Source organism: Micromonospora okii (assembly GCF_020884795.1).
Classification (GTDB): Bacteria; Actinomycetota; Actinomycetes; order Mycobacteriales; family Micromonosporaceae; genus Micromonospora; species Micromonospora okii.
In genome coordinates this window covers 57672-112923 of record NZ_BBZF01000012.1, presented here as the reverse complement: position 1 = coordinate 112923, position 55252 = coordinate 57672, and the positions used below count along the sequence as shown (strand labels likewise).

At 74.5% G+C, this 55252-nt stretch carries 55 protein-coding genes (2 of these 55 only partly in view); 19 read left to right on the top strand and 36 right to left on the bottom strand.

Annotated features, from left to right (window positions below; all coding sequences use genetic code 11):
• A protein-coding gene (locus tag LPU43_RS00575; protein WP_229397741.1) for a class I SAM-dependent methyltransferase crosses the window boundary here: on the bottom strand, positions 1 to 605 show its 5' portion. Its footprint begins 256 nt before the window's first position; only the first 605 of its 861 coding nucleotides appear in the window; its start codon is at positions 603 to 605; its stop codon lies off the left edge, out of view.
• 179 nt (positions 606 to 784) lie between these two features.
• Between LPU43_RS00575 and LPU43_RS00570 the strand changes: the two genes are divergently transcribed.
• The 3 genes from LPU43_RS00570 (at position 785) to LPU43_RS00560 (ending at position 4010) form a co-directional block, all read left to right on the top strand.
• Complete coding sequence (locus tag LPU43_RS00570) at positions 785 to 2284, top strand: FAD-binding oxidoreductase (RefSeq protein WP_229397739.1); 1500 nt, start codon at positions 785 to 787, stop codon at positions 2282 to 2284.
• Positions 2285 to 2307: 23 nt separating this feature from the next.
• On the top strand, positions 2308 to 3393 hold the full coding sequence (locus tag LPU43_RS00565; protein WP_229397737.1) for a serine hydrolase domain-containing protein: 1086 nt from the start codon (positions 2308 to 2310) through the stop codon (positions 3391 to 3393).
• A 116-nt stretch (positions 3394 to 3509) separates the two neighbouring features.
• Positions 3510 to 4010: an Ohr family peroxiredoxin gene (locus LPU43_RS00560; protein ID WP_306416103.1), complete on the top strand. Its 501-nt coding sequence runs from the start codon at positions 3510 to 3512 to the stop codon at positions 4008 to 4010.
• Positions 4011 to 4022: 12 nt separating this feature from the next.
• Here the strand turns inward: LPU43_RS00560 and LPU43_RS00555 are convergent, their stop codons facing one another.
• Positions 4023 to 4856, bottom strand: a complete 834-nt coding sequence (locus tag LPU43_RS00555; RefSeq protein WP_229397735.1) for a TetR/AcrR family transcriptional regulator — start codon at positions 4854 to 4856, stop codon at positions 4023 to 4025.
• An 82-nt stretch (positions 4857 to 4938) separates the two neighbouring features.
• A complete protein-coding gene (locus LPU43_RS00550; protein WP_229397733.1) occupies positions 4939 to 5775 on the bottom strand; it encodes an NAD(P)H-binding protein in 837 nt (278 codons plus the stop codon).
• Positions 5776 to 5909: 134 nt separating this feature from the next.
• Between LPU43_RS00550 and LPU43_RS00545 the strand changes: the two genes are divergently transcribed.
• The 4 genes from LPU43_RS00545 to LPU43_RS00530 all read left to right on the top strand — a co-directional run bounded on the left by LPU43_RS00545 (position 5910) and on the right by LPU43_RS00530 (position 9178).
• Positions 5910 to 6365, top strand: coding sequence for an ester cyclase (locus tag LPU43_RS00545; protein WP_229397731.1), 456 nt, complete (start codon positions 5910 to 5912; stop codon positions 6363 to 6365).
• Between the two features lie 2 nt (positions 6366 to 6367).
• The gene (locus tag LPU43_RS00540; protein ID WP_229397729.1) at positions 6368 to 7411 is read left to right on the top strand and encodes a zinc-binding dehydrogenase; all 1044 of its coding nucleotides are present in this window, start codon (positions 6368 to 6370) and stop codon (positions 7409 to 7411) included.
• A 107-nt stretch (positions 7412 to 7518) separates the two neighbouring features.
• Positions 7519 to 8502, top strand: a complete 984-nt coding sequence (locus LPU43_RS00535) for a Gfo/Idh/MocA family protein (protein ID WP_229397728.1) — start codon at positions 7519 to 7521, stop codon at positions 8500 to 8502.
• Positions 8503 to 8659: 157 nt separating this feature from the next.
• Positions 8660 to 9178: a DUF5956 family protein gene (locus tag LPU43_RS00530; protein ID WP_229397726.1), complete on the top strand. Its 519-nt coding sequence runs from the start codon at positions 8660 to 8662 to the stop codon at positions 9176 to 9178.
• A gap of 35 nt (positions 9179 to 9213) precedes the next feature.
• On the opposite strand, the gene LPU43_RS00525 is transcribed toward LPU43_RS00530, so the two are convergent.
• Positions 9214 to 9441 (bottom strand): GntR family transcriptional regulator, encoded by a 228-nt coding sequence (locus LPU43_RS00525; protein ID WP_229397723.1) that lies wholly within the window; start codon positions 9439 to 9441, stop codon positions 9214 to 9216.
• Between the two features lie 205 nt (positions 9442 to 9646).
• Here LPU43_RS00525 and LPU43_RS00520 point away from each other — a divergent pair, with 205 nt between their 5' ends.
• Genes LPU43_RS00520 through LPU43_RS00510 form a run of 3 tightly spaced genes read left to right on the top strand, consistent with a single transcriptional unit; the run spans position 9647 to position 11751 of the window.
• Positions 9647 to 10078: a DivIVA domain-containing protein gene (locus LPU43_RS00520; RefSeq protein WP_229397721.1), complete on the top strand. Its 432-nt coding sequence runs from the start codon at positions 9647 to 9649 to the stop codon at positions 10076 to 10078.
• On the top strand, positions 10071 to 10559 hold the full coding sequence (locus LPU43_RS00515; RefSeq protein WP_229397719.1) for a hypothetical protein: 489 nt from the start codon (positions 10071 to 10073) through the stop codon (positions 10557 to 10559). Before LPU43_RS00520 ends, LPU43_RS00515 begins: the two co-directional genes overlap by 8 nt.
• Positions 10546 to 11751, top strand: a complete 1206-nt coding sequence (locus LPU43_RS00510) for a helix-turn-helix domain-containing protein (RefSeq protein ID WP_229397717.1) — start codon at positions 10546 to 10548, stop codon at positions 11749 to 11751. Before LPU43_RS00515 ends, LPU43_RS00510 begins: the two co-directional genes overlap by 14 nt.
• 293 nt (positions 11752 to 12044) lie before the next feature.
• On the opposite strand, the gene LPU43_RS00505 is transcribed toward LPU43_RS00510, so the two are convergent.
• The 8 genes from LPU43_RS00505 to LPU43_RS00470 all read right to left on the bottom strand — a co-directional run bounded on the left by LPU43_RS00505 (position 12045) and on the right by LPU43_RS00470 (position 22699).
• Positions 12045 to 12479, bottom strand: a complete 435-nt coding sequence (locus LPU43_RS00505; protein ID WP_229397715.1) for a VOC family protein — start codon at positions 12477 to 12479, stop codon at positions 12045 to 12047.
• A gap of 46 nt (positions 12480 to 12525) precedes the next feature.
• Positions 12526 to 13827, bottom strand: a complete 1302-nt coding sequence (locus LPU43_RS00500) for an SWIM zinc finger family protein (RefSeq protein ID WP_229397713.1) — start codon at positions 13825 to 13827, stop codon at positions 12526 to 12528.
• A gap of 11 nt (positions 13828 to 13838) precedes the next feature.
• Positions 13839 to 16628 carry an SCO1167/SCO6262 family helicase gene (locus LPU43_RS00495; RefSeq protein WP_229397711.1) on the bottom strand — a complete coding sequence of 930 codons (2790 nt, stop codon included), beginning with the start codon at positions 16626 to 16628 and terminating at the stop codon, positions 13839 to 13841.
• A gap of 167 nt (positions 16629 to 16795) precedes the next feature.
• Positions 16796 to 17830, bottom strand: a complete 1035-nt coding sequence (locus LPU43_RS00490; protein WP_229397709.1) for an alpha-ketoacid dehydrogenase subunit beta — start codon at positions 17828 to 17830, stop codon at positions 16796 to 16798.
• A gap of 19 nt (positions 17831 to 17849) precedes the next feature.
• On the bottom strand, positions 17850 to 18875 hold the full coding sequence (locus LPU43_RS00485) for a thiamine pyrophosphate-dependent dehydrogenase E1 component subunit alpha (RefSeq protein WP_229397707.1): 1026 nt from the start codon (positions 18873 to 18875) through the stop codon (positions 17850 to 17852).
• Positions 18872 to 20368 carry an NDP-hexose 2,3-dehydratase family protein gene (locus tag LPU43_RS00480; RefSeq protein WP_229397705.1) on the bottom strand — a complete coding sequence of 499 codons (1497 nt, stop codon included), beginning with the start codon at positions 20366 to 20368 and terminating at the stop codon, positions 18872 to 18874. The genes LPU43_RS00485 and LPU43_RS00480 overlap by 4 nt, the downstream gene beginning before the upstream one ends.
• Positions 20368 to 21666 carry an activator-dependent family glycosyltransferase gene (locus tag LPU43_RS00475; RefSeq protein ID WP_229397703.1) on the bottom strand — a complete coding sequence of 433 codons (1299 nt, stop codon included), beginning with the start codon at positions 21664 to 21666 and terminating at the stop codon, positions 20368 to 20370. The genes LPU43_RS00480 and LPU43_RS00475 overlap by 1 nt, the downstream gene beginning before the upstream one ends.
• A 22-nt stretch (positions 21667 to 21688) precedes the next feature.
• Positions 21689 to 22699, bottom strand: a complete 1011-nt coding sequence (locus LPU43_RS00470) for a cytochrome P450 (RefSeq protein WP_229397701.1) — start codon at positions 22697 to 22699, stop codon at positions 21689 to 21691.
• A gap of 220 nt (positions 22700 to 22919) precedes the next feature.
• Between LPU43_RS00470 and LPU43_RS00465 the strand changes: the two genes are divergently transcribed.
• Positions 22920 to 23504, top strand: a complete 585-nt coding sequence (locus LPU43_RS00465; protein WP_229397699.1) for a dTDP-4-dehydrorhamnose 3,5-epimerase family protein — start codon at positions 22920 to 22922, stop codon at positions 23502 to 23504.
• 91 nt (positions 23505 to 23595) lie between these two features.
• On the opposite strand, the gene LPU43_RS00460 is transcribed toward LPU43_RS00465, so the two are convergent.
• On the bottom strand, positions 23596 to 24048 hold the full coding sequence (locus LPU43_RS00460) for a nuclear transport factor 2 family protein (protein ID WP_229397696.1): 453 nt from the start codon (positions 24046 to 24048) through the stop codon (positions 23596 to 23598).
• Between the two features lie 225 nt (positions 24049 to 24273).
• On the opposite strand from LPU43_RS00460, the gene LPU43_RS00455 reads away from it, so the two are divergent.
• Positions 24274 to 25239 (top strand): DMT family transporter, encoded by a 966-nt coding sequence (locus tag LPU43_RS00455; protein ID WP_229397694.1) that lies wholly within the window; start codon positions 24274 to 24276, stop codon positions 25237 to 25239.
• A gap of 40 nt (positions 25240 to 25279) precedes the next feature.
• On the top strand, positions 25280 to 26755 hold the full coding sequence (locus tag LPU43_RS00450) for an MFS transporter (RefSeq protein ID WP_229397692.1): 1476 nt from the start codon (positions 25280 to 25282) through the stop codon (positions 26753 to 26755).
• Between the two features lie 750 nt (positions 26756 to 27505).
• On the opposite strand, the gene LPU43_RS00445 is transcribed toward LPU43_RS00450, so the two are convergent.
• The 11 genes from LPU43_RS00445 to LPU43_RS00395 form a co-directional block, all read right to left on the bottom strand.
• Positions 27506 to 28597, bottom strand: a complete 1092-nt coding sequence (locus LPU43_RS00445) for an alpha/beta hydrolase (protein WP_229397690.1) — start codon at positions 28595 to 28597, stop codon at positions 27506 to 27508.
• A gap of 136 nt (positions 28598 to 28733) precedes the next feature.
• Positions 28734 to 29567, bottom strand: coding sequence for an ABC transporter permease (locus tag LPU43_RS00440; RefSeq protein WP_229397688.1), 834 nt, complete (start codon positions 29565 to 29567; stop codon positions 28734 to 28736).
• Positions 29564 to 30640, bottom strand: coding sequence for an ATP-binding cassette domain-containing protein (locus tag LPU43_RS00435; protein WP_229397686.1), 1077 nt, complete (start codon positions 30638 to 30640; stop codon positions 29564 to 29566). The genes LPU43_RS00440 and LPU43_RS00435 overlap by 4 nt, the downstream gene beginning before the upstream one ends.
• Positions 30641 to 30842: 202 nt before the next feature.
• Positions 30843 to 31631, bottom strand: coding sequence for a TetR/AcrR family transcriptional regulator (locus LPU43_RS00430; protein ID WP_229397684.1), 789 nt, complete (start codon positions 31629 to 31631; stop codon positions 30843 to 30845).
• Between the two features lie 76 nt (positions 31632 to 31707).
• Entirely contained in the window at positions 31708 to 32604 is an 897-nt protein-coding gene (locus tag LPU43_RS00425) for an NmrA/HSCARG family protein (RefSeq protein WP_229397682.1), read from the bottom strand.
• A 26-nt stretch (positions 32605 to 32630) separates the two neighbouring features.
• Complete coding sequence (locus LPU43_RS00420; RefSeq protein WP_229397680.1) at positions 32631 to 33473, bottom strand: SDR family oxidoreductase; 843 nt, start codon at positions 33471 to 33473, stop codon at positions 32631 to 32633.
• Positions 33474 to 33568: 95 nt separating this feature from the next.
• Positions 33569 to 34003, bottom strand: a complete 435-nt coding sequence (locus LPU43_RS00415) for an ester cyclase (protein ID WP_229397678.1) — start codon at positions 34001 to 34003, stop codon at positions 33569 to 33571.
• A gap of 55 nt (positions 34004 to 34058) precedes the next feature.
• The gene (locus LPU43_RS00410) at positions 34059 to 34316 is read right to left on the bottom strand and encodes an acyl carrier protein (protein WP_229397676.1); all 258 of its coding nucleotides are present in this window, start codon (positions 34314 to 34316) and stop codon (positions 34059 to 34061) included.
• Between the two features lie 28 nt (positions 34317 to 34344).
• Complete coding sequence (locus LPU43_RS00405; protein ID WP_229397674.1) at positions 34345 to 35553, bottom strand: ketosynthase chain-length factor; 1209 nt, start codon at positions 35551 to 35553, stop codon at positions 34345 to 34347.
• Complete coding sequence (locus tag LPU43_RS00400; RefSeq protein ID WP_229397672.1) at positions 35550 to 36818, bottom strand: beta-ketoacyl-[acyl-carrier-protein] synthase family protein; 1269 nt, start codon at positions 36816 to 36818, stop codon at positions 35550 to 35552. The genes LPU43_RS00405 and LPU43_RS00400 overlap by 4 nt, the downstream gene beginning before the upstream one ends.
• Positions 36815 to 37189 (bottom strand): antibiotic biosynthesis monooxygenase family protein, encoded by a 375-nt coding sequence (locus LPU43_RS00395; protein WP_229397670.1) that lies wholly within the window; start codon positions 37187 to 37189, stop codon positions 36815 to 36817. Before LPU43_RS00395 ends, LPU43_RS00400 begins: the two co-directional genes overlap by 4 nt.
• 193 nt (positions 37190 to 37382) lie before the next feature.
• Between LPU43_RS00395 and fabG the strand changes: the two genes are divergently transcribed.
• Complete coding sequence (fabG, locus tag LPU43_RS00390; RefSeq protein ID WP_229397668.1) at positions 37383 to 38168, top strand: 3-oxoacyl-ACP reductase FabG; 786 nt, start codon at positions 37383 to 37385, stop codon at positions 38166 to 38168.
• 37 nt (positions 38169 to 38205) lie between these two features.
• On the top strand, positions 38206 to 39165 hold the full coding sequence (locus LPU43_RS00385) for an aromatase/cyclase (RefSeq protein ID WP_229397666.1): 960 nt from the start codon (positions 38206 to 38208) through the stop codon (positions 39163 to 39165).
• 96 nt (positions 39166 to 39261) lie between these two features.
• Here LPU43_RS00385 and LPU43_RS00380 read toward each other — a convergent pair whose 3' ends face one another.
• Both LPU43_RS00380 and rfbB read right to left on the bottom strand, forming a co-directional pair.
• Entirely contained in the window at positions 39262 to 40041 is a 780-nt protein-coding gene (locus tag LPU43_RS00380) for an SDR family NAD(P)-dependent oxidoreductase (protein WP_229397663.1), read from the bottom strand.
• Positions 40042 to 40088: 47 nt separating this feature from the next.
• Positions 40089 to 41078 (bottom strand): dTDP-glucose 4,6-dehydratase, encoded by a 990-nt coding sequence (gene rfbB, locus LPU43_RS00375; protein WP_255684266.1) that lies wholly within the window; start codon positions 41076 to 41078, stop codon positions 40089 to 40091.
• 229 nt (positions 41079 to 41307) lie between these two features.
• On the opposite strand from rfbB, the gene rfbA reads away from it, so the two are divergent.
• Complete coding sequence (gene rfbA / locus LPU43_RS00370; protein ID WP_229398570.1) at positions 41308 to 42186, top strand: glucose-1-phosphate thymidylyltransferase RfbA; 879 nt, start codon at positions 41308 to 41310, stop codon at positions 42184 to 42186.
• Between the two features lie 1124 nt (positions 42187 to 43310).
• On the top strand, positions 43311 to 44195 hold the full coding sequence (locus LPU43_RS00365; protein WP_229397659.1) for an AfsR/SARP family transcriptional regulator: 885 nt from the start codon (positions 43311 to 43313) through the stop codon (positions 44193 to 44195).
• 50 nt (positions 44196 to 44245) lie between these two features.
• Here the strand turns inward: LPU43_RS00365 and LPU43_RS00360 are convergent, their stop codons facing one another.
• The 10 genes from LPU43_RS00360 to LPU43_RS00315 form a co-directional block, all read right to left on the bottom strand.
• Complete coding sequence (locus LPU43_RS00360; RefSeq protein WP_229397657.1) at positions 44246 to 44944, bottom strand: beta/alpha barrel domain-containing protein; 699 nt, start codon at positions 44942 to 44944, stop codon at positions 44246 to 44248.
• Between the two features lie 64 nt (positions 44945 to 45008).
• The gene (locus LPU43_RS00355; protein ID WP_229397655.1) at positions 45009 to 45704 is read right to left on the bottom strand and encodes a phosphoribosylanthranilate isomerase; all 696 of its coding nucleotides are present in this window, start codon (positions 45702 to 45704) and stop codon (positions 45009 to 45011) included.
• Positions 45705 to 45707: 3 nt separating this feature from the next.
• The gene (locus LPU43_RS00350) at positions 45708 to 46847 is read right to left on the bottom strand and encodes an acyl-CoA dehydrogenase family protein (protein ID WP_229397652.1); all 1140 of its coding nucleotides are present in this window, start codon (positions 46845 to 46847) and stop codon (positions 45708 to 45710) included.
• A gap of 24 nt (positions 46848 to 46871) precedes the next feature.
• Complete coding sequence (locus tag LPU43_RS00345) at positions 46872 to 47246, bottom strand: ectoine synthase (RefSeq protein ID WP_229397650.1); 375 nt, start codon at positions 47244 to 47246, stop codon at positions 46872 to 46874.
• Positions 47243 to 48064: a tryptophan synthase subunit alpha gene (trpA, locus tag LPU43_RS00340; protein ID WP_229397648.1), complete on the bottom strand. Its 822-nt coding sequence runs from the start codon at positions 48062 to 48064 to the stop codon at positions 47243 to 47245. Before trpA ends, LPU43_RS00345 begins: the two co-directional genes overlap by 4 nt.
• Positions 48057 to 49091 (bottom strand): hypothetical protein, encoded by a 1035-nt coding sequence (locus LPU43_RS00335; protein ID WP_229397646.1) that lies wholly within the window; start codon positions 49089 to 49091, stop codon positions 48057 to 48059. Before LPU43_RS00335 ends, trpA begins: the two co-directional genes overlap by 8 nt.
• 2 nt (positions 49092 to 49093) lie before the next feature.
• A complete protein-coding gene (locus LPU43_RS00330) occupies positions 49094 to 49357 on the bottom strand; it encodes a phosphopantetheine-binding protein (RefSeq protein ID WP_229397644.1) in 264 nt (87 codons plus the stop codon).
• A 1-nt stretch (position 49358) separates the two neighbouring features.
• Positions 49359 to 50921, bottom strand: a complete 1563-nt coding sequence (locus LPU43_RS00325) for an AMP-binding protein (protein WP_229397642.1) — start codon at positions 50919 to 50921, stop codon at positions 49359 to 49361.
• Positions 50918 to 51724: a cyclase family protein gene (locus LPU43_RS00320; protein WP_229397639.1), complete on the bottom strand. Its 807-nt coding sequence runs from the start codon at positions 51722 to 51724 to the stop codon at positions 50918 to 50920. Before LPU43_RS00320 ends, LPU43_RS00325 begins: the two co-directional genes overlap by 4 nt.
• Positions 51725 to 52285: 561 nt before the next feature.
• Positions 52286 to 53635 (bottom strand): COG1470 family protein, encoded by a 1350-nt coding sequence (locus LPU43_RS00315; protein ID WP_229397637.1) that lies wholly within the window; start codon positions 53633 to 53635, stop codon positions 52286 to 52288.
• A 159-nt stretch (positions 53636 to 53794) separates the two neighbouring features.
• On the opposite strand from LPU43_RS00315, the gene LPU43_RS00310 reads away from it, so the two are divergent.
• Positions 53795 to 54418, top strand: coding sequence for a helix-turn-helix transcriptional regulator (locus LPU43_RS00310; protein WP_229397635.1), 624 nt, complete (start codon positions 53795 to 53797; stop codon positions 54416 to 54418).
• A 114-nt stretch (positions 54419 to 54532) separates the two neighbouring features.
• Positions 54533 to 55252, top strand: the 5' end (the start) of a protein-coding gene (locus tag LPU43_RS28625) for an LpqB family beta-propeller domain-containing protein (protein ID WP_305073000.1). The gene runs 3033 nt beyond the window's last position; only the first 720 of its 3753 coding nucleotides appear in the window; the start codon lies at positions 54533 to 54535; its stop codon lies off the right edge, out of view.

Genomic DNA, 55252 nt, shown 5'->3' with positions numbered 1-55252 from the left:
CGGACCAGGTCCGCCGGGTCGGCGAGCCAACTGTTGAACCGGCGGGTCAGCTCCTCCGGCTGCCACTGCGGCGGCAGGTTGCGCAGCAGCTCCCGGGGGATCAGCTCGGTGAAGACCGGCGGCAGGAAGGGGAAGGTGTCCGGGGTGAAGACCGGGCTGGTGAAGCCGAGCCGGCCGCCGTCGGCGAGCAGCTTCGCGTACCGGGCCAGGGCGGCGGGGGCGTCGGGGAAGAAGATCACGCTGTAGCTGCCGGTCACCACGTCGAACGAGCGCTCCGGCAGCTCCGGGTACTCGCCGTCCATGGCCCGCGTCTCGACGTTGGCGAGCCCCTGGCGGCGGGCCTGCTCGCGGGCCTCGGTGACCATCGCCTCGGCGATGTCGATGCCCAGCACCCGGCCGGTCGCGCCCACCCGCTCGGCGGCGGGGAAGATGCACGCGCCCCGGCCGCAACCGACGTCGAGGACCCGCTCGCCGGGCCGCGGGGCGACCCGCTCGACCAGCCGGCGGCCCATCGGGGTGAAGAACTCGACACCCATCCGGTCGTACGAGGCGGCGGCGCTGTTGAACGCCTGCGTCACGGCCGTCTTGTAGGTCGTGGTGTCCACGGCAGCTCCCGGGTCGTGGGGAAGGCGGCTCTCGCCTGCTTTGGACCGACCGTGCACGTCGGCGGTGGAGCCGCGTTGGAGGACCGCCGGAAGGCCCCGCCTCCAGCGCAGCTCGGCGGGCCCTCGAGGCGGGCTGCCCAGGATGGAACCCGCTGATGGCGGAGAGAGAAGGGTGCAGCATGTCGGAACCGACGCGCATCGCGACCGGCGACCCGCGCTACGAGGACTTCGTGGTCCGCGGCGACAACGCCCGCTTCGCCCCCCGGCCGGACGCGTTCGTCCTGGTCCGCTCGACCGAGGAGGTGGTCCGCGCGGTCGACGACGCGGTCCGCGACGGTAAGCGGATCGCGGTCCGCAGCGGGGGGCACTGCTACGAGGACTTCGTGGCCGACCCGGCGGTCCGGGTGGTGATCGACATGGCCGCCATGGACCGGGTCCGGTTCGACGAGGCGCGGCAGGCGTTCGCGGTCGAGCCGGGGGTCCGCCTGCTCGACCTGTACCGGGCCCTCTACCTGGGCTGGGGGGTGACGGTCCCCGGCGGGTCGAGCGAGCTGGTGGCGATCGGGGGGCACCTGCTCGGCGGCGGGTACGGCCCGCTGTCGCGCCGGTTCGGGGCCTGCTCGGACCACCTGTACGCGGTCGAGGTGGTGGTGGTCGGCGCCGACGGCCGCGCCCGGGCGGTGGTGGCCACGGCCGACCCGGCGGACCCGAACCACGACCTGTGGTGGGCGCACACGGGCGCGGGCGGCGGCAACTTCGGGGTGGTCACCCGGTACTGGCTGCGCAGCCCGGGGGCGACGGGCGGCCCCGGCGACCTGCTGCCCCGGCCGCCGGCGTCGGTGCTGGCGTCGAGCACGATCTTCCCCCGGGAGGGGCTGACCCGCGAGGCGCTGCGGGCGCTGGTGGGCAGCCACGGCCGGTGGCACGAGCGCAACAGCGCGCCGGACTCCCGCTACGCGGGCCTGTTCAGCGGGCTGGTGCTCTTCGCGGTGGCCCCGCAGGACGACCCGGGGATCGGGGCGATCCTGTTCAACCACCTCGACGACGGCGACGACGCCGAGGAGCTGCTGGGCCGGGCCGTCGCGGAGATGACCGAGGGCGTCGACGCCCCCCGGTACGACCTGCCGTTCGAGCGGCGGCCGTGGCTGTCCACGATGGAGAAGCTGGCGCGGGCGCAGGACGGCGAGAACGGCCGCCACAAGATCAAGTCGGCGTACCTGCGGCGCGGCTACACCGACGCCCAGATCGACGCGATCCACGAGCACCTCTGGGGCGACGACCACGCCTTCTCCACCGCCACGATCTCGATCCAGTCGTACGGCTGCGCGGCGAACGCCATCGCGCCGGACGCCACGGCCATCGCCCAGCGGGACTCGGTGCTGCGCGCCCTGTACCTGACCTCCTGGCACGACCCGGCGACCGACGAGGCGAACCTCGACTGGACCCGCCGCCTCTACCGGGACGTCTACGCGGCCACCGGCGGCGTGCCCGTCCCCGACGAGCGCAACGACGGCTGCTACATCAACTTCCCCGACGTCGACATGGCGGACCCGGCGTGGAACGCCTCCGGGGTGCCCTGGCAGTACCTCTACTTCAAGGAGAACCACCCGCGCCTGCAACAGATCAAGAAGCGGTGGGACCCGCTCACCGTCTTCAGCCACGCCCTGTCGGTTCAGTGAACCGGGCCGAGGAAAGGAATCCGATGTCCATCGACACCGCGGTCAAGCCCGAGACGAAGGACCCGAAGCGCGTCAAGCTCCAGGAGGCGGTCGACAAGCTCATCACCGTCGGCGCGGCCGGCGCCCAGTTCCGGGTCACCACCGGCGGCGAGACGTTCACCGTGCGCGCGGGCGTGCGCGAGTTCGGCCGGGACGAGCCGGTCCCGACCGACGGCAAGTTCCGCATCGCCTGCATCACCAAGGTCTTCGTCTCCACCGTCATCCTCCAGCTCGTCGGCGAGGGCAAGGTCGACCTCGACAAGCCGGTCGAGACGTACCTGCCGGGCCTGCTGCCGCACGGCGGCCAGGTCACCGTCCGCAACCTGCTCCAGCACACCAGCGGCCTGTACAACCACGCCGACGCCTTCCAGCGGCCGGGCGACCGGTTCGAGCGGGACCGGCACCGGCACTTCGACGCCACGTCGCTCGTGAAGATCGCCGCGGACCGGCCGTTGAACTTCACCCCGGGCAGCACGTTCGAGTACTCCAACACCAACTACATCGTGCTGGGCCTGCTGATCAAGGCGGTGACCGGCCGCAGCTACGCCGAGGAGATCCGGGCCCGGATCATCGAGCCCCTCGGGCTCACCAACACGGTCCTGCCGGGCGACGACCCGCACATCCCGGGCTCGCACGCCCGGGGCTACATGAAGATCAAGGGCAAGTCGGTCGACGTGACCGAGATGAACCCGTCCGAGGCGTGCTCGGCCGGCGAGATGATCTCGACGAACGAGGACCTGGACACCTTCCTGGTCGCCCTGGTCACCGGCAAGCTGCTCAAGCCGGAGCAGTTCGAGCAGATGAAGACCACCGTGCCGCCGGAGTGGGTGACGCTGCCCATGTCCAACGGCTACGGCCTGGGCTTCATGCCGCTGGTCACCGCCCGGGGCCTCAGCCTCTGGGGCCACGGCGGCGGCATCCCGGGCTACGCCACCTTCATCGGCGCCACCCTCGACGGCAGCCAGCGCCTGGAGTCGTCGATCACCCTCGACATCGACCCCGACGACTTCTCCGGCGTCTTCGAGGACGCGGTGGTCGACGCGCTCAACGCCGCCGCCGACTGCCTCTGACCCGTACCGCCAACCGGGCGGCGGCGGGCGTCACCACGGTGACGCGCGCCGCCGCCGCGCGTCACCGGCCCGGCCACGCGGCCGGGCCGCCGGCAACCGCAAGGAAAGGCGGGACCATGGACCTGTTGTACGTGGCGGAGGCCACCGCGACCGGCGACGGCCGGGAGGGCGCGGTGCGCTCCTCCGACGGGGCGCTCGACGCCACGCTGGTCGCGCCGCCGGCGCTGGGCGGGGCGGGCGGCGTGGGCACCAACCCGGAGCAGCTCTTCGCGGCCGGCTACGCGGCCTGCTTCCACGCCGCCCTGCTCTGGATCGCCCGGCAGGACCGGATCGCCGTGACCGGCTCCTCGGTCACCGCCCGGGTGGGCCTCGGCGAGGGCGGCGAGGGGCTGCGGCTGGACGTGGAGCTGCTGGTCGACCTGCCGGGGCTGGACGGGCGGCAGGCCGGGGAGCTGGTCGCGCGGGCGCACCGGACCTGCCCGTACTCGGCGGCGACCCGGGGCGACGCCGACGTGCGGGTGCGCCTGGCCGACGGCACCGTGCCGGGTGGCCTCTCCCCCGGCGGCGTCGCGCCCGACGGCACCTCCCCCGCCGGTCGGACCGGGGCGGCCGGCTGAGCCCGGCGCGGCCTATCCGGCGTCGGCCGGGCCCGTCGCGGCCCGGTCGACCCCGGCCGGGCCCGGCCGGTCCGGCCCGGCCCCGGCCGAGCGCTCGGCGACGACCACCGCGATGCCGTCGAGCACCCGCTGGAGGCCGAACTCGAACGCGTACTCCGGCCCGTACGCCGCGCCGTGCGCCTCCCCCGCCGCCGTGCCGACGCGGGAGGCCGTCGGGTAGCTGCCCGAGCGCATGAACTGCTCCAGCCAGGGCGCGTGCGACTGCCACCACTGGCCGTCGGTCATGCCGGTCCTGCGCTCCAGGTCGATGACGTCCAGCGCGGCCCGCGCCGCGCTCCTGACGTGCCCGAGGAGCAGGGTGAGCACCGCGTCCATCTCCACGTCGTCGAGGCCGATGCCGGCGACGGCGCCCAGCTCGTAGTCGTACTTGGCGAGCAGGTGCGGGCCGAGCACCGGCCGGCTGGTCTCGACGCGCAGCAGCCACGGGTGGGCGCGGTAGAGCTCCAGGTTCTCCCGGGCGATCTGCTCCAGCCGCTCCCGCCAGCCGCCGGGGAGCTCCGCGGGGCGCTTCATCTCGCCGTAGAGCGTGTCGACCATGACGTCGAGCAGCTCGGCCTTGCCCGGCACGTACGTGTAGACCGACATCGTCCCGACGCCCAGGGCCTCGCTGACCCGGCGCATGGTGAGCGCGTCGATGCCCTCGGCGTCGGCGATCTCGACCGCCGCCCGGACGATCCGGTCGACGCTGAGCCCCGGGCCGGCGCTGCGGCTGGTCGGCTCGCTGGTGCGCCAGAGAATGGCCAGGCTGCGGGCGGGATCGATCTTGCCCTTGCGCTCCTTCGACATAGTCCCGCCATCGTACCGGGTGGGATACCGTACTACGTACGGGCCGGTGGGGCGCCCCGCCGGCCCGTACGCGTCAGGCGGCTCAGGCCGCGCGGAACTCGTCGGCGTGGTCGGCCGCCCAGCGGGCGAACGGCGTCCCCGGTCGGCCGGTCAGCTTCTCCACCGTCGGCAGCACCACCGGCGGGCGGTCCACGGAGTCGGCCAGGTAGCCGAGCACCATGTCGACCACCGGCTCCGGCATGTACGCGGTCAGCTCGGCGCGGGCCGCCGCCGGGCTGACCTCCTCGAAGCGGATCTGACGTCCGGTGGCCTCGGCGAGCTGCGCCACCTGGGTGCGCTGGTCCAGCGCCTCCGGGCCGGTCAGGTCGTACACCTGGCCGGCGTGGCCAGCCTCGGTCAGCGCGAGCGCGACCACCGCCGCGATGTCCACCTCGTGGATCAGCGCCCGCCGGGCCTGCGGGTACGGCCCCCGCACCACCCCCTCCGTACGCACGGAGTGGCCCCACTTCCACAGCAGGTTCGTGGCGAACTCGTCCGGCCGGACGAACGTCCAGTCCAGGCCGCTCTCCTCCACCGCCCGCTCCACGGTGCGGTGGTAGACGCCGCTGAAGTTCGTGGCGTCGTCGGCGGAGGTGGAGGAGAGCACCACCGCGTGCCGGACGCCGGCCCGCTCCGCGGCCCGCACCACCTCCACGGCGGTGTCCGGCACCGGGAACAGGTACATCTTCTCCACGCCGCGCAGGGCGTCCGCCAGCCCCGCGGGCTCGGTCAGGTCGCCCCGGACCACCTCGACGCCGGCCGGGAACCGGCCGCGCTGCGGGTCGCGGGTCATCGCCCGCACCGCGTGGCCCCCGGCCAGCAGCTCCGTGACCACGTGTCGGCCGACGTGTCCGGTCGCGCCCGTCACCAGGATCGTCATCTCATCCACCTGTCCTCTTTCGCGTCGGGCCGCGCCCGATCTCGTCCCCGAGCATCACGACCTGCCCTTGAGGGGTCCTTGAGGGCAGGTCGCGAGGGTGGAGCCAGACAACCGTCGGGCCACGAGGAGTTCACATGTCCCTGACCGAGAACGCGGAACGGTCCCTGACCGACGACCGGACCCTGGCCGAGAACAAGGAGCGCTGCCTCCAGATGGTGGCCGCGTGGAACCGGTGGGAGCTGGACGGGATCATCAAGTACTGGGCCCCGGACGTCGTCCACTACTCCGAGGACAAGGTGGTCGACACCGACGAGATGATCCGCCGGATGGAGGGCGGCATCCAGGCGTTCCCCGACCTGCACCTCGACGTGAAGAGCATCATGGCCGAGGAGGACCGGGTCATCCTGCGGATCACCATCACGGCCACCCACAAGGGCCGGTTCGGCGACCTCGCCCCGACCAACCGGAAGGTCGCCTGGCACATCGTCGAGGAGCTGCGCTTCGTCGACGGCAAGGTGGTCGAGCACTGGGACGTCATGAACTACCTGCCGATGCTCAAGGAGCTCGGCAAGGTGCCGGCGGACGTCTGACGATGGGCCTCGACACGGAGCGGACGGCCCCGCCGGGCACGACGAGCCGCCGGGTCGTCATGACCACGCTGGGCGAGCCGGAGGCGCTGCGGGTGCGCACCGGGGCGCGCCCGGCCGCCCGGCGCGGGCGGGTGGTGGTGCGGGTGGAGGCCGCCGGCGTCTCCTTCGCCGAGGTGCAGACCCTACGCGGGCTGCACCCGTTCCCGCCGAAGCCGCCGTGCGTGCTCGGCTACGACCTCGTCGGGCGGATCGTCGAGGTGGGGCCGGGGGTCACCGGCTGGCGCACCGGCGACCGGGTGGTCTCCATGCCCCGCGTCGGCGCCTGGCAGGAGTACGCGGAGGTGAGCGCGAAGTCCCTCGCCGGCGTCCCGGAGGACCTGGACGCCGGCGAGGCCGTCGCCCTGGTCTGCAACGGCGTCACCGCGTGGCAGATGCTGCACCGCTCCGCCCGGGTCCGGCCGGGCGCGACGGTGCTGGTGCACGGGGCCAGCGGCGGGGTGGGCACCCTGCTCACCCAGCTCGCCGTGCGCCACGGGGTGCGGGTCATCGGCACCGCGTCGCCGGCCAAGCACGACGCCGTGCGGGCGCTGGGCGCCGAGCCGCTGGACTACCGCGACGACGTGGTGGCCGCGGTGCGGAAGCTGGCGCCCCGGGGCGTCGACGCGGTCTTCGACCACATCGGCGGCGCGGGCCTGAACGCCGGCTGGTCGCTGCTCGCCCCGGGCGGGACGCTGGTGTCGTACGACTCGTCGGTGGCGGGCTACCGGCCCGGCCAGTGGTTCCGGCCGCACCTGCCGGCGCTGCGCAAGGTGATCGGCTGGAACGTCGCCGGGCTGGTCGGCGCGGCCCGGGGCCGGCGGGCGCGCACCTACTACGTCAAGCCCGGCCCGCACTTCCGCGACGACCTGGCCAGCCTCTTCACCCTGGTCCGCGACGGGGTACTGCGGCCCACGGTGGCCCGCCGGTACCCGCTGGACGAGGCGGGCCGGGCGGTACGGGAGTTGATCGATGGCGGCGTGATTGGCAAGCTCGTCCTGGTGCCCTGATCCGTTCGACCGGTGGGGGCGCTCGCTGACGGCGCCCCCACCGCCCCGCCCAGCGGCCCGGTTCGCCCCGCGCGAGCCGGGCCGTGCGACGAGAGAGGACCGAGCCCGTGCCGGAGGACGTCCGCATCGGACTGCTGGGATGTTCGTCGATCGCCGCGCGGCGGTTCCTGCCGGCGCTGGCCGCGTCGCCGGCCCGGCTCACCGCCGTGGCCGCCCGCGACGCCGGCCGGGCGGCGGAGTTCGCCGCCCGGTTCGGCGGCACGCCGGCGCGGGACTACCGGGAGCTGCTGGAGCGCGACGACGTGGACGCCGTCTACGTCTCGGTGCACACGGGCGGGCACGCCGCGCTGGCGCGGGCGGCGCTCGCCGCCGGCAAGCACGCGCTGGTGGAGAAGCCGCTAGCCACCACCGAGGCTGACGGGGCGGCGGTGCTGGCGGCGGCCCGCGCCGCCGGGCGGGTGGTCATGGAGAACCGGATGTTCGTCCACCACGGCCAGCACGCCACGGCGGCCGGCCTGGTCGCCGACGGGGCGATCGGCGAGCTGCGGGTGCTCAGCGCCGCGATGGCCATTCCCCCGCTGCCCGCCGGGGACATCCGGCACCGGGCCGACCTGGGCGGGGGCGCGCTGCTCGACGTCGGCTACTACCCGCTGCACGCCGCGCTGCTGCACCTGGCCGGGCCCCTCGCCGTGGTCGGCGCGACCCGGCAGACCGACCCCCGGTACGACGTGGAGGTCGGCGGGGCCGCCCTGCTGCGGGACGCGACCGGCGTCGCGGCCCACCTGACGTACGGCTTCACGCACGCCTACCGGTCGAGCTACGAGCTGTGGGGCGAGCGGGGGCGGATCGTGCTGGAGCGGGCGTTCACCCCGGCGGCCGGCTGGCAGCCGGTGCTGCGCCTGGAGCGGCAGGACCGGGTGGAGCTGCGTACCCTGCCCGCCGAGGACCACTTCGTCGGCGCCCTGGGCGAGTTCCTCGCCGCCGTACGCGGGGAGCGGGACCTCGCCGCACACGGGGAACGGACGCTGGCCGGCCTAGCCCTGATCGACGCGATCCGCGCCGCATCGGCACGCACGGGCGTCTCCGAGTAGGCAACAACCGGCTTACCGCACGCCACTGACCTTCAGCGATTGTCCGCCCCTGCCCGGTCCGAGGTCATACCATCACGGGTGAATGGTGAATACGGATGCGTGACCACGTTCCCGCCCCTGCGGGAAGCCGCGAGCGTGCCGTCTCGCAAGGAGCAGCATGGGCGACACCAGCGCCGCACGGAACGCGTGGGAGACGGCCCAGCCGTTCCCCGGTTCACCGCCGGACAACTCCGAGCGCCATGCCATCGACACTCCCGATGGAAGGTACTGGGAGCTGAACGGATCCGGCTGGGATGCCATGCTCGGCTACCTGGCCGACCCCGCCACCCTGGTTCGGTTCGCTGAGACCCGGCAACATCAAATCAAGGTGACGATCATCGACCGCGCCGGAGAGCGCACGTTCTTCGAGCCGCGCACGGCCGATGACCAAGCGATCATCGACGAGGCCGCGAACTCGTATCTGCACGATGTAGGACTGCCGCAGCAGCCGACCGGCTACCGCTGGTTCCAGCGTCTACCCGACGGCCTCACCGTCAGAGACATCGAGAAGGCGGTCTATGCAGCGATCGAGCACCTTCCCCCCGATCACCACCCCGCTGAAGCGGTGCCGGCCATCCGTGCGGCACTTGCGCGTCTCTACCACGCTCGCCGACCATCTCGCCAGATCGAAGAATGAGCGAACAACGTCGAGCGCGATATTCGCGAGGCTTCCTACGCTGGCGGCTCGTCCACTACGTACACCCCACTGCCGGCACGACCCACCGTAAGTCTGCGCTCACGGGTCAGCTCCAGGGCTCGCTGAATGGTTGACACGCTGACCGAGTACAGGTCGGCCAACTCTCGCAGCGACGGCAGCTTGGTGCCCGGCTGGTACTCCCGAGCGGCGATCCGGGCGGTCAGGTCGTCTGCGATCTGCCGCGACGACATCGGTATGGGCATGTGGTCTCTCCCTGGCTGGCCCGGCGATTAGATCACGACTCGCCGGCAGACTCCGCGCAGTGATTGACCTAGGTCATACAGTGACCTAGATTGAGCGAGTCCCCGCTCCCTGGCTGGCGTCTGACGCGGGGACGGTCCAGCACAGCCACTACAACCGCAGTCCCATCAGATGCGTCAAGGCATCGACAGGACAGGACGGAGGCCCATGGAGCCCAACCCAGACGAGCCACCAGACCCGACAGAGGCCATCCCCTCCCCCGGGATCGGCCGTGCCACGGCGGAAGGCGGGGTCTACCGGTCCCGGCGGAACCTGCTGACGCCGACCGACATCCGGTGGCAGCGGTTCCCGTTGACCCGGTTCGGTCGGCGGGGCCTGGACCCGGAGGCGGTCGGAAGATTTTTGGGCCGGGTCGAGGCCGACCTGGACGCCCTGTACCGGGAAATCGTCACCGCCCGGGACGAGGCCAGCTACTACCGGGACACCGTGGCCGAGCTACGCGCGGAGCGCTGGCGGCTGCGCACACCCTGGACACCACGTCCCCGCAACGAGTACCGCCGTCCGCCCATGTGCCCGCCCTACTCGCGTCGGCAGCCCGGCGGCCACCGGAGGGCGGACGACGGGCGGGGCGATGGGTGACTATCCGGCGTTGCACGGGCCGTCGCGGCCCGACTGGAACTGCCTGGCCTGCGGCGAACCGTGGCCGTGCCCGACACGTAAACGGCAGCTCAAGGAGCTGTGCCACTGCAACATCCGCACCCTCACCCGCTACATGAGCGAGCACCTACGCGACGCCCACACCGAGATCACCGGCCTGAGCGCCGCCGAGGTCACCGAACGCTTCGTGGGCTGGTGCGCCCGGCCGCTCGGGTCATGGGCGACCCAGGAACAACCGACCCGCCAGGCCGCCGACGGCAAAGGCACACACACCCACCAGGAGGCAGCAGACATGGCCAGCAGGGACGACGAAGCGAAGCAGAGCCGGGGCGAGCAGATCCAGGAAGCCGAGCGGGAGGCGGCGCGGCGACGGATTCTGGAGCTGGCCGAGGCGGAACGGATACCGGCCGAGGAGACCACCCGGGCCGTACCCGACCGGCGGTGGCGTCGTGGCCAACCGTGACCTGCCCATAGGCCGCCGCGTCGCCCGCCTGCGGACCCGGCGGCAGATGACCCAGCAGATGCTCGCCGACCGCCTCGGCAAATCCAAGAGCTGGGTCGACAAGGTCGAACGCGGCGTCCGCACCCTCGACAGGTACTCCGTCATCACCGAAGTCGCCACCGTCCTGCGCGTCGACCCCACCCTCCTGCTCGGCCGCACCACCCCACCACGGACGACCAGCGGCGCAACGGTCGCGGCCGGGATCGACGCGGTACGCGCCGCCCTCGCCCGCTACGACAGCCACCCCGACCCGTACGGCCCACCCACCACCCCACCCAACGAGCTGAGCCGGCGCGTCGGGCACGCCTGGCTCACCTACGACCACGCCGACTACCCCGCCCTCCTCCGAGCGTTACCCGACCTGCTCGGCGACACCCGACACACCCACACCGCCTACCGGGACGACGACACGGCCGGCCTGCTCGTGCAGGCGTACCGGATCACCGCCTCCGTACTGGTCAAACTCGGCGAAGCCGACCTCGCCTGGCTCGCCGCCGACCGCGCCATCGCCACCGCCACCGGCAACCCACCCCTGTCCGCGACAGCCGTCGTACCGCTCGCCCAAGCGCTACGCGCCCTCGGCCGCGCCCCACTCGCCCTCGCCGCCACCCTCCCCGCCGCACACCACACCACCACCCACCGACCGCCCCACGACAGCCCCGACATGCTGCCGCTGCGCGGAGCCCTGCTGGTCGAGGCCGCCCACGCCGCCGCAGCCTGCGCCGACGCGGACGGAGTACGGGAACTCCTCGACCAGGCGGCCGACATCGCCGCGCAGGTGGACGACGACACCGACCCGCACCACGTCGGCTTCGGCCCCGCCACCGTCGCACTCGCCCGCATCACCACCACCGCCGACCTCGGCAACGCCCACCAGGCCATCACCCGACACACCCAGGTCGTCGCCTCCGGCCAATGGCGACGACTGCCCGTCGAACACCGCGCCGCATTCCTGCTCGACATCGCGCGGGCGTACCTGTTGGTCGGCGACCTCCTCGCGGCCGGACGCACCCTGATCCACGCCGACCGCACCGCACCCGCCGAAGTACGGCTACGACCGGTGGCCCGTACCGTCATCGCCGACCTGGCACGCGGCGGACCGCTCCCGGCCGACGTGGCAGCCCTGGCCACCGCCGTCGGCCTCCCGGTCTGACGGGCACCGTCGGGCCTGCGCTACTCAGCCTGCTCGTACGGCACGAAGGGGCCGCCGTGACGCATCGTCAGAGGCGTCGTCGAGACCCGCTGCTGTCCACTGGCTCATGCACCCTTGCGCTCCCTTTGCTCTGCTTCCGCCGATGCAACACTTACGCGGCGTAACCGTTGCGTCGGTGGAAGCAGAGCAAAGGCGGTGAAAGGTGGGGTTGGCCGAGCGCGCCGACGGGCCCGGTGGAGCCGTGCCGGATGCCGCTCCGGTCCAGGTGGTGGAACCCGGCCGGTGAAAGGCGCTCAGTCGAGGCAGAACTCGTTGCCCTCGACGTCCTGCATCACCAGGCACGACTCGTTGTAGCCGTCGGCGGTCAGCAGTCGCACCCGTGTCGCGCCGAGCGCGACCAGTCGCGCGCATTCGGCCTCGAGCACGGCCAGGCGCTCGTCGCCCACGAGCCCGGCACCGACCCGCACGTCGAGGTGCAACCGGTTCTTGCCGACCTTGCCTTCGGGAACGCGCTGGAAGAACAGCCGGGGGCCCGCACCCGTGGGGTCGACGCAGGCGAAGGCCGAATCCTGAAGCTCCGGCGGTAGGACCCGGTTGAAGTCGTCCCAGTTGGCGAACCCCTCCGGTGGCGGTGGCACGACGTACCCCAACACTTCGCACCAGAACCGGGCCACGCGCTCGGGCTCCGCGCAGTCGAAGGTGACCTGGACCTGCTTGACCGATGCCATCCGTCCATCGTAGAGGGGAGGGAGCCCCCAGCAGCCTGCCGGGCGGTCAGTCCCGGGGCAGGTCGAGCAGGGCGTCGGCCGGGTCGGGGCTGGGCGCGCCCGCCGGCCACCACTCCCCCGACCGCTTGCGGAACGGGTACCAGCGGCCGTCGCGGCCGTAGCGCACCTGCACGTCGCGGCCGATGGTCCACCGGTTGCGCCAGCTCTTCACCTCCGGCGCGGCGCCGTCGACCTCGCCCGCCTCGCGCAACGCGTCGGTGGCCTGGGCGACCAGCTCCTTCGGGGGGCTGAACACCGCGTCGACGACGTCCACGCCGGCCGCGCCCGCGTACTCCCACGCCTTGATCGCCCGGGGCAGCTCCGCCGCCCGGCCGCTGGCCTCGCCGAGCCGCTTCGCCGCCCGGGACCGGGGCATCCGGGCGGCCAGGCGCACGGCGTCCTGCCAGGCGTCGGGCTCCGGGGCCAGCACCTCGTCGGCGGTCGCGGCGAGCAGGTGCCGGGCCCGGGTCGCCGCGTCGGCGGCGAGCAGCCCGAGCGCCTCGGCGTCGAGCCCGGCGGCCTCGTGCTCGGCGAGCAGCGGGCCCAGCGCCATCGGGTCGCCGGTCACCGGCCGGGGCGGCTCGGGCAGCGGTACGGCGGGCGCGGCGTACGCCTCCTCGGCCGGGGTGCCGGCCAGGGCGTCGGCGTCGTCGGCGGCGATGGCGCGGCGGGCGTTGCGCTGCCGCAGCTCCTCCATCAGCTCGGCCTCGCCCCGGCCGCGCATGAGCAGCAGCACGAACGGGTCGCGGTCGAGCAGCCACGCCGCCTGGTACGCCAGCGCGGCGGCGTGCCGGCACGGGTGGTCCCAGGAGGGGCAGTCGCACTCCGGCTCCAGGTCGCCGAAGCCGGGCAGCAGGCGCACCCCGGCGTCGTCGGCGGTGTTCACCAGGTCGTGCGGCATGTCCCGGTCGAGCAGGGCGGCGATGTGCCCGGCCTTCGCGGCGACCTTGTCCAGCAGCCGGTCCCACTCCGCCTCGGAGAGGGTGCCGATGCGCACCACCGTGTCGTGCGGGGTGTACTGGTCGCCGTCGTGCACTCCGGCGGAGATCCGGCCCGGGCTGACGGTGATCGGCCCGACCTGCCCGGCGAAGGCGTACCGGCGGGCCTTCTTGAGCTGCTCGGGGTCGAGCGCGATGCGCTCCATCGCGTCGATCCAGGCGTTGCCCCACCAGGTGTCGGCGAACTTCTTGCCGATCCGCTTGCCGGCGCCGAACTTCGGGAAGCTGCGCGCCCGCCGGTCGTCCTCGGACAGCTCCGCGTCGTCGTCCTGCTCCAGCTCGTCGTCGTCGAACTCGAAGTCGAAGTCCACGTCGCGCTTCCTCATCCCTCGTCGCGGAGCTGCACGAGCCGGAGCAGCTCGGCGTCGGACAGTTCGGTCAGGGCGGTCTCGCCGCCGGTGAGCACCGCGTCGGCCAGCTCCCGCTTGGACTCCAGCAGGGCGGCGATGCGGTCCTCCAGGGTGCCCTGGGCGATGAGCCGGTGCACCTGCACCGGCTTGGTCTGCCCGATCCGGTAGGCGCGGTCGGTGGCCTGCTCCTCCACCGCCGGGTTCCACCACCGGTCGTAGTGGATGACGTGGTCGGCCCGGGTCAGGTTGAGGCCGGTGCCGGCCGCCTTGAGCGACAGCAGGAAGACGGGCACGTCGCCGGCCTGGAACCGGCGCACCATCTCCTCCCGCTGGGGCACGGGCGTGCCGCCGTGCAGCAGTTGCGCGGGCACGCCCCGCTCGGCCAGGTGCCGCTCCAGCAGCCGGGCCATCTGGACGTACTGGGTGAAGACCAGCGCGCCGCCGTCCTCGGCGAGGATGGTCTCCAGCAGGTCGTCGAGGAGTTGCAGCTTCTCCGACCGGCCGGTGAGCTTGCCGTGCGGCTCCTTGAGGTAGTGCGCCGGGTGGTTGCAGACCTGCTTGAGGCCGACCAGCAGCTTGAGCACCAGGCCCCGGCGGGCGATGTTCGTGGTGCTGGCCCGGATCTCGGCCATCACCTCGGCGACCACCTTCTGGTAGAGGGTCGCCTGCTCGCCGGTGAGCGAGACGAGGTGGTCGGTGACGGTCTTCGGGGGCAGCTCGGGGGCGATGCCGGGGTCGGACTTGCGGCGGCGCATCAGGAACGGCCGGACCAGCCGGGACAGCCGCTCCACGGTGGCGCCGTCGCGGTCGACCTCGATGGGGCGGGCCCACCGCGCCCGGAACGTGCCGACCTTGTCGAGCAGGCCGGGGGTGGTCCAGTCGAGGATCGCCCACAGCTCGGAGAGGTTGTTCTCCACGGGCGTGCCGGTGAGCGCGACCCGGGCGCGGGCGGGGATCTCCCGCAGCGCCTTCGCGGTGCCGCTGAGCCGGTTCTTGACGTACTGCGCCTCGTCGGCGATCACCATGGCCCAGTCCTGGGCGGCGAGGCTGCCGGCGTCGACCCGCATGGTGCCGTAGCTGGTCAGCACGAATCCGTCGGCCAGGTCGTCGAGGGAGCGGGCGGTGCCGTGGAAGCGGCGTACGGGCGTGCCGGGGGCGAACCGGCGGATCTCCCGCTCCCAGTTGCCGAGCACCGACGCGGGGCAGATCACCAGGGTCGGCCCGGCGCTGGCCGGGTCGGCCTGGCGGCGCAGGTGCAGCGAGATGACCGTGACGGTCTTGCCCAGGCCCATGTCGTCGGCGAGGCAGCCGCCGAAGCCGAGCGAGGTCATCCGCTCCAGCCAGCGCAGGCCGCGGAGCTGGTACTCGCGCAGGGTGCCGTCGAGGGCGACCGGCGGCTCCAGCGGCTCGGGCCCGCCGTCGGGCTCGGCCATCCGCTCGCGCAGCGCGCCGAGCCAGCCGTCGGCCACCACCTCCACCCGCTCGCCCTCGACCTCGGCGCTGCCGATCAGCGTCGCGGCCAGCGCGTCGTACGCCTTCAGGGGCTTGAGCTGCCGCTCGCGGGACTTGCGGGCCAGCTCGGGCTCGACGGCCACCCACTGCTCGCGCAGCCGCACGATGGGCCGGGACTTGGCGACCAGGTCCATCTCCGCGTCGGTCAGCGGCGCGCCGGCCAGGGTGAGCTGCCAGCTCAGCGACATCGGCACGGAGGAGCGGAAGAAGGCGGCCACCTCGGCGGGCGGCTCCGGCGGGGAGCTGACCAGCGCCCGGGCGTTCAGCTCGCGGGAGAGCTGCGGCGGCCACTCGATGTCGATGCCGGCGGCGGCGAGCCGGGCCTCGGCGCCGCCGAGCAGGTCGACCAGGTCCTCGTCGAGCAGCTCCAGCTCCACCGGCGCGGCCTCGTCGAGGAGCCGGCCCAGCGGGGTCCACACGGCGGCGGCGCGCCGCACGGCCAGCATCGCCTCGAAGGTGGCCCCCTCGCCGAGGCCGTGCTCGTCGCCCTCCCACAGCGCCGCCGCGTCGCTGACCAGGGTGGGGTCGGCGAGGCTGCGCATCCGGACCACGGCGGTCAGCGGCGTGGTGTCGAGGTCGCCCCGGCCCTCCAGCCGCAGCGCCACCCGCAGGCCGGTGTCGACCCCGGCGGAGACCTCCTTCGCCCAGTCGGCCAGGTCGTCGGCCGGCTCGGGCTCCAGGCCGGTGAACCGGGGGTCGCCGGCCAGCCAGGTCGCGGCGGGGATGCGCGGCAGGGTGTCGGCCACCGCGTCGAGGAAGGCCCGGATCAGCCCCTCCGGCTCGGGCAGCACGAGCTGCTCGGCGGCGACGTCGACCGGCATCGCGCGGGCCTCGGGCGGCATCGCCGCGGCGAGGGCCCGGATGCGCTCCACGTCGGCGACGTCGAACGGGCCCACCCGCCAGGCGTCGTAGCCGTCGGGGGAGACGCCGGGCAGCAGCCGCCCCCGGGCGGCCAGGTGCAGGCCGGTGACCGCCACCGCCGACCAGAACGCGGCGGCGGGGGTGACGTCCTCGGCGTCGCGCAGCGCCACGAGGTGACGGATGGCGTCGCCGACCGGAACGGCGCAGACCGGGAGCGTCCACGCCGCCACGGGGCCGTCGAGGGGAAGGGCGAGGTCCAGCTCGCCACACTCCCCCAGCTCGTCGAACTCCTCGGGGAGGGCGTGGCCGGCGGGGTCGTAGAAGCTGACCGTGCCGGTCCGGGGCGGGTCGCCCGGCTCGAAGACGACCGCGAACCGCCCGAGTCGCACCGTGCCTCCAGGATGATCGGGCGGGCGACGAGCGCCCGCCGACGGAGTGACAACGCTAGCGTACAACGTACCGTAGGCTACACGATCGGGGCCTCGTGCCCCACTCGTGCCGACCGCGCGGGTCGGGCCGGCGCACCCGCCGGCCGGCCCGACCCGGCGGCCGGGGGTCAGTACGGCCCGTGGAACTCGGCGGCCACGCTGCTCAACCTCGGCAACGACCCCCGGTCGTCGCCGACGAGCGCGAGGCACGCCTCCACGACGGCGTCCGCCCCCGGGTGGAACGCCTCCTCCAGCGGCCAGGACACCGGCGCGGGGCTGTCCGGCAGCGCCACCCGGCGCACCGGGGCCCGCAGCGTCTCCGGCACGTTCTCGGCGACCACGGCGGCCACCTCGGCGGCCAGGCCGTACCGGGCCCAGCTCGTGTCGGCGACCACCAGCCGGCCGGTGCGGGCCACCGACTCGCAGATGATCCGCTCGTCCAGCGGCCGGATGCTGCGCACGTCGACCACCTCCACGCTGATCCCCCGCGCGGCGAGCTGCTCGGCGGCCCGCTCCGCCTCGTGCACCATCAGCGACGCGGCCACCACCGTCACGTCGTCGCCCGCGCGGGCGATCCGGCCCACCCCGAACGGCACCGGCTCCGGCTCCTCCGGCACCGGCCCGGTCAGCGGGTACAGGTTACGGTTCTCGATCAGCACCACCGGGGTGTCCCCGCGCAACGCCGTCACCAGCAGGCCCTTCGCGTCGGCCGGGGACGCCGGGGTGGCCACGTACAGGCCGGCGTAGTGGGCGAACGTGGCGTGCGGGCTCTGCGAGTGGGTCGCCCCCTGGCCCCAGCCCCGCCCCACCACGCCCCGGGTCACCACCGGCACCCCGCCCTGGTCGCCGTACATGTAGCGCCACTTCGCCGCGAGGTTCACCATGACGTCCAGGGCGAGGAACATGAAGTCCGCCCGGGTGTGCACCACCAGCGGGCGCAGCCCGTTGGCCGCCGCCCCGATGGCGATGCCCGCGCAGGCGTTCTCCGAGTTCGGCACGTCGACCACCCGGGCCGCGCCGTACCGCTCGTAGGCGGCCTTCGTGGTGCCGAACGTGCCCTTGTGGTCGTCCACCCCCTCCCCCAGCACCAGGACGGACGGGTCGTCGGCCATGCACTGCATGGTCGCCTCGCTGATCGCCTGCCAGTACGTCAGCTCTCGCATCACGGTCTCCTCCCGGTCCTCAGCGCCCGACGGTCTCGTACGCGCCGTCGAGCAGGTTCGCCACCGACGGCCAGGCGGCGGCACGGGCGAACCGGACCGCGGCGCGGGCCTCCTCGCGGTACCGCTGCTCCCACTGCCGCACCCAGTCGTCCACGCGCGGCTCGGCGTCGCGGATCGCGTCCGTGGCCCGGCGGATCGGGCAGCGGGCGATCCAGTCGTCGATCTCCTCCTTCGCGCGGTACCCGTGGTCGTGGTCCCAGCCGGGGCCCACGTGCTCGCGCCACCGGTAGGTGTGCAGCTCCAGGAACGCCGGGCCGGCGCCCTCGCGGCACCGGGCCACGGCGGCGCGGGCGGCGGCCCGCACGGCGTACACGTCGTTGCCGTCGACCGACCGGGCCCACAGCCCGTACGCGGCGACCCGGTCGGTGATGGTCGACCCGGCGGGCTGCCGCTGGCGCAGCGGCGACGAGATCGAGTACAGGTTGTTCTCGCAGACGAAGACCACCGGCACCCGGTGCACCTGGGCGAAGTTGATCGACTCGTGGAACACCCCCTCCTCGGTCGCGCCGTCGCCGAAGAAGGTCAGCGCCACCGAGGACCGCCCGCGCAGCGCCGCCGACCAGCCCGCGCCGACCCCCACGGGGATCATCTCGCCGAGGATGGCCGCCGAGCCGGCGAAGCCTGCCGCCCGGTCGATCAGGTGGATCGAGCCGCCCCGGCCCCGCGCGCAGCCCGCCTCGCGGCCGTACAGCTCCGCCACCATCGCCCGCAGGTCACCCCCCTTGGCCAGGTACGGCGCGTGTGAGCGGTGCCCGGTGAAGACCAGGTCGTCGGGGCCCGTGGCGGCGCAGACCCCGACGGCGGTGGCCTCCTGGCCGATGGAGAAGTGCGTCGGTGTCCTCATCTCCTGGTCGTCGCGGTAGCGGTCGCAGAGCTCCTCCTCGACGCAGCGGATCCGCACCATGTCGCGGATCAGCGCGGCGTCCGGTCCGGCCGGGTCCACGGTGTCGGGGGCCGGCGCGACGCCGACGGGGGTAGTGGTCATGACTCTCCTCGATTCGGGTGCCGGAGGCTGTGCAGGCAGGCGACCAGGCTGCGCGCCTCCACGTTGAGGTAGTGGCTGTGCCGCAGCAGGCCGTCGAGCTGGCGGAGGGTGACCCAGCGGTAGTCGGGGTGCTCCGGCACTCCCGCCGGCCCGACCTCCACCACCAGGTAGCGGTTGCGGGTGTGGAAGAACCGGCCGCCCTCCTCGGAGAGGGTGGCGGCGAACCGGACCCGCTCCGGCGCGGCGCGCAGCACCTCGTCCAGGTACGGCGGGCGGGCCGCGGCCGGCAGGTCGATGTGGTTGTCCGGCTGGCACTGCACGGTCGGGGCGAGTTCCACCACGTCGACGAAGCCCGGCTCGGCGCGGGCGTGCACCAGTGCGTGCAGCACGCCGTCGACGCGGCGGACCAGGAACGCGACGATCCCCGTGCCGACGGCGGCGATCATCGGCTGGTCCCAGCCGTCCACCTCCCGTCCCCGGGCCCGCACCGCCACCCCGACGACGTCGAAGAACCGGCCGCGCTCGTGCGAGATGCGGCCGTCGCGCCGCCGCCAGCCGTCGGTCTCGGCCAGCCCGATCCGCCGGGTGCGCAGCTCGACGGTGCTGCGCCGGTCGGTCAGCCAGCTCAGCAGCTCCGGCGTCGGGTGCGCCGCGCCGTCCGCGCACCGGGCGGAGCGGCGCAGGGCCTCGCGGAACCCGTCGTCGGCCGTCCCGCCGGTCGCGGGCCCGTCGCCCTCGTGCATGGCCGCGCCGGTCAGCGGCAGGCAGGCCAGCACGGTGCGGGTGTCCATGTTGACCACGTCGTCGACGGCGAGCAGGCCGTGGAGCTGGCCGAGGGTCAGCCAACGGAAGCCCTCGCGCACCTCGACGTCCTCGCGCACCTCGACGACCATGTTGCGGTTGCGCTTGCGGCGGAACCACGCGCCCTGCTCGGACTGGCGCACGTCGGCGATCACCGTGCGCCGGTCGCGCCGCTGGAAGTACTCCAGGTACGGCACCGCCCGCCCCCGGTGCGCCCCGGTGTAGTTGCTCCGGGTGGCCTGCACGGTCGGCGAGAGCTGCAACCCGTTGACGTTGCCCGGCTCGGCCTTGGCCTGGAGGAGGAAGCGGAGCACCCCGTCGAACTCCCGGGCGAGGATGCCGAGGACGCCGACCTCCGGCTGGTCGATGATCGGCTGTCGCCAGTGCGGGACCGGGCCGTCGGGCGCGGTCACGTCGAGCCCGTGGATCGTGTAGAACCGGCCGGTGTCGTGGACGAGGTCTCCGGTGCGCGGGTCGGTCTTCCAGCCGGCCAGCTCCTCCAGCGGCACGCGTTCGGCCGTCGTGAAGGAGCGTTGCGCGAGGTCGGCGAGCCAACCCAGCACGCCGGCCGTACCGTCGCCGGGGTCGGCGGCCGAGCGGGCGATCCGGTCGGCCAGCACGCCCCGGTCCGACGGGGCGGTGACTGCGGGGCCGCCGGGCGGCGGCGGGAGCAGGCGGCCCGGCACGGGCATCAGAGCGCCCCGGCGCCGGCCGGCGCCCGGTGCCGCGCGACCAGCTCCTCCAGCGCGGCGACCGTCTCGGCGGGGCTCGGCTGGGCCAGCGCCTCGTCGCGCAGGGCGCGCGCCCCGGCCCGCAGCGCCGGCTCGTCCAGCAACCGCAGCACGGCGGCCCGGACGGCGTCCACGGTGGCCTCGGCGGCGGGCAGGCAGAGGCCCGCGCCCAGCTCCTCGGTGCGCCGCGCCTTCTCCACGGTGTCCCAGCCGTACGCGATCATGAGCTGCGGCACGCCGTGCACCTCGGCGGTTGCCCGGGTGCCCACGCCGCCGTGGTGCACGATCGCGGCGCAGGTGGGCATCAGGTCGTGCAGCGGGACGAAGCTCACGACCCGGGTGTTCGCCGGCACGTCGGGCACCTCCCGGCGCTGCGCCTCGTTCAGCGTGGCGACGATCTCCACGTCGAGGTCGGCCATGCCGGCGAGCAGTTCGCCCAGCGACGCGGCGGAGCGGTCCAGCTCGTCGGAGACGCCGAGGGTGAGGCAGATCCGCCGCCGCCCCTCGGGCGGGGTGCGCAGCCAGTCCGGCACCACGGCCCGGCCGTTGTACGGCACGTTGCGCATCCCGATCGTGGGCAGGCCGAGGTCGAGCCGGGTGGACGGCGGGGTGGTGTCGATCGTCGCGTGCCCCGTGCGGACGGTCTCGTCGTAGCGGGCGCCGTACCGGGCGAGCGTGTCCGACAGCCACTCGGCCGTCGGGTCCTCCCGGTCGGCCGGGTCGCGCCGCTCGGCCAGACGCAGGAACTCCCGCCGGGCCCGCATGGTGATGTCGGGGCCGTAGAGCAGCCGGGCGTGCGCCGCGCCGGTGACCGTCGCGGCCACCCCGCCGGCCATCGTGAGCGGCTCCCAGACCACCAGGTCCGGCCGCCAGGAGCGGGCGAACGCGACCAGGTCGTCCATCATCGACCCGCTGTTGAACGAGGCGAACAGCGTCGGGACCATCACCTTTTCGAGCTCCAGCAGGCCGGCCCAGTCCCACCGGGCCGGGTCCTCCCGGGCCCAGTCGAAGTTCTGCACGTGCTCGGAGCCGCCCGCGCCCATCAGCTCGCCGAGCAGCTCGGGGGCCCACGGGTCGGAGGCGTACCACTCGGGGGCGCCGACCGGGACGGCCGTCATCCCGGCGCCGGTGATCGCGTCGGTCAGGTCGGGCTGGCTGGCGACCCGGACCTCGTGGCCGGCGGCGCGCAACGCCCAGGCCAGCGACACCATCGGGAACCAGTGGGTGGGGTGGGGCATGCTGACGAACAGGACGCGCATCGGTTCTCTCCTCTCCACGGTCTCAGTCCGCCCGCACGTCGAACCGCGCCGCCGCCGCCGTCACCGGGGCCCGGCCGGGGCGCACCGGCGGGGCGTCGGCGCGCAGCCGGGGCGCGGCGGCGGCGAGCCGGGCCAGCAGCGCCTCGGCGTACCCCCGGGCGAAGTCGACGGCCCCGGCCAGCGGGCCGCCCGGGACCAGCACCGGCCCCGCCGGGCGGTCCGGGTCGAAGCGGTCCGGGTCGGCGAAGGCGGCGGGATCGCGGTTGGCCACGCCGAGCAGCAGCACCACCCGGTCCCCGGCGGCGAGCTGCCCGTCGCCCCAGCCGGGCGCGCCGGTGACGGTGAGCGGGAGCAGCCGCAGCGGCGGCGCGTGGCGCAGCGTCTCGGCCACCGCCCGGGGGGCGAGGCCCGGCTCCGCCGCGAGCCGGCCCCAGGCGTCGGCGGCGAGCAGCGCGGCGACCGCGTTCACGGCCAGGGTCGCGGCGAGGCGCACCCCGGTCGCCGCGAGCAACGGCCGCGCGGCGCGCCCGCTCAGCGCCGCGCCGGCCGCGACCGCCCGCCGGGTGCGCTCCGGGTCCTGCGGGCGCAGCAGCGCGTCCAGCGCCGGCTCGGCGTCGGCCAGCAGCTCCACCGTCGCCGCGTCGCCGCCGGCCAGCGCCCGCGCCGCGCCGCGCCGGGCCACCGCCGCCAGGTCGCACCGCGCGGGCAGTTCCCCGGGTACGCCGGCGGCGGCGTCGATCCCGCCGGGCGGGTCGGCGGGCAGCCCGAACGGGGTGACCGGCTCCACGCCGTCGCCGGCCAGCGCCCGCGCCGCCGTGGCGTGGTCGGTCACCACCCAGTCGCCGGTCGCGGCCCGCCACAGCGGCCCCCGCCCCCGCAGCCGCTCGGGTTCCCCGCCGGGCACGCCGCAGAGCAGCGCGGCGTACGGGTCGCCCTGGGCCGCCCGCAACCAGAGCAGCCCCTCTGTGAGCTGGAGCCGGCGCGTCAGTCCCCGCTCCGCCTCCGGTTCGCGTACCTGTTCCGCCAGCAGCACGCCGCACCCTCCGTCGCGTCGGTCAACCGCCGGCGGTGGCCGCCGGCCGATCGGGGTCGAGACTGCCCGGGTCCGCTCGAGAACCGGCCCAGCCGGGCTGGACCGGGCTTCCGGCGGGCCGCTCGGATCTGGACGGTTCCTTGAGGGCCGGCGGCGACCGTGGGCTCCGGCCGGCCCCGCCCGGCCGTTTCCGTCCCACCGACCGTGAACGGAGCCCGCCATGTCCACTGTTTCGTCGGCCCCCGCGCAGACCGGGGTCGAGCTGCCCGGCGTGTGGAACGCCCCGCTGACCCCCCACCCCGACGTGCGCGGCCACTTCGTCGAGGTGTTCCGCGACAGCACCCTGGCCGAGGAGACCGGGGCCGGCTTCCGGGCGGTGCAGGCCAGCCTGTCGGTGTCGCGCCGGGGGGTCATCCGGGGCGTGCACTACTTCCCGGACGGCCCGGGGCAGGTCAAGGTCGTCTCCTGCGCGCACGGGGAGGTGCTGGACGTGCTGGTCGACCTGCGGGTCGGCTCCCCCACCTTCGGTCGCTGGTCGGGGACCCGGCTCAGCCAGGACGAGCCCCGGGCGGTGCGCATCCCGCGCGGCGTCGGGCACTCGTTCGTGGCGCTGACCGACCGGGCGGTGGTGCTCTACCTCTGCGACGAGGAGTACGTCCCGGGGCGGGAGCTGACCGTCCACCCGTTCGACGCCGACCTCGACCTGCCCTGGCCGACCGGGTTGGCGACGATCGTCTCGGACCGGGACCTGGCCGCCCCGTCCCTGCGCGAGCTGCGCGAGCGGGGCCTGCTCCCCACCTACTGACCCGGGGTCGGCGCCCCACCCGCTGAACTCGTGGGCCCGCGACCCGGCGGCACGGCTTCCCTACGCGCCGCCGGGTCGCGGAGTCGGTGGGTCAGGGCCGGTCGTCCCGGGTGACCCGACGGTGCCGGACCAGCAGCCGCCCGTCGGCGTCGCGGACCAGCACGTCGTGGGTGACGCACATCAGGTGTACCCGGGGCTCGCCGCCCCGGGGCGTGGCGATGATCTGCGCGTAGCTGCGCACCGCCAGCGACCCGTCCATCTGCGGCCGGACGTCCACGGAGAGCAGCAGGTGCCGGTGCTGCTCTCCCTTCTCCCGCAGCTCGGCGTGCGCCTGCTCGACGCCGGCGGCCAGCGCCGCGCGGCCCGCGATCGGTCGCGGGGCGGACGGGGGCGCGAAGACCCCGTCGGAGGTGAACGTCTCGGCCCACTCCCGGCCCGCGCCGCTGTCGAGCAGGTACATGTGCCGGGCGTAGAACTGCTGGACCTCGGCGTAGACCCGCGCGAAGGCCGTCCGGTCCGCGGCGTTGTCGATCTGCACGGTCATCAGTGCCGCCCTCTCTGTTCGCCTGGTCGGCGGTGTCGGTGACCGCGATGCTTCCCCGGCCCGCTGGAGAACCCCTCGCGGGCCGGACGGGAGTGGGCGGGGGCCGCTGTCCAGCGGTTCTCCGTCGGCGCTCGATGCGAGGCCAGAAGCCTGTGACGCAGCCGGGCCGGCCCGTGAGCCGACGCCGCCTTCGTGAAGGGATCGACCGTGAGCAGTGGTGCGTTGATGCGTTTCGGCGCAGTGGCCCTGATGTGGGGCTCGACCTATTTCTGGATCAAGATGGCGCTCGGGGGCATGAACCCGACGCAGTTCAGCCTCATCCGGGTCGCCGTCGGCGCGGCGGCCATGCTGGCGATCGTCGCCCTGACGGCCTCGGCGCTGCCCCGCCGCCCCCAGGTCTGGTTGCGCCTGCTGCTGATCTCGTTCCTGGTCAACGCGCTGCCGGTGCTGCTGGTGCAGCTCGTGCCCGACGCGACCGGCGAGGACGTCGGCGTGGTGTCGGTGTTCAACGCCAGCGTCCCGCTCTGGGCGCTGCTGCTCGCGCCGCTGCTGCGGCAGCGGGTCGGGGGCGGCCGGCTGGCCGCCGGGGTGCTGGTCGGCTTCGTCGGGGTGCTGCTGATGTTCCCGCCGTGGGAGGAGATCGGCCGCTGGTTCACCTGGAGTTCGCTGATCAACTTCGTCGCGGCCGTGGCCTACGGCTACGCGCTGTTCTACATGGTCCGGGTGATGCGGGACGAGGGGATGCGCCCGCTGGTGCTCTCGGCCAGCCAGGCGCTGTTCGGCGTGGGCTGGGCGGCGCTGACCCTCACCTGGCAGGACTGGGGCCCCGCCCCGACCTGGTCCACCGAGGTCCTGATCGCCCTGGCCGTGCTCGGCATCCTCAACACCGCCGTGGTCTTCACGTTCTTCGTGCGGATGGTCCGCGACGAGGGCCCGGTCCTCTCCTCCACCGTGCTCTACCTGGTGCCGGTGGTGCTGCTGCTGGGCAGCGTCTGGCTGGAGGACACCCCGGTGACCGGCCTCCAGGTGGCCGGCATGGTCGTCGCCGTGCTCGGCGTGCTGCTCGCCCGCTGGCCCGGCGGCTCTCCCGCCACGGTCGACCCGGCCGTCGCCTCGGCCGGTCTCACCCCGGCCAGCGGCGACGCCGTCGCCTCGGCTGCCGCCGGCGAGCCGCGCCGCCGGGCCGCGTGATGTCCCGCACCCCCGACCCGCACGAGACAGGAGATCCCCGATGTCCGCGTCCCTGACCGCCGCACCGCCGGCGAGGAGCACCCCCGCCCGGTACGGCATCGCGCTGGCGGTCGTCGTCGCCGGCCAGACGATGATCCTGATCGACGAGATGATCGTCAACATCGCCCTGCCCGGGATGAGCGCCGAACTGGCCCTCGATCCCGTCGCGTTGTCCTGGGTGATCAACGCCTACCTGCTCACCTTCGGCGGCCTGCTGCTGCTCGGCGGGCGCGCCGGGGACATCCTCGGCCGGCGGAAGGTCTTCCTCGCCGGCGTGGCCCTGTTCTCCGTGGCCTGCCTGGCCCGGGGGCTGGCCACCGAGCCGTGGATGCTGATCACCGCCCGCGCGGTGCAGGGCGTGGGCGCCGCGCTCACCGCGCCCTGCGTCCTGGCCCTGATCGTGAGCATGTTCGCCGAGGGCCCCCTGCGTCGGCGCGCCATCGCCGTCTACACGGCCGTCGGCGGGCTGGGCGCGGCGCTCGGCCTGCTGCTGGCCGGCACCCTCACCTCGGCGAGCTCGTGGCGCTGGGTGCTGATGCTCAACGTGCCGATCGGCGCGCTGGTGCTGCTCTGCGCGCCGTTCGTGGTGCGGGAGACCGAGCCGAACCCGGGCCGCTTCGACGTCGCCGGGGCGCTCACCTCGGCCCTCGGCGTCGGGGCGCTGGTCTGGGCGCTCTCCGCCGCCGGCAGCGAGGGCTGGGGCAGCCCGACGGTGCAGGGGCTGATCGCCGCCGGGGTCGTCCTGCTGCTGGCCTTCGTGGCGATCGAACGCCGGGCCCGGCAGCCGATCGTGGTGCCCCGCCTCTTCGCCGACCGCAACCGGGTCTGCGCGTACCTGGCGGTGCTACTCGTGCAGGGCAGCCAGATCGGCCAGCTCTTCTTCCTGACCCAGTTCTTCCAGCAGGGGCTGGGCTTCTCGCCGCTGGTCGCGGCGCTGGCCTTCCTGCCCGTGACGGTCACCCTGCTGGCCCTGGCCGGGGCCGTGGTGAAGCTCCAGCCGAAGGTCGGCGCCCGGCCGCTGGTCGTCCTCGGCGCGGCCATGCTGGTCGCGTCGAACCTCCTGCTGTCCCGGCTGGACCTGGACACCACCTACGCCACCGACGTGCTGCCGGCGCTGCTGCTGCTCGGCGCGGGCATCGCCCTGGGCACGATCCCGGCCACCGTCCTGGGCACCTCCGGGGTGGACGACGACGAGACCGGCTCGGCGTCCAGCATGATCAGCGCGACCACCACGCTGGGCGCGTCACTGGCGCTCGCCGTCCTGGTCACCGTGATGACCGCGGCCAGCACCCGGGCGGCCGGCAGCGTCCCGGCCGACCTGCCGCAGGAGGCGATCGGCGGGTACGTCTTCCTGCGCGGCATGTCGGCGAGCTTCGTCGCCGGCGGGGCCTTCGCGCTCGCCACGCTCGTCGTCGCACTCTTCATCCGCCGCTCCACGAACACGCGGCCGACCCCGGTCGGACCCGACCGCCCCTGACCGGGCGGCAGGCCGGGGCGGGAGCAGCCCCGGCCGGCGTCCGCACGGCAACGAGCACCCGGTGGTTCGCCACCGGGTGCTCGTTCCGCTCGGTCGGGGGCCCTGCCGCCGGGGGATGCCCGTGGGAACTCCTCGCTGGCGGCGACTGGCCCGAAGACGGCGTGGAGCGCAGCGGGTAGCGGCTCATTGTTCACGAGCAGGCGGCCGACCGGTTCACCCTTTGCCAGGCCCGCAGCCGGCACCGCGTCGCCGGCCGCTGCGGGCCCGCCGCACGCCGGTCACGATCCGTCACGGCTGCGAGACCTGACTCACCACGGCCCCCGATTGGACTCTGCGTCACGAGCCGTCGGCCGCCCACACTCCCACCCGCCCCTTTGCTCTGCACCAACCTACGCAACACACGCCCTGAGCTGGTCATGCGCAGGATACGAGCCTGACCGCGGAGAGGCGGGTTTCTTGCGCTGGGTGATCGTTGCATATGGGGAAGCAGAGCAAAGGGGGCGAAGGGGTTGGGCGCGCCGTCGAGGGAATTCACGCTGCGTTACGCCAAGGGTGCAGGCGCAATACGGAGAACAGCGCCGCCCCGCCACCATCGCGGTAGGGCGGGGCGGGGCTGGGCGGGGCGGGGCTGGGCGGGGCGGGGCTGGGCGGGGCGGGGCGGGCGCAGTCAGCAGGCCCGCGCAGGCGGGGTGGGAGGCCGGCGGAAGGCCGGGCACGGCCCCCCACCGGCTCCCGCCGCACGCCGGTACGTCAGCGCCGGCCGGCGCCCACGTTCCGGTCGACCCAGTCGCGGGCGACGCTCATCCACGCCGGCGCGCTGCGGTGCAGGTTGAGCGCGTGCCCGGTGCGGCCGACGACCTCGACCCGCAGCGGCGCGTTCGGGTACCAGCGCTTCTCCTGCGCCAGCAGCGCCCGGGAGCTGGAGCAGTCGCTGCCCTCCGCGCCGCAGACCAGCCGGTCGTGCTGGCCGACCACGATGAGCACCGGCACGCGGATGGCCACGTTCTCCTCCGGCAGCGGGAACTCCTCGGTGTAGACGTCGGGCTGCTTGGTCAGCTCGTCGAGGGCGATCACCGCCGGGTGCGCGTTGGACCGGTCGTAAAACCAGACGCCCCTTAGGCCCGGCCGGGTGGTGTAGTAGGCCGGGTCCAGGCCCCGGGAGGCGAACTTCGGGTCCTGACCGGCGGCGTGGATGACGTCGTTCCAGGGGATCTCCACCCGGGCGCTCGCTTCCGCGGTGAGGATCAGCCCGTCGACGTCGTGCGGCCGGTGGATGCCGATCGTGCGGGCCAGGGTGGCCCCGAACGAGTGGCCGACGAGGACGATCCGGTCGAAGCTCCGCCCGCCGGCCCCGCCCGCGCGGACGGCGCGGACGAGCTGCGTCATCACCGCCTGCTGGGTGTCCGGGGCGTACCGGTCGAACGGGGGCGCCGAGCTGTGGCCCGCGCCGAGCCGGTCGATGGCCAGCACCGCGTACCCGGCTCGGGTCATCGTCTCCACGTAGGACGGCCGGCGCGGGTCGCCGCGCAGGAACCAGTACGCCTGGCCGTAGGTGCCGCCGGGGATCAGCACCTGGACCGTGCGCGCCGCGCCCCGCCGGGGCAGGCACAGGGTGCCGGCGATCCGCTGGTCCACCGGGCCGCCCTCGGTCAGCGCCACCGGGAAGGTCAGCTTCCGGCATTTCGGGGGCAGCGCTGGCAGGCCCCGGGCCGTCGCCGCCGCGCCCCCGGCGGCCGGGTCGGCCCGCCCGGCGGCCCGCACCGGCCCTTCGGCCGGGGCCAGGCCCACGGCGGCGGCGACGGCCAGGGCGGCGATCGCGGGTACGGCTCTCTTCCTTCTCACGGCTCCTCCTCCTCGACGGTCCACCCGCGCGGCCGGCCTGGCCGGGCGCGGATGGCACGAAGCTGCCCCCGGCGACTCCCGTCGGCCGGGGGCAGCGTGCGCCTCATCGTGCGATGCGGCGCTCCGAGCGCACTCGTCAGCTACTCAAGGACCGGTACTTGCTCAACGACAGCGGCAGGAAGATGGCGACCAGCACGATCGGCCAGATCACCGCCATCATCGGGTAGTTCTGCACCACCCAGGACTCGCCGCCCCACCCGGGGTTGCCGAACAGCTCCCGGATCGCGCCGACCGTCGCCGACAGCGGGTTCCACTCGGCGATCGCGCCCAGCCACCCCGGCATGGTGGCCGGCGAGACGAAGGCGTTGGACAGGAAGCCGAGCGGGAACTCCAGGGTCTGCACGCCGGCCACGGCCTCCTGGCCCTTCATCACCAGGCCGAGGAAGATGCCCACCCAGACCAGGGCGAAGCGCAGCAGCAGGATCAGCCCGAACGCGGCGAGGGTGTCGCCGACGCCGCCGTGCGCCCGCCAGCCGACCGCGAGGCCGGCCAGCAGCATCACCGCGAGGGTGACCACGGCGAAGAACATGTCGGCCACGGCCCGGCCGATCAGTGGGGCCAGCGGGGAGACGGGCATCGACCGGAGGCGGTCGGTGACCCCGCGGTCCATGTCGGCGGAGACGGCGAGCGTGGTGAGGCTGATGCCGAACACCATGGTCATGGCGAACATGCCGGGCATCAGGAACTCGCGGTAGCTGCCGCCGCCGGGCACCTGCAACGCGCCGCCGAACAGGTAGGCGAACATCAGCACCATGACGATGTTGAACCCGAGGGACGCGATCAGCGGCCCCGGGTTGCGGCGCCAGTGGGCCAGGCTGCGCTGGGTCAGGGTGACGCTGTCGCCCAGCAGGGACGGACGGCCGTGCACCACGTCCGGCGACGCGGCGCCGGGCAGGGTCGCGCTGGTCACGCGGGAACCTCCTCGACGTTCTCCGAGCGGGGGCTGCCGGACTTCGACTCGTCGCCCTTGCCCTTGCGCCCCTTGCCCTTCTTCGCCTTCTTCTCCTTCTCGGCCGCCTCGGCCTCCTCGGCGGTCTGCGGGCGGCGGCCGGTCAGGTGCAGGAAGACCTCGTCCAGCGTGGGGCGGCGCAGCGCCACGTCCTCGACGGTGACGCCTGCGGCGTCGAGCCCCCGCAGCACCTCGGTGAGGGCGGCGGCCCGGTGCCCGACCTGGGCGCTGAGGAAGCGGCGGTCCGGGTCGACCTCGGGCTCGGTGCCGGCCACCTGGCGGAGCTGCGCGGCGGCCGAAGCCAGATCGGCGGCGTTGTGCACGACCAGGTCGATGCGGTCGCCGCCGAGCTGGGCCTTCAGCTCGTCGGGGGTGCCCTCGGCGATGACCTTCCCGGTGTCGATCACCGAGATCTGGTCGGCGAGCTGGTCGGCCTCGTCGAGGTACTGGGTGGTGAGCAGGACCGTGGTGCCGGAACGGACCAGCTCCCGGACCGACTCCCACACCTCGTTGCGGCTGCGCGGGTCCAGCCCGGTGGTCGGCTCGTCGAGGAAGAGCACCGACGGCGTCAGGATCATCCCGGCAGCCAGGTCGAGCCGGCGGCGCATGCCGCCCGAGTACGCCTTGACCGGCTTGCTGCCGGCGTCGGCGAGCCCGAAGCGCTCCAGCAGCTCGTTGGCGCGCTGCTGGGCGCGCTTGGCGCCGAGGTGGAACAGCCGGCCGAAGATGACCAGGTTCTGGTAGCCGCTGAGCACCTCGTCGACGGCGGCGTTCTGCCCGACCAGGCCGATGCGGTAGCGCACCTGGTCGGCCTGGCGCGCCACGTCGAAGCCGGCGACCTCGGCGCGGCCCTCGTCGAAGCGCAGCAGGGTGGAGAGGATCCGCACGGAGGTGGTCTTGCCGGCCCCGTTCGGGCCGAGCAGGCCGCACACCGTGCCCGGCCGGACCCGTAGGTCGAAGCCGTCCAGGGCGTACCTGTCCCCGTACCGCTTGCGCAGTCCCTCCGCGACAATCGCGTAATTGCCCGCTGTCACGTCGCTCCCTCCTGAACACACCTGATGGACACAGTTCGACGACGGTTAGCGTACAGCATACGGTAGCGCATACGGTGGCGTTGCCCGCGCCGGCGCGCCACCCGGACGACAGGCACGCCAGCAGCGGCAACGCGCCGGCACGAACGTGCGCCCGGCCGCCGTGAGCGGCGGCCGGGCGACACCCGCCCGACGGGCGGCCGGGTCAGCCGGGGGTCACCCCGGCCTGCGCCGTCCGGGCCGCGATGAAGACCTCGATGCCGTCGAGCAGGCGCTGGAGCCCGAACTCGAAGGCGTGTTCCGGGGAGTACGACCCGCCGTGGGCGGCCCCGGCCGCCGAACCGACCCGGGTGGCGACCGGGAACCGGGCCCCGTCGACGAACGCGCCGAGCAGCGGCCCGCAGACCCGCCACCACTGCTCGTCGGTCATCCCGCTCTCCCGCTCCAGCACGGACGCCTCGACGGCCCGCCGGGCGACCCCCTCGGCGTAGTCGGTGACCAGCCGCACGGTCGAGTCCATCTCGACCTCGGTCAGGCCGAGCCCCTCGACGGCGCGCAGCTCGTACTCGTACTTCGCCATGGCGTGCGGACCCAGCGGCGGGCGACCCACCGGGATGCGCAGCACCCAGGGGTGGCGGCGGTAGAGCTCCCAGTTGGTGCGGGCCACCCGCTCCAGGGCCACCCGCCACCCGGCCGGCAGGGGGTCGGGGCCGACGGTCTCGCCGTAGACGGTGTCGATCATCAGCTCGATCAGCTCCGCCTTGCCCGGCACGTACGTGTAGAGGGACATCACGCCGACGCCGAGCGCCTGGGCGAGCCGGCGCATGGAGAGCTCGGCCAGCCCGTCCGCGTCGACCATGTCGACGGCCGCGAGGACGATCTTCTCGACGCCGAGGTTGGACCTGCTGCGGGCGTCCGGGCCACGGGGCCCCCAGAGCAGGGCCAAGCTCCGGGCCGGATCGGCGACACCCCTGCCCCGGTCGTCCGGACTCATCGCCCCTCCATCCTCGGCGCTGCCGTATGCCGTACGATACAACATACGCGGGGGCGCGGCGTCCCGGCCGCAGGGGTCACCCGGCGGCGGGCGCCGGGACGCGCCAGCCGATCGCGCGCAGCCAGTCGGCGAAGGTGCGCAGCCCCGGGTGGCGGGCCCGCAGCGCCGCGATGTCGGCGGCGTACCCGTCGGTCTGGAACCACTCGAACATCACCGCGATCTCGTGGCTGTACGGGATCCACGGGTCGGCCGCCGCCTCGTCGAGGCTGCGCTCCTCGAACCGGGCGGGCATCCCCGCCAGCTCGCCGAAGCGGGCGGCCAATTCCGGGCCGGTCAGCTCGTCGCCGGCCAGTTCGAGGGCCGCCCCGACGTAGGTGTCCGGGTCGTCGAAGGCGGTCGCGGCGAACACCCCGATGTCCTCGGCGGCGATGAGCTGCACCCGGGTCTGCGGCTTCAGCGGCAGCCGCACCACCAGGGTGCCGTCGACCGCCTGGGGGCCCCAGGCGGCGAAGTTGTCCATGAAGAAGGTGGGGCGCAGCACCGTGGTGGGCACGCCCAGCGACCGCAGGTGCCGCTCGATCGTCCACTTGGTCTCGAAGTGCGGCACCCCGCTGGCGCGGTCCGCACCGCCGACCGAGCTGTAGACGACGTGGCGTACGCCGGTGGCCGCCGCAGCGTCGGCGACCGCGCGGCCCTGGCGCAGCTCCGCGCCCAGCCCGCCGGGGGTCATGAAGGTCTGCACGCTGAACACCCCGTGCACGTCGGCCATCGCCGCCCGCAGGGAGGCCTGGTCGTTGAGGTCGCCGGTCACCAGCGACACGCCGGCCGCGGCGAGCGCCCGCGCGGCGTCGGTGCCCGGGTCGCGGACCAGGGCGCGCACCGGGCGGCCCCGGGCGAGCAGCGCCCGGACGGTCGCGCCGCCCTGGGTGCCGGTGGCCCCGGTGACGAGGATGGTGCGGTTGCTGTCGGCCATCGTACGGTCCTTCCCGGACGGTCGGGTCATCGGAACAGGTGGGCGTGCTCGGCCGCCCAGTCGCGGAAGGTGCGCGGCTTGCGGCCGAGCAGCCGCTCGACGGTGCCGTTGGTGCGCCCCCAGGGCACCCGTGGGCTGTGCAGCGCCGCGACGTTGGTCTCCGCGGCCGGTCGGTCGCCGGTGATCGAGGCGAACGTCGCCACCACCTCCTCGGGGGCGGCCACCTCGAAGTCGAGGTCCCGGCCGAGCACGTCGGAGATGACGCGGACCTGCTCGGCGGAGGTGAGCACCTCCGGGCCGGTCAGCTCGTACCGGCGGCGGGCGTGCTCGCCGGAGGTCAGCGCCGCCACGGCCACCGCGGCCAGGTCGTCCGGGTCGACGGGGGCGCCGGGGTTGTTGCCCACCAGGCAACGCACCCGGCCCTGCTCCCGGATGGACTTCGCCCACCACAGCGAGTTGGTGTGGAACGGGCCGGGCCGCAGCAGGGTGGCGTCCGGGGCCGCCGCGCCGATCAGCTCCTCGGCGGCGCGGTGCTCGTCGCCGATGCGGTGCCGCACGGGGTGCAGCACGGCCGACGACGACAGCAGCACCAGCCGGCGCACGCCGCCGGCCCGCCGGATCGCCTCGGCGAAGGGCCGCGCCCCGGCCTCCACGTCGCCCACCAGGCAGACGAACGCGGCGTCCACGCCGGCCAGCGCGGCGGCGGACGCGTCGGCGTCGCCGGGGCTGCCGGCCACCACCTCGACGTCGGGCGGCAGGTCGGCCCGCGCGGGGTCGCGGCTCAGGGCGCGGACCCGGTGGCCCGCCTCGCGCAGGCGGGCCACCACGTGCCTGCCCACCTTTCCGGTCGCGCCGGTGACGAGGATCATCGCGTCTTCCCTTCGGTCGGGTCGGAAACGGAATGCCGGGCGCGGGACCCGGCCGGCGGGCGACGCCGGCCGGGGCACCGCGCGGTCGGCGAGGGTCAGTGCCGCCAGCCCTCGGCGGTCGGCCACGGGTCGCCGAGCTGGCGGTAGGTGCCCTGGTAGTCCGGCCAGTCCCGGTGGTCGCGGATCTTGCCGTCGACCAGCTTGATCAGGTGGATCTGCTCGCCGGAGAAGCGGCGGCCGGTCGCCTCCATCCCGACCAGGTTGCCCACGTGCCGGCCGTAGAGGACGAGGTACGCCCGGACCCAGTCGCCCTTCTCCTCGTAGCGGACCTCCTCCAGGTGGGCCTCCTCGGAGAAGGTCATCCGCAGCCACTTCACGGCCATCGCGAAGGCGGCCGGGCCCCGCAGGTCCATGTGCTCCAGGGAGGCCGGGTTGAGGTAGTCGGGGTGGATGTACTCGGCGACGTCGTCGGTCTGCCCGGTGTTGTACGCCACCACCATCCGGCGTACGGCGTCGATGTTCCTGCTCATGCGGGTGCCTCCTCGGCTCTCGTGGGTCGTGGGTCGGGTGGTCGGTCGGGTCGGGTCAGCCGTCGCCGGCGATGGCCCGGTTGGTCAGGTCGAGCAGCGCCCGGGGGGTCTGCGCCTGGGTGACGGCGTCGTCGGCGAGGCGCGCGCCGAAGCGGCGCTGGATCACGCTGGCGGTCTCCAGCAGGGCCAGCGAGTCGTAGCCGAGGTCGCTGAACGGCACGTCGAGGATGTCGCCGCCCAGGTCGGCCGCGTCGTCCTCGCCCGCGCACTCGCGCAGGATGTCCCGCAGGACCGGCAGATCGAGGGTCGCCATGTCTTCTCCTTCGAGGGGTTCGGGGCCGTCAGGCGGTGACGACCAGGGCGGAGTTGAAGCCGCCGTGACCGCGCGCCACGACCAGCGCGGTGCGCACCCGCGCCTCGCGGGCGGTGGTCACCAGGTCCAGCTCGTGGCCGGGCGCCGGCCCGGTCACGTTCACCGTCGGCGGCAGCACGCCGTCGCGGATGCTGAGCAGCGCGTTGGCCACGTCGAGCGCCGCGCCGCCGGCCCCCAGCCGGCCGGTCATGGTCTTCGGCACGGTGACCGGGACGCCGTACGGGCCGAACACCGCCGCGAGCGCCCGCGCCTCGGCGGCGTCCAGCTCGGGCAGGCCCACCGCGTCGGCGAAGACGACGTCCACGTCGGCCGGGGCGACACGCGCGTCGGCCAGCGCCGCCTCGATGGCCCGGCGCAGCGAGGGCTCCCGGCCGGAGCCGGGCGGCGGGTCGAAGGTGGCCGCGTAGCCGGCGACGACGCCGTACCGGGGCCGGGCGCCGCGGGCGCGGGCGGACTCGGCCGACTCGACGACGAAGAGCGCGCCGCCCTCCCCCGGCACGTAGCCGGCGGCGTCGGCCGAGAAGGGCAGGTACGCCCGGCCCGGGTCGGTGCTGCGGCTCAGGCAGCCGCTGGCCTGGTGGGCCACCCAGCCCCACGGGCACAGCCAGCCGTCCACCCCGCCGGTGACCATCATCGGCAGCTCGCCCCGCACGTGCCGGCGGGCCTGCCCGAGCGCGTCGAGGCCGCCGGCCTGCTCGGTCACGAGCACCCCGCTGGGCCCGCGCATCCCGTGCCGGATGGAGATCTGGCCGGTGTTCACCGCGTAGAACCAGGCGAACGACTGGTACGCGCTGACGTGCTCCGGCCCCCGGCTCCACAGCTTCTCCAGCTCCCGGTGGCCGAACTCGAAGCCGCCGGCGCTGCTCGCGGTCACCACGCCCACCCCGAACTCGCCCAGCGCCGCCACGTCCACGTCGGTGTCGGCGAGCGCGGCGTCGGCCACCAGCAGGGCCAGCCGGGTCATGTGGTCGGTCTGCGGGACGAGCCGCCCCGGCAGGTGCTCGCGCGGGTCGAACTCGGGCACCTCCCCGGCCAGTGTGCTGGCGTACCCGGAGGCGTCGAAGCGGGTGAGCGGCCCGATCGCGCAGCGGCCGGCGAGGGTGTTGGCCCAGTGGGTCTCCGTGTCGAGGCCGGCGGGGCTGATCACGCCCAGCCCGGTCACCAGGGCCGCCGTCACGCCGCGCTCCGCTCCGGCCGGCGCAGCACCATCGCCGTCTGGAAGCCGCCGAAGCCGCTGCCGACGCTGAGCACGGTGTCGACCCGGTGCTCGCGGGCCCGCAGCGGCACGTAGTCCAGGTCGCACTCCGGGTCGGGCTCGTGCAGGTTCGCCGTCGGCGGCACCACGTTGTTCTCCATGGCCAGCACGCAGGCGGCGATCTCCAGCGAGCCGATGGCGCCGAGCGAGTGGCCGATCATCGACTTGATCGAGCTGACCGGGGTGGCGTACGCGTGCGCGCCGAGGCTGCGCTTGACCGCCGCCGTCTCGTGCCGGTCGTTCTGCTTGGTGCCGGAGCCGTGCGCGTTGACGTAGTCCACCTCGTCCGGCGCGGTCCGGGCCCGCGCCAGCGCCGCCCGGATCGCCTCGGCCATCTCCACGCCGTCGGGCCGCAGCCCCGTCATGTGGTACGCGTTGGCCCGCGAGGCGAAGCCGGCCACCTCGGCGTAGAGGCGCGCCCCCCGGCGGCGGGCGTGCTCCAGCTCCTCCAGGACGAACACCGCGCACCCCTCGCCGAGGACGAACCCGTTGCGGGTGCGGTCGAACGGCCGCGACGCGGTCGCCGGGTCGTCGTTGCGCGGGGTCGTCGCCTTGATCGCGTCGAAGCAGGCCATGGTGATCGGCGAGATCGGCGCGTCGGTGGCCCCGCAGACCATCACGTCGGCGGCGCCCTCGACCACCAGCTCGGCGGCCCGGCCGACGGCGTCCAGCCCGGAGGTGCAGCCGGTGGAGACCAGCGAGACCGGCCCCTCCGCGCCCACCTCCCAGGCGACCTCCCGGGCGATCGAGCTGGGCACCAGGTAGTCGAACAGGTGCGGCACGGCGTGGCCCTGGTCGACCAGCCAGCGCGCGCCGCCGTCGCTGACCACGACGTACTCGCGCTCCAGGCTCATGGTGCAGCCCACCGCGCTGCCGATCACCACGCCCCGCCGGGTCGGGTCGGTGGCGTCCAGGTCCAGGCCGCTGTCGGCCAGCCCCTCCCGCGCGCCGACCACCGCGAACTGCGCGGCCCGGTCCATCCGCCGGGCCTGCTGGTGGGACAGCCCGTCGCGCAGCGGGTCGAAGTCGCACTCCGCCGCCACCTGGGAGCGGAACGGGGCCGGGTCGAAGAACGAGATCCGGCGGGTGGCGGTCCGGCCGCTGGCCAGCAGGTCCCAGAAGGACTTCTTGCCGTTGGCGCTGGGGGCCAGCACGCCGATGCCGGTGATGACGGCCCGTCGGGTCATCGGGTGTCCCGCCCCGGGCCGGGGCCGGTTCCGCCGGCGGCGGGGGCCGCGTCGCGGTGCAGGGCCGGCCGGTACAGGTTCGGGTCGCTGGTGGCCAGCGCCCGCAGCGCCGCGGCGTGCGGGGCGAACCCCGGCTGGGCCAGCGCCCGCCGGAACGACTCCTCGTCGCGCCAGTACGCGAGGTTGACGTACGCGCCGGGCTTCTCCAGGTGCCGGACCAGGGTGTGCGCGACGAAGCCCGGCTGGCTCGCCATGAACTCCGACGTCTCGGAGAAGGTCCGCTCAAAGTCCTCCGCTGAGGCGTGCACGGTGAACCGGTTGACGAAGACAACCGCGTCCCGTTCCGCAGGATCGAGTCCGCCTGCCCGCATGTCCAACACACTCCCCACGTCCGAACGGTGCCGAGCCGCGGATGCCGCGGTCGTGGTGTCGACCGTGGACGTGGCGGGTCGCATCTGCCTTGAACCTCGCTGGAAGTCGCGGGGCCGTCCGGCGGTCGAGGCAGCCTCGAGCGCCCGCTGGCACGCTCGACCGCACCTGTGAGCCGACGTGAGGAGACACGAGATGCCAGGGCAGAGCGGTCCGGTCGCGCTGGTGACCGGCGCGACGAGCGGAATCGGTCTCGCGGTGACGACGGCGCTGGCCGAGCGGGGCCACCGGGTGTGGATCTGCGCCCGTGACGCGGCGGCGGTCGAGCGGACCGCCGAGACGCTGCGCGACAAGGGCCTCCAGGTGCGCGGCGGCGCCTGCGACGTCCGCTCCGGCGCGGAGGTGGACGCGCTGGTGCGCGCGGCGGTGGACGCCTGGGGGCCGATCGGGGTGCTGGTCAACAACGCCGGGCGCAGCGGCGGCGGCGCGACCGCGAAGATCACCGACGAGCTGTGGGACGACGTGATCGAGACCAACCTCAACAGCGTCTTCCGGGTCACCCGGGCGGTGCTGACCACCGGCGGGATGCTGGAGGCCGGCTGGGGGCGGGTGGTGAACATCGCCTCCACCGGGGGCAAGCAGGGCGTGATCTACGGGGCGCCGTACTCGGCCTCGAAGCACGGGGTGGTTGGCCTGACCAAGGCCCTCGGCCTGGAGCTGGCGAAGACCGGCATCACCGTCAACGCGGTCTGCCCCGGGTACGTCGAGACGCCGATGGCCCAGCGGGTCCGCGACGGGTACGCCGACTTCTGGAACACCACCACCGACGACGTGCTCCAGCGGTTCGAGGCGAAGATCCCGCTCGGCCGCTACTCCACCCCGGAGGAGGTGGCCGGGCTGGTCGGCTACCTGGTCACCGACACCGCCGCCTCGATCACCGCCCAGGCGCTCAACGTCTGCGGCGGCCTCGGCAACTACTGAACCGACCCGACCCGCCCGACCCGTTGAGGAGAGACGCGTGAGCCAGCCGCCCCCGGAACACACCGAACACCGCGAGATCGTCGCCGCCCCGGCCCGCGCCGTCTACGACCTGGTCGTGGACGTCAGCCGCTGGCCGCTGGTCTTCCCGCCGACGGTGCACGTGGAGCACGTCGAGCGGGGCCAGTCCTCGGAGGTGATCCGGATCTGGGCCACCGCCAACGACACCGTAAAGGGCTGGACGTCCCGCCGGGACCTGGACCCGCAGGCCCGGCGGGTCAGCTTCCGCCAGGAGGTCTCCGCGCCCCCGGTCGCCACGATGAGCGGCGAGTGGATCATCGAGCCGGCCGGGGACGGGCGCTGCCTGGTCCGGCTCACCCACGACTTCCGGGCCGTCGGCGACGACCCCGCCGCCACGGCGTGGATCCACCAGGCGGTGGACCGCAACAGCCGCTCGGAGCTGGCCGCGCTGCGCGCCGCCGTCGAGTCGCCGGCCGAGGGCGACGGCCGGTTCCTCGCCTTCGACGACGTGGTGCACGTCGACGGCGACCCGGCCGACGTGTACGACTTCCTCAACGAGGCGGGCCAGTGGGACCGTCGGCTGCCGCACGTGGCCCGGGTGGAGCTGACCGAGGACACCCCCGGCTTGCAGGTGCTGGAGATGGACACCCGCACCCCGGACGGCTCGACCCACACCACCCGTTCGGTGCGGGTGTGCTTCCCGCACCGGCGGATCGTCTACAAGCAGTTGCGCACCCCGGCCCTGATGTCCGTGCACACCGGGCAGTGGATGGTCGAGCCGTACGGGGACGCCACGATCGTCACCTCCACGCACCGGGTGGTGCTGATCCCGGACGCGGTGCCGGAGGTGCTCGGCCCCGACGCGAGCCTGGGCGACGCCCGCAAGTACGTGCGGACGGCGCTGGGCCGCAACAGCACCGCCACCATGCACGCCGCCAAGGAGTACGCCGAGCGCCGGCGGCTGGCCGTGCGGCCGTGACGCCACCGGCACTGCGGCCGTAGCGCCACCGGCGACGCGAGGAGGGCGCGACCCCGTGGGTCGCGCCCTCCGTCGTGCCGGGCGTGCCGGGCGGGGTCAGGTGACCGAGAGGGCCCCGTCGACGGCGAGCACCATGCCGTTGGCGTACCGGCCGCCGTGCTCGGTGAGCGCCACCACCCACCAGGCGATGTCCTCGGCAACGCCGACCCGCCCCGACGGGATGCGCGGCAGCATCGAGGCGAGGAACTCGTCGTACGCCTGCCGGGACATGCCGGCCCGGACGGCGACCTCGGTGTCGATGAGCCCCGGCGCGATGCCCACCACCCGGACGCCCCGGGGCGCCAGCTCCACCGCCCAGGTCCGGGTCAGCGCGTCCAGCCCGACCTTCGTGGCCGCGTACACGGAGCTGCCCGGCATGGCGCGCAGGCCGAGCGACCCGGCGGAGCTGATGTTGACCACGGTGCCGCCGGTGGCGGCGAGCGGCTCCACGGCCCGCTGGGTGAGCAGGATCGGCGCCAGCAGGTTGGTCGCCACCTCGGCCCGGACGGTGGCCGGGTCGAGGTGGCCCATCGCGTCGAAGCCCGCCGTCGCGGCGTTGTTCACCAGGACGTCGACGCGGCCGAGGTCACGCAGGGCCGCCTCGACGATCGCGTCGGGCGCGGCGGGGTCGGTGACGTCGACCGCGAGGTACGTGATGCCGTCGCGGTCCTTCGCCGTCTCCGCGAGGGTGCTCTCCGTGCGGCCCACCACCAGGACCCGGTCGCCCCGATCGGCGAACGCGTGCGCGGTCGCCCGTCCGATGCCCGTTCCGCCGCCGGTCACCACGACGCCGCGGGGCGGGTCGGCGTGCTCTGTCGTTGCGCTGGAGTCAGTCATGGCCCCACGGTAGGAACGGCCGCTCGAAGCTGGCTGGGGCCGCCGGTCTACCGCCCGATGGCCGCGTAGCGGGCCTCGGTCTCGGCCTTCTGCGGGCCCCACCACCACTCGTTGCGCCGGTACCAGTCGACGGTGGCGGCCAGCCCGTCCGGCACGTCCGCCCAGCGGGGCCGCCAGCCCAGCTCGCGGCGGATCTTGCCGCTGTCGCAGGCGTAGCGCAGGTCGTGGGCGGGCCGGTCCGGCACGTGGTCGAAGTCGTCGGCGGGGCGGCCGAGCAGCGTCAGGGTCAGCTCCAGCAGGGCCCGGTTGCTCCACTGCGCGCCGGAGCCGATCAGGTACGTCTCGCCGAGCCGGCCGGCGTCGAGGATCAGCAGCACCGCGTCGTTGTGGTCGTCGACGTGGGTCCACTCCCGCACGTTCTCGCCGGTGCCGTAGAGCTTCGGCCGCTGCCCGCGCAGCACGTTGGTGATCTGCCGGGGCAGGAACTTCTCCACGTTCTGGTACGGCCCGTAGTTGTTCGCGCAGTTCGACAGCGTCGCCCGCACCCCGTAGGACCGGGCCCAGGCCCGCACGAGCAGGTCCGAGGCCGCCTTGGTGGCGGAGTACGGGCTGGACGGGTCGTACGGGGTCTGCTCGGTGAACGCCTCGTCGCCGCGCAGCGGCAGGCTGCCGAACACCTCGTCGGTGGAGACGTGGTGCAGCCGTCGGTCGTGCCGGCGCACCGCCTCCAGCAGCACGAACGTGCCCTCGACGTTGGTCCGCAGGAAGGGCGTGGGGTCCTGGAGGGAGTTGTCGACGTGGGACTCGGCGGCGAAGTGGACCACCGTGTCGCAGTCCCGGACGAGGGCGTCGACCAGGTCTCCGTCGCACACGTCGCCGTGGACGAGGGTGATCCGGTCGGCCACCCCGGCGAGGCTGTCGCGGTTTCCCGCGTAGGTGAGGGCGTCGAGGACGGTGAGCCGCAGCCCCGGCCGCGCGGCCAGCGCCCGGTGGACGAAGTTGGCGCCGATGAACCCCGCGCCGCCGGTGACGAGCATGTGCTCCATGCCGCGACGCTAGCCGACGCGGCTCGAGGTCGGGTCGAAGTCGGTCCCCGCCGGCCGGCGGGCCGATGGCGCTGCCGTCGACCCGGTGTCGACCTGATCCCCAGGTCACCGGCCGATGGTGGACGGGGGGCACGCGCGCCGGGCCGGGCGATCCGGCCGCGACGCCGCGCGCGGGCCGAGTCGACGAGGAGGTCTGCGAGAGATGCCGAACGGGCAAGCCCTGCGGGGCATTCTGCTGGCCGGCGGTACGGGAACCCGAATGTGGCCGATCACCCGGGGGGTCTCCAAGCAACTCATCCCGATCTTCGACAAGCCGATGGTCTACTATCCGCTCTCCACCCTCGTGATGGCCGGCGTCCGGGAGGTCCTCGTCATCACCACCCCGGAGGACCGGGCGCAGTTCCAGCGGCTGCTGGGCGACGGCGGGCAGTTCGGGCTGCGCCTGGAGTACGCGGTGCAGGAGAGCCCGGCGGGAATCGCCCAGTCCTTTCTGATCGGGGAACGCTTCATCGGCGACGGGCCCGTCGCCCTCATTCTGGGCGACAACATCTTCTACGGCCCCGGCCTGGGCCGTCAGTTGGCCCGCGCGCAACCGGCGGACGGGGCGCGGATCTTCGCCTATCCCGTGGCCGACCCGCAGGCGTACGGGGTGGTGGAATTCGACGACTCCGGCCGGGTCCTGTCGATCGAGGAGAAACCGGCCCGGCCGCGCTCCCGGTACGTGGTGCCGGGGCTGTATTTCTACGACAACAAGGTCGTCGGGATAGCGCAGGAGCTGAAGCCCAGCGACCGGGGCGAACTGGAGATCACGGCGGTCAACGAGGCGTACCGGCGAATGGACGAGTTGTCGGTCACCGTGCTCGCCCGGGGCACCGCCTGGCTCGACACGGGCACGTTCGAGTCCATGGTGCAGGCCGCGGAGTTCGTCCGGGTGATGGAGGCGCGCCAGGGGCTGAAGGTCGGCTGCCTGGAGGAGATCGTGTGGCGGGCCGGGCTCATCGACGACGACGCGCTGCGCCAACTGGCCGAGCCGCTGCTCAAGAGCGGGTACGGCCGCTATCTGCTGCAATTGCTCGACGGTCTGCCCGGCCCGGTGTGAGGCCCGGTCGCCGGCCGGTCGCCGGCGGCCGGCCCCGGGGCGACCGGGGGGGCGGCTCGAAACTCGCTCCAGGACCGCTCCAGACTGAGTCTTGGCTCAGATGGGTCGCCGGAGGACGCTGACTGTCCGATCAATGCCGCCTCGCCCGGATTGAGTCATGGGTCAGCCCCGGGCAGAGCGTGGGGCGCGCGTCACCGTACGCCGTCGGCGCGCCCCGGGGCCGTCCACGGCGGGCACGGTCGGGAGGTCGGGCGGCCCCGCCGTCACCGAAAGGCGCGGCCGGGGCGGGGACCCACCGACCAGCGAGTATTTGCGAGCTGAAATGTTCTCCGATTCGCTCGCCGCCCGACCCCCATTACCTGCGGACACGCTCCCGCGCCATGGTCGAGACAGCATTCAGACATGGAATCCGCGGGCTGCGGCGGCGTCCAATATGCGGTCGCCGGGCACCCGGCGCTACTTTCCGTCACCGGCCCCGGCGCGGGCCTACCCCTACCCGCCCAACGGAGGCCCGCTCGAATTCTGCTGAAGGATAGCTCAAGATGAATCAATCCTTGCGCCACCCGGATGTCTGCGCATACCATCGACTCAGCTTCCAGCCGTGTGGGAACTGTTGACGGGGGGAATAGTTGCTTGCCTTGGGCAATTCTCACAGAATTAGCTTTCCTTGCAGATAACCCGCTTTCCGGAATTCATCGAAAACCATCACTCTATATCGGAGCGCGACGAGGCCCGACGCCCGGGATCGCCTTCGACACCCCTTCCCGATGCCGTTGAGCAGGCGATTCGCCCCCGGCAACGCGAGTGCCGGCTCCGCGAGCGGGCACCCGGCGCGCTGGGCGCCCGCACCTACGGCCGCCTTCTCACGCCGACTTCCGACACCCGGCCAGGGCGCCCGCCGCCCGGACGGAACCGGCCACCTCCCGCAATTAGGGGAAAGCGCCGGCAATGGACCGCCACGGCAATTCGCACGAATATCCGCGGGCCGTGGGGAACAACGCAATAGACGACTGGCACGTCGACAGTTCACCGGGGGGATGCCGTTCGACAGGTGCGCACCCAGATTCTCGTGAATGACGAAGCGGAACACCGCGAGCGCCACAGGCAGAAGAAGGATGTACACAGTGCAGATCAATTTGCTCGGCCCGTTGTCGGTATCCGTCGACGGAACCGACGCGACGCCCACGGCCCCGAAGACCCGCAGGGTTCTGGCACTACTGGCGATACACGCCAACCGCGTGGTGCCGAACCAGCTCCTGATCGAGGAGTTGTGGGAGAACCAGCCCCCGCCGAGCGTCACCACAACACTGCAGACGTACGTCTATCAACTGCGCAAGCACCTGAACACCAATCCGGCCGCGGTCGCCGCACCGCCGCGCGGCGGTCGGCCGCCCGGCGAGGTCCTGCGCACCTACGCCGGCGGGTACATGCTCTGTCTGCGCCCCGAGGCCCTCGACTCGCTGCGGTTCGAGCAGCTCGCCCAGCGCGGCCGGGCGGAGCTGGACCGCGGCGAGACGGGCGCCGCGTCGCGGACCCTCCGCGAGGCGCTCGCCCTCTGGCAGGGCCCGGCGCTGGTCGACATCAACCCCGGCCCCCTGCTCCAGGTCGAGGCGCTGCGGCTCGACGAGATCTTCAAGAGCGCGCTGGAGCTGCGCATCGACGCCGACCTGCGGCTGGGGCGCCACCACGAGCTGCTCGGGGAGCTGATCGGGCTGGCCGCCCGGCAGCCCACCCACGAGGGCTTCCAGAGCAAGCTGATGCTGGCCCTGTACCGCGCGGGGCGACGCTCCGAGGCCCTGGACGCCTATCAGCGGGCCCGCGAGACCCTCGTCGACGAACTGGGCGTGGACCCGTGCGACGATCTCCAGCGCCTGCACCGGGCGATCCTCGCCGGCGATCCGGCGCTGAACGTGCCCGGCGGCGTCAGCGCGCTGCGCCCCGCCCAGCGGCAGGACACCGGCCACCGGATCGCCCGCGAGGTCCACTGGGCGCAGGCCCGTTCCGCCTGAGCGGACCCGCGTGATCGGGCCCGGCCGGCGGGGTGCGCCGGCCGGGCCCGTCAGGCCGCCTGGCGGAGGCGGTCGAGCTCGGCCAGCCAGGACGGCAGCCCGTCGCCGGCGCGCAGCAGCTCGGAGCCGATCAGCAGGCCCCGGTAGCCGCCGCGCAGCAGGCGGGCGGCGTCGGCCGGCCCCGATATGCCGCTCGCGCTGACCGGGCAGGGCGTGCCCGTGGCGACCACGTCGCCGAGCAGCTCCGCGCTGCGGCCGAGGTCGGCGGGGGCACGCTCGCGGCTGGCGATGTCGCCGTTGGTGACCGCCACGACGCACTCGCCCGCCCGGGGCACCGCGCGCACCTCGGCGCGCGTGGCCACCTCCACGAACGGCGTCAGGCCGCGCTCCACCGCCCCGGCCACCAGCACGTCGAGGCTGGCGCGGGCGAGCAGCCGGGCGGTCAGCAGCACCGCCGACGCGCCCAGTTCCACGGCGCGGTCGAGGTCGCGGCGACGGGTGACGAAGTCCTTCTGCAACAACGGCAGGCCGGTCAGCGACCGCACCTCGCGCAGCATGTCGACCGTGCCGCCGAACCAGTGGCCGGTGACCACGGACAGGCAGGGGGCGTCGGCGCGCTCGTACGCCGCGACGAGGCGGGCCAGCGGCCGGCCGGCGAACAGGTCGCGCCCCGCGCCGTCACGGCGCTTGAGCTCCATCACGACCGGGCGGCGCGCCCGCAGCAGGGCGTCGAGGAAGTCGGTGGCCATCGCAGGCGTCCCTTCGGGTCGGCGGCCGGGCGGCGCGGCCCCCCGGTCGGCGGATCGGCCCCGGTCAGCGGGCCGGGGCGGCGGCCGGGCGTGCGGGGCCGGGCCGCCAGGCGCGGAGCAGCTCGCCGACGCGCCGGGCGTCCAGCCGGCCCCGGTCGTCGCGCGCCGCGCCGTCGACGTCGACGCCCCGGTACAGCGGGTGGGCGACGACCGCGTCGTGCGCGGCCCGGTTCGCCGCCGAGATGCCGCCGGCCAGCAGGAACGGCCGGGTGCAACGGTCGGCGACGGCGAGCGCGGCGGCGACGCCGACCGGGCTCCCGGTGCTGCCCACCCGGCCGTCCGGGGCGAGCGCGTCCAGCAGGAACAGGTCCGTCCCGGCCCGCTCGTACGCCGGGACGAGGCGCTGCTCCGGGCAGCTCCCCTCCCGTACGTGCAGCACCTTGACCACCGTGAGGCCCGGCTCGGCCTTGAGCCGGCGGACCAGGGCGGGCGGCTGCCAGCCGTGCAGTTGCACCCACCGGGCGCCGGTGCGGGCGACGACGTCGCGCAGGCGGCGCTCGTCGGCGAGTGTGGTGACGAGCACCGGGCGGCAGCCGGGCGCGGCGGCGGCGCGGGCCACCAGCGCGGCGGCCCGCCCCACCGGCAGGTCGCGCGGCCCTCCGGCCACCCCGCACCACACCCCGACGAGGTCGACGCCGCAGTCACGCAGCAGGTCGACGTCCCGGGCGGACTCCACCCCGCAGATCTTGACCAGGGCCACGGGTCAGAGCCCCATCATCGCGGCGATGCGGTTGCGCTGGACCTCCGAGGTGCCCGAGTAGATGGTGCCCGCCACCGCGTTGCGCAGCTCCTTCTCCACCCCGTACTCGGCGGTGTAGCCGTTGCCGCCGAAGATCTGCACGGCGGCCAGCGCCGAGGCCACGTTCGCCTCGCTGGCCACCACCTTCGCCACGGCGATGTCCATGGTGACGTTCGCGCCCGCGACCATCCGCTCGGCCGCGCCGTAGAGGGCGGCGCGGGCGGTGCGCACGCCGATCTCCATGTCGACGATCCGGTGGGCCACGGCCTGGAACTTCCCGATCGGGCTGCCGAACTGGCTGCGCGAGCGGGCGTACTCGCGGCACCGCTCCACGCGGTGGCGCATCTCCCCCGCGTTGATCGCGAAGCCGCAGAGGATCTCCCACTTCATCACGTGGTCGAGCACGAGGAAGCCGCCCCCGACGCTGCCCACCACGTTGGCCGCCGGCACCCGGCAGTCGTCGAGGAACAGCTCCCCGAACGGCGAGGTGCGCAGGCCCATCTTGGCCGTGGACGGGCCCACGACCAGGCCGGGGGTGTCCCGCTCGACGAGGAAGGCGGTGATGCCCAGCGGCCCGCCCCGCGCGCCGGTGCGCGCGTACACCACGACCAGGTCGGCCACGGGGCCGTTGCTGACGAACGCCTTCTGGCCCGTGAGCACGAAGTGGTCGCCGTCGCGGACCGCGCGGGTGCGCATCGCCAGCGCGTCGGAGCCGCTCTCCGGCTCCGAGATGGCGTGCGCGCCGATCAGCGCGCCCGAGGCGACGCCCGGCAGGTAGCGGTCCTTGAGCGCGGCCGACCCGAAGCGCTGCACCGCCACGCCGGTGCTCACCAGGTGCGTGGTGACGGAGAAGTTGAGCCCGCCGTCCCGGCAGCCCTCGCCGAGGCCCTCCAGGACGTACATGGTGGTGAGCAGGTCCTGTCCGAGGCCGCCCCAGCGCTCCCCGAGGGGGAGGCCGAGCAGCCCGGTGCGCCGGATCGCCTCCCACTTCTCGCGGGGGAACTCGGCCCTGGCGTCCAGCTCCACGTGCTCGGCGTTGAGCACGTGGAGCCAGGGAGCCAGACCGTTTCGCAGGGCGTCCTGGTCAGCGGTCCAAGAGATCACTGGCTGACTCCAAGCAGGTCAGGATCAGTACTGGGAAAAGCCCTCGGGGTCGATGCGGTGCTGCTCGTCGCCGCGCAGCGCCGGGCTGAACACGCACACCAGCCGCAGGTCGCTGTGCGGGCTCGCCACCAGGCAGTGCGGGTCGTGCTTGTCGAGGGCGTAGAGCACGCCCGGCCGCAGCGGGTACGTGTTGCCGGCCTGGTCGATGACGCTGCCCTCGCCCTCGATGCAGTAGCACGCCTCCAGGTGCCGGCGGTACTCCAGGCGGGCCATGGTCCCGGCCCGCACGGTGGTGTCGGTGACCGAGTAGCCCATCCCGTCCGACTCGAGCAGGAAGCGCCGGCTGAGGCCGTTGCCCCACTCGACCGTTGTCACCTCGTCCAGTTCGCGAATGATCATCGATGCGTCCCTTCTTCCGACGGTTGGTCGACGATCGCCATTGATCGCAAAAATGTGTCGAACCCGGCCAGCACGTCCCGGCCGGTCCGCTCGGCCCGCTCGACGGCCGACACGGCGGCCGTGCCGACGACGGCGGCGTCGGCGCCCGTCGCCCCGATCTGGAGCAGGTCGGCGCGGGTGCGTACCCCGAAGCCGACCGCGACCGGCGCGCGGCCGGCGGCCCGCACGTCGCCGACCGCCGCGCGCAGCCCCGCGTAGCCGCCCGCCGGGGCCGTGCCGCTGCGCCCGTACGCGGCCACCAGGTACACGTAGGCCGTGGCGTCGCGGGCCGCGGCGGCCCGCACGGGCGGCGGCGACGTGGCGTAGCAGGTGGTGACCACGGGCAGGTCGGCGTCGGCGGCCAGCGCCAGGTGGCGCTCGCGCAGGCGCGGCGGCAGCGCGTGCACCAGCACGGCGTCGGCCCCCGAGCCGGCGACCCGGCGGACGAACTCGGCGTCGCCCACCGGCCGCACGCTGTGGCTCCAGTCGGCCAGCAGGGCGATCCGCAGTCGGCGCAGCCGGGGCCGGACCCGCGCGACGAACGCCAGCACGTCGGCCAGGCCGGTGCCGCGCCGCAGCGCCCGCCGGGCGGAACGGCGCAGCACGGGGCCGTCGGTGACCGAGTCGGGGAACGGCACCGCCAGCTCCAGGCAGTCCACGCCGCGCTCGTCGAGCAGGGTGACCAGGTCGGCGAGCCGGTCCGGGGGCGGGTCGCCGCCGGTGAGGAAGACCGCCAGCCCGGGGCGGCCGCCCGGACGGTCGGCGAAGAACTCAGCCACCGGCCCGCACCGCCGGTCGCGGCGCGGCGACGCGCATCCGCACGGCCAGGTCCCGCGCCGCGCCGGTGCGCACGGCCGCCTCGGCCCGTGCCAGCGCGTCCGCCCAGGTCGTCGTCGGTTCGACGGCGACCCGCAGCGCGGCGGCGTTCAGGCAGACCGCCCGCGTCGCCACCGCGCCGCGCCGACCGGCCAGCACGTCGAGGAAGTCCGCCACCAGGTCCGCCCCCGGCGACGCCGGGCGCAGGTCCGCCAGGGTGCCGGGCCCGCCGGCCAGGCCGACGTCCGCCAGCGGCACGGGTGGCCCGCCGTCCGGGTGCAGCACGTCGTCGGCGAAGCCGGTCAGCTCGTCCGCGCCCAGCCCGTTGGTGCAGAACCAGACCCGGGGGCCGCCCCGGGCGGCGGCCAGCCGGCGCAGGGTCGGCAGCAGGCCGTGGTCGGAGACGCCGGTGAGCTGGGCGGTCACCGGCGCCGCCGCGAGGACCGGACCGAGGGTGTTGACGAACCGGCCGATCTCCCGCATCTGCATGGGAAAGATCGCCCGGGCCAGCAGGGACACCTCGGCCGGGTAGACGAAGTAGCCGGCGAAGGCCAGGCCGAACCGGTCGAGGGCCTGACCCGTCTCGGCGTACGAGGAGGTCAGCGGGATGCCGAGCTGCTCCAGCAGGTCGAACGAGCCCCGCCCCCCGCTGTACGCCCGCGCGCCGGTCTTCACCACCCGCAGCCCCGTCGCCGCCGCCACGAAGGCCGCCGCCGTGGAGATGTTGAAGGTGCGGGGGCCGCCGCCGGTGCCCACGATGTTGACGCTGCCGCCGTACGGGGCGGGCGGGGCCGGCCGCCGCTCGTCCAGCGAGGCGAGCAGCGCCTCCACGCTCCCCACGTCCGGCGGGCAGGTGGCCAGCGAGGTCAGCAGGGCCACCGCCTCCCCCCGCCGGACCTCGCCGGCGTGCAGGCCGTCCCAGAAGGAACGCCAGCTCGGCAGGTCGACCGGCTGGCGCGGGGCCAGCAGCGCGGCGATCACCCGGTGCACGTCTACTTCGCCTCGACCGGGGGCGTGGTGGCCCCCACCACGAACGCGTCGATCGACCGGATCGACCGGAAGTGCTCCGGGGAGAGCTCCACGTCGTCGGCGGCGATGCCGAAGCGGTCCTCCAGCCAGGCGATCACCTTGAGCAGGCCGAGGCTGTCGATCACCCCGTTGTCGACGAGGTCGAGGTCGACGTCCACGTCGGCGGGGGCCACGTCGGGCAGGAACTCCTCGACGACGAACTGCGCGATGACCGATGCGTGCTGCAACTCAGACTCCTTCCGGGAAGCTGCTGGTGAGGTGCGCCTGGCGGACCGCGAGGCGGTCGACCTTGCCGGTGGAGGTGCGCGGGAACGGCGCGTCGACGACGCGGACGGTCTCCGGGATGGCGCCGCGCGGCAGCACCCCGGCGCAGTGCTGGCGCAGGGTGAGGCTGTTCAGGGTGCTGCCGGCGGCGCGGCGGACCACGGCGTGCAGGCGGGAGCCCACGAGCGCGTCGGGCACGGCCAGCACCACCGCGTCGGCGGCCTCCGGGTGCCCCAGCAGCGCCTGCTCCACCTCGCCCAGGTCCACCCCGACCCCGCGCACCTTCACCCGGTGGTCGTCGCGGCCGATCAGGAACAGCCGGCCGTCGGCGTCGCGGCGGACCAGGTCGCCGCTGCGGTACCAGGCCGGGCCGGGGCGCCCCGACGGGTCCGGGCCGAACCGGCCGCTGCCGGCGGCGGCGCCGAGGTAACCGACGCTCTGGAACGGGGTACGCACCCACAGCTCGCCGGAGCCCGCCCCGTCGACGATCGCGCCGTCGGGCGCGACGACGGCCGCGTCGACCCCGGGCAGCGGCTCGCCGAGCGGCACCGGCCCCTCGAACGGACCGTCCCGGTCCACCTCGCACAGGAAGCTGTCGTTGGTCTCGGTGCAGCCGTACAGGTTGTAGAGGCGGGCCGAGGGGAACGCGGCAGGCAGCCGGCGCAGCAGCCGGTTCGGCATCGCGTCGCCGGTGAAGACGAGGTGCGCGACGTCCGGGAAGACCCGGGGCGCGGGCTCCTGGCCCCGGCCGCCCCCGGACCCCGCGTCGCCCCCGAGCCTGGCGTCGGCCCGGGACCCCGCGTCGCCCGTGCGCCCGGCGTCGGCCTCGGGGCCGGCGAGCAGGCCGAACAGCATCGGGACGGCCTGCACCACCGACACCCGCTCCCGGGCCACCAGGGCGGCCAGCGCGCCGGCCTGCAACGCCTGGTCCGGGTCGACCAGCACCACCGTGCCGCCCCGGCCCAGCGTGGTCCAGACGTCGAGCAGGCACAGGTCGAAGTTGAGCGGGGCGTAGTTGAGCACCCGGACCCCGGGCCCGATGCCGAACCGCCCGGACGCCCAGGCCACGAAGCGGTCGATGGCGTCCGCGCCGAGCGGCACCACCTTGGGCAGGCCGGTGGAGCCGGAGGTGGTCAGCATGAACGAGGTGCCCTCGGGCACCCGCCCGGCGACCACGCCGGGCAGCCGCAGGGTGTCCCGGGGTGAGAGCACATGTCGGCAGCCGGCCTGGCCGAACAGCTCGCGCAGGGTGGCCGACGGCAGGTTCGACGCGGGCAGCAGGAACGGCCGCCCCGCCTGGAGCACCCCGAGGACCAGCGCGACGGCCTCGGGCGACTTGTCGGCGAGCACCCCCACCGGTTCGTCGTCGTCGAGGTCGAGCGCGGTCACCCGGTCGCGGGCGCGGGCCGCCAGCTCCACCAGCGCGCCGTAGCCGATCTCCTGGTCGCGCCAGACCAGGGCCACCGAGTCGGGGTCGGTCGTCGCGGTACGGAGGATCGAGGTCACCAGTTCGGACCGCGCCGTCATCGCGGGCTCCTCTCGCCCGTCGCGGGCGGGGTCGCCTCGTCGAGCAGGGCCACGGCCCGGGTCCATCCCGCGCCCGCACCGGCCACCTTCACCGGGAAGCAGACGACCCGGAAGCCGTACGGGGGCAGGGCTTCGAGGTTCGCCAGGCGCTCCACCTGGCAGTACTCCCGCTCCCGGCCGGCGAAGTGGGCGGGCCAGAGCACGGAGCGGTCGCCGGTCGACCGCCAGCGGTCGAGGATGTTCGTGAACGGCGCGTCGAGGCTGAACGCGTCGGTGCCGATCACCCGCACCCCTGCGTCGAGGAGCAGGTTCACGGCCGACCCGTCGAGTCCGACGAAGTCGGTGAAGTAGCGCGGCGTGCCGGCCCACGCGCTGGAGCCGGTGCGCAGCAGCACGATGTCGCGCGGCTGCGGGACGCGCCCGATGCGTGCGAACTCCTTCTCCAGGTCGGCCGCGCCCACCACGCCCGGCTCGTCGCGGGCGATGTCGAGCAGCAGGCCGGGCCGGTGGAACCAGTCCAGCGGCATCGCGTCGATGTGCCGGGGGGTGCCGTACGCGGCCCGGGAGCCGTAGTGCGAGGGCGCGTCGACGTGGGTTCCGGTGTGGCTGGTCAGGCTGAGCCGGTCCAGGGAGAGGAACTCGCCGTCGGGCAGGACGTCCGGGTCGAAGTCGATGCCGAAGTGCTCGCGCATCTCCGCGCTCATGTGCAGGGCCCCCTGGCGGGGGCTGAGCACCTCGTGCCCGACCGGGTCCGGCTCGTACGCCGCCGCGTCGATCGGGGACGACAGGTCGATGATCCGCACAGCTACCTCCTCGGCTCCCGTCCACGGTCGCGGTCGGTGCTCGAGGGGCGTTGGAACCCGGCTGGACGGGTGCTCTCCCCCGTGTGTCAGGCACTCCGTCGGGCGATGCGGCACCAGCGGGCGGGCAGGTCGCAGCGGCTTCGGCCAAGGCCGACGGGCCTGGGATCGACGGGCCTGGGATCGACGGGCCTGGGATCGACGGGCCTGGGATGGCTTCGGTGGCTGGTCCACTCACCGACACCGCCTGGCGGGACGGCCTGTCCCGGCGCATGTGGAGCTGAGCCGAAGGCGACATCACCGCCCCGCCCCGGCCGCGACGCGAACGGTCACCCCCACGACCGGCGACGCCGCGCCCCGGAACGACACGGGCCGGCCGACGACAACCAGTCGGGGCGGGACGGGCTCCGGGCGGGTGGCAGGTGATGACCTGGACGACTCAGCTCCATAGGCCGCCCCCACGACATCAACCGCCGCACCGCTGCTTCCCCGCTGCTGCGGACCAGGAGGACCGCGCCGGCGGCACGGGCCCCGGTTGAGGATCAGGGGTCAGGCCCCTCGGGGTCAGGCCGCGGGTGTGCTCGCGGTGCGGGTGTAGCCGTTGAGCAGGGCGTGGTCGCGGCACTGACCGCCGCCGCCTCCCGCACCGTCGAGCGTGGTGCCCGCCTTCCGGCAGGCGGCCCGCAGGGTGATCACCCGGCCCGCGCGGACCTCGATCGGCGAGACCATGTGGTAGTCGAGGTCGCGGAAGTTGTTCAGCGCCTGGGTCAGCAGCGTGGCGCCGTCGACCACCAGCTCCAGCCGCCCCTCGTCGCCCTGCGGGTTCTGCAGGAAGATGTCGGTCAGCACGAAGACCCGGCCGGAGGGCACCGTGTACTGGTCGGTGCGGGTGGCCCCGGTGCCGGCGGTGACCGTGAGCCGGTGGTTGGCCGACTGCGCGCCCGGCGGCAGGGCGGGCGCGGCCGCGGGCGGCGTCGGGCGCGGGCTCGGCGACGGCGGGCGCGTCGGCGCGGGCGGCGGGACCGGCGGGTTGCCCGGGGTCGGCCCGGACGGGCGCGCGGGGGCGCTGGGGGCCGTTCGGTCGATCGCCTCCTGGGCCTTGTCGTCGGCCGCGCTCGCCTGCTGCGCCACCGGGGCCACCTGCTCCTGGGCGACCTCCTCGGCCAGGGACCGCACCGACGGGCGCAGCAGCGCGTACCACAGCCCGGCCCCGAGCAGCGCGAGGACGACCAGCGCCGCCACCACCCGGCCCAGCCCCTGCGGCAGCAGCGGCTCCTGCACGGTGGCACCGTCGACCAGGGCCGGGGGCGTCTCCTCGGAGGCGACCGCGACCTGGAAGGGCAGCGTCACCGGGTGGCCGCGCCACAGCAGGCGGCGGGAGCGCACGCGGACCCGCACGAACGCCGCCTCGCCGGGGGCGACCCCGAGGCTCGGCGGGCTGACCGCGACACGCAACCGGTTGTCCGGGTCGCCGCCGGTCAGCGCCAGCCCGACGGGGACGTTGCCGAGGTTGGCGACCGACAGCTCGTGCCGGCCGCCCCAGCGGCCCCGGGAGGTGCGCGGCAGCAGCTCGGGGACGATCTCGGCGAACGGCAGCACCCGCACCGCGCCCTCCGGCACCGCCTCCTCGCCCGGGTTCTCCGCCGGGGTGACCCGCACGGCGAAGGGCCGCTCCCCGGCCACCACCTGCGCCGAGCGCGGGGGCCGGAAGCGGATCGTGACCGACTCCGCCGAGCCGGGATAGACCGCCAGGGTGGGCGGCTCCGCCTGGGCCCAGCCGGCGACGTCACCGAGCACCTCGATCACGTACGACTCGACGATGGGGCCGGTGTTGCGGACCTCCAGCCGGCAGCTCGCCTCGCCGCCCGGGCTGACCTCGACGAGGCCGGTGTCCAGGTTCGCGTCCGTGGTCATGACGCGACTCTAGGAGCGCCACCGCCGGCGCAATCCGCCGTGGAGGAAGACCTTGGGGCAGCCCGGGAGGGCCGTTGAGCCCACGTTGACTGCACGATTGGTGCCCCCGGCGATACTCGGCGTCATCGACAGTCCGTTCGCTCGCACTCGGGGGTGCTCATGCGACGCGTACCCGTTCACCTCTCCTCCACCGACGTCATCTCCCGCGCCGGGGTGGTCAGCCAGCTCCGGCCCCGCCCCGAGGTGTTGCTCGTCGACGACGCCGAGGCCGACCGGGCCGAGGTGGCGGTCGTCGTCACCGACGCCATCGACGAGCCGGCCCTGCGGGCGCTGCGCGCGCGGCGCAGCCGGGGCACGTCCGCGCTGGTGCTCGTGGTGACCCACGTCGACGACGCCGGGCTGGTCGCCGCCGTGGAGAACGGCGTCGCCGGGATCGTCCGCCGGTCGGAGGCGAGCGCGGACCGCCTCGTCGCGGTCATCCGGGCCGCCGCCGCGGGCGAGGGGGCGGTCCCGCCCGACCTGCTCGGCCGGCTGCTCCAGCAGGTCGGGGCGCTGCAACGGGAGGTGCTCGGCCCGCGCGGGCTGACCTTCTCCGGCCTGGCCGACCGGGAGGTGGAGGTGCTGCGGCTGGTCGCCGACGGCTTCGACACCGCCGAGATCGCCGCGAAGCTGTCGTACTCGCAGCGGACCATCAAGAACATCCTGCACGACGTGACGAACCGGTTGCACCTGCGCAACCGCTGCCACGCCGTGGCGTACGCGCTGCGCAACGGCCTGATCTGACGCCCCGCTGCCCCATCGGGCACGGCGCGCTGCCCGCAGGCCGGCACGGACCGGCGGTACCCGGGCGGCCGGGGCTGGCCACCGTAGAGGCGGGTGTGACCACGGGGAGGTGTCGTGCGCTGGGGCAACCGCCGCTGGGGCGTCGTGGTGCTCGGGCTGGTGGCCGGGCCGGCCCTCGCCGCGCCCGTGCCGCCCACGCCGACCGCTTCGCCGGCAGCGCCCGTGCCGCCCACGCCGACCGGTTCGCCGGCACCGCCCGCGCCGACCGGGCCGCCGGCGCCGCCCGCCCTGGCACCGCCGGCCGCCGAGGTGGGCTACCGGCTGGGCTACCGCGGCACGGAGCGCCCGACGCTGGTGGTCAGCCCCGGCGGCACCGCCGCGCCCGGGCCGCTGCTCTCCCCCGCCGAGCGCGCCGACGCCGAGCGGGACGCCGACGCGCGCGCCGGCCGGCTCGTCTGGGTCGGGCGGCGGGCCCCGGCCGGGGGCACGGACCGGGGCGGGGGGCTCTACCTACGCCGGCCGGGCGGCGCGCCGGTGCGGCTGGTCGGCGGGCCCGGCACGGTCGCCCACCCGGCCCTGTCCCCCGACGGCACGCGGGTCGCGTTCACCAGCGACCGGGCCGGCAACGCCGACGTCTGGCTCGTCGGGGTCGACGGCTCCGGGCTGCGGCGGCTCACCGACCACCCCGCCGAGGACGGCTGGCCAACCTGGTCGCCCGACGGCACCCGGATCGCCTTCGGCAGCACCCGGGGCGACCCGGCCGGGGACGTCTGGGTGGTGCCGGCCGCCGGGGGCGCCCCGACCCGGGTGACCGACGGCCCCGCCGCCGAGGGG

What these genes read in the sequence shown, in the direction of transcription:
- LPU43_RS00465 (WP_229397699.1), top strand. Translation starts at nt 22,920, where the DNA reads ATGTCCACTGTTTCGTCGGCCCCCGCGCAGACCGGGGTCGAGCTGCCC.
- LPU43_RS00345 (WP_229397650.1), bottom strand. Translation starts at nt 47,246, where the DNA reads ATGATCATTCGCGAACTGGACGAGGTGACAACGGTCGAGTGGGGCAAC.
- LPU43_RS00520 (WP_229397721.1), top strand. Translation starts at nt 9,647, where the DNA reads ATGGAGCCCAACCCAGACGAGCCACCAGACCCGACAGAGGCCATCCCC.
- LPU43_RS00480 (WP_229397705.1), bottom strand. Translation starts at nt 20,368, where the DNA reads ATGCCCGTGCCGGGCCGCCTGCTCCCGCCGCCGCCCGGCGGCCCCGCA.
- LPU43_RS00310 (WP_229397635.1), top strand. Translation starts at nt 53,795, where the DNA reads ATGCGACGCGTACCCGTTCACCTCTCCTCCACCGACGTCATCTCCCGC.
- LPU43_RS00530 (WP_229397726.1), top strand. Translation starts at nt 8,660, where the DNA reads ATGGGCGACACCAGCGCCGCACGGAACGCGTGGGAGACGGCCCAGCCG.
- LPU43_RS00360 (WP_229397657.1), bottom strand. Translation starts at nt 44,944, where the DNA reads ATGGCCACCGACTTCCTCGACGCCCTGCTGCGGGCGCGCCGCCCGGTC.
- LPU43_RS00555 (WP_229397735.1), bottom strand. Translation starts at nt 4,856, where the DNA reads ATGTCGAAGGAGCGCAAGGGCAAGATCGATCCCGCCCGCAGCCTGGCC.
- LPU43_RS00485 (WP_229397707.1), bottom strand. Translation starts at nt 18,875, where the DNA reads ATGACCACTACCCCCGTCGGCGTCGCGCCGGCCCCCGACACCGTGGAC.
- LPU43_RS00450 (WP_229397692.1), top strand. Translation starts at nt 25,280, where the DNA reads ATGTCCGCGTCCCTGACCGCCGCACCGCCGGCGAGGAGCACCCCCGCC.
- LPU43_RS00515 (WP_229397719.1), top strand. Translation starts at nt 10,071, where the DNA reads ATGGGTGACTATCCGGCGTTGCACGGGCCGTCGCGGCCCGACTGGAAC.
- LPU43_RS00505 (WP_229397715.1), bottom strand. Translation starts at nt 12,479, where the DNA reads ATGGCATCGGTCAAGCAGGTCCAGGTCACCTTCGACTGCGCGGAGCCC.
- LPU43_RS00570 (WP_229397739.1), top strand. Translation starts at nt 785, where the DNA reads ATGTCGGAACCGACGCGCATCGCGACCGGCGACCCGCGCTACGAGGAC.
- LPU43_RS00430 (WP_229397684.1), bottom strand. Translation starts at nt 31,631, where the DNA reads ATGAGTCCGGACGACCGGGGCAGGGGTGTCGCCGATCCGGCCCGGAGC.
- LPU43_RS00420 (WP_229397680.1), bottom strand. Translation starts at nt 33,473, where the DNA reads ATGATCCTCGTCACCGGCGCGACCGGAAAGGTGGGCAGGCACGTGGTG.
- fabG (WP_229397668.1), top strand. Translation starts at nt 37,383, where the DNA reads ATGCCAGGGCAGAGCGGTCCGGTCGCGCTGGTGACCGGCGCGACGAGC.
- LPU43_RS00560 (WP_306416103.1), top strand. Translation starts at nt 3,510, where the DNA reads ATGGACCTGTTGTACGTGGCGGAGGCCACCGCGACCGGCGACGGCCGG.
- LPU43_RS00395 (WP_229397670.1), bottom strand. Translation starts at nt 37,189, where the DNA reads ATGCGGGCAGGCGGACTCGATCCTGCGGAACGGGACGCGGTTGTCTTC.
- LPU43_RS00425 (WP_229397682.1), bottom strand. Translation starts at nt 32,604, where the DNA reads ATGGCCGACAGCAACCGCACCATCCTCGTCACCGGGGCCACCGGCACC.
- LPU43_RS00475 (WP_229397703.1), bottom strand. Translation starts at nt 21,666, where the DNA reads ATGCGCGTCCTGTTCGTCAGCATGCCCCACCCCACCCACTGGTTCCCG.
- LPU43_RS00490 (WP_229397709.1), bottom strand. Translation starts at nt 17,830, where the DNA reads ATGCGAGAGCTGACGTACTGGCAGGCGATCAGCGAGGCGACCATGCAG.
- LPU43_RS00455 (WP_229397694.1), top strand. Translation starts at nt 24,274, where the DNA reads ATGCGTTTCGGCGCAGTGGCCCTGATGTGGGGCTCGACCTATTTCTGG.
- LPU43_RS00415 (WP_229397678.1), bottom strand. Translation starts at nt 34,003, where the DNA reads ATGAGCAGGAACATCGACGCCGTACGCCGGATGGTGGTGGCGTACAAC.
- LPU43_RS00460 (WP_229397696.1), bottom strand. Translation starts at nt 24,048, where the DNA reads ATGACCGTGCAGATCGACAACGCCGCGGACCGGACGGCCTTCGCGCGG.
- LPU43_RS00550 (WP_229397733.1), bottom strand. Translation starts at nt 5,775, where the DNA reads ATGACGATCCTGGTGACGGGCGCGACCGGACACGTCGGCCGACACGTG.
- LPU43_RS00565 (WP_229397737.1), top strand. Translation starts at nt 2,308, where the DNA reads ATGTCCATCGACACCGCGGTCAAGCCCGAGACGAAGGACCCGAAGCGC.
- LPU43_RS00325 (WP_229397642.1), bottom strand. Translation starts at nt 50,921, where the DNA reads ATGACGGCGCGGTCCGAACTGGTGACCTCGATCCTCCGTACCGCGACG.
- LPU43_RS00525 (WP_229397723.1), bottom strand. Translation starts at nt 9,441, where the DNA reads ATGCCCATACCGATGTCGTCGCGGCAGATCGCAGACGACCTGACCGCC.
- LPU43_RS00540 (WP_229397729.1), top strand. Translation starts at nt 6,368, where the DNA reads ATGGGCCTCGACACGGAGCGGACGGCCCCGCCGGGCACGACGAGCCGC.
- LPU43_RS00400 (WP_229397672.1), bottom strand. Translation starts at nt 36,818, where the DNA reads ATGACCCGACGGGCCGTCATCACCGGCATCGGCGTGCTGGCCCCCAGC.
- rfbB (WP_255684266.1), bottom strand. Translation starts at nt 41,078, where the DNA reads ATGCTCGTCACCGGCGGCGCGGGGTTCATCGGCGCCAACTTCGTCCAC.
- LPU43_RS00380 (WP_229397663.1), bottom strand. Translation starts at nt 40,041, where the DNA reads ATGACTGACTCCAGCGCAACGACAGAGCACGCCGACCCGCCCCGCGGC.
- LPU43_RS00410 (WP_229397676.1), bottom strand. Translation starts at nt 34,316, where the DNA reads ATGGCGACCCTCGATCTGCCGGTCCTGCGGGACATCCTGCGCGAGTGC.
- LPU43_RS00545 (WP_229397731.1), top strand. Translation starts at nt 5,910, where the DNA reads ATGTCCCTGACCGAGAACGCGGAACGGTCCCTGACCGACGACCGGACC.
- LPU43_RS00315 (WP_229397637.1), bottom strand. Translation starts at nt 53,635, where the DNA reads ATGACCACGGACGCGAACCTGGACACCGGCCTCGTCGAGGTCAGCCCG.